The organism is Kitasatospora sp. NPDC029367, assembly GCF_055569135.1.
In genome coordinates this window covers 76519-134189 of the sequence record NZ_JBVHYH010000010.1, presented here as the reverse complement: position 1 = coordinate 134189, position 57671 = coordinate 76519, and the positions used below count along the sequence as shown (strand labels likewise).

At 75.5% G+C, this 57671-nt stretch carries 43 protein-coding genes and 1 pseudogene (1 of these 44 running past the window's edge); 19 read left to right on the top strand and 25 right to left on the bottom strand.

The genetic code is table 11. From position 1 onward, the window contains the following. Window positions 1-222 carry the beginning of an SIS domain-containing protein gene (locus ACZ4W5_RS08695; RefSeq protein WP_465653639.1) on the bottom strand. Its footprint begins 651 nt before the window's first position, so only the first 222 of its 873 coding nucleotides appear in the window; it begins with the start codon at window positions 220-222; the stop codon falls past the left edge of the window. A gap of 221 nt (window positions 223-443) precedes the next feature. On the opposite strand from ACZ4W5_RS08695, the gene ACZ4W5_RS08690 reads away from it, so the two are divergent. After that, window positions 444-1652, top strand: a complete 1209-nt coding sequence (locus ACZ4W5_RS08690; protein WP_465653638.1) for a 4-hydroxybenzoate 3-monooxygenase — start codon at window positions 444-446, stop codon at window positions 1650-1652. Between the two features lie 51 nt (window positions 1653-1703). Further along, entirely contained in the window at window positions 1704-3434 is a 1731-nt protein-coding gene (locus ACZ4W5_RS08685) for a methyltransferase (protein WP_465653637.1), read from the top strand. Between the two features lie 67 nt (window positions 3435-3501). Here ACZ4W5_RS08685 and ACZ4W5_RS08680 read toward each other — a convergent pair whose 3' ends face one another. The 5 genes from ACZ4W5_RS08680 to ACZ4W5_RS08660 all read right to left on the bottom strand — a co-directional run bounded on the left by ACZ4W5_RS08680 (window position 3502) and on the right by ACZ4W5_RS08660 (window position 9036). Beyond that, complete coding sequence (locus ACZ4W5_RS08680) at window positions 3502-5136, bottom strand: multicopper oxidase family protein (protein WP_465653636.1); 1635 nt, start codon at window positions 5134-5136, stop codon at window positions 3502-3504. A gap of 121 nt (window positions 5137-5257) precedes the next feature. Continuing rightward, complete coding sequence (locus ACZ4W5_RS08675) at window positions 5258-5974, bottom strand: hypothetical protein (protein ID WP_465653635.1); 717 nt, start codon at window positions 5972-5974, stop codon at window positions 5258-5260. 163 nt (window positions 5975-6137) lie between these two features. Beyond that, window positions 6138-7373: an RCC1-like domain-containing protein gene (locus tag ACZ4W5_RS08670; RefSeq protein WP_465653634.1), complete on the bottom strand. Its 1236-nt coding sequence runs from the start codon at window positions 7371-7373 to the stop codon at window positions 6138-6140. Window positions 7374-7403: 30 nt separating this feature from the next. Beyond that, the gene (locus ACZ4W5_RS08665) at window positions 7404-8675 is read right to left on the bottom strand and encodes an RCC1 domain-containing protein (protein ID WP_465653633.1); all 1272 of its coding nucleotides are present in this window, start codon (window positions 8673-8675) and stop codon (window positions 7404-7406) included. 106 nt (window positions 8676-8781) lie between these two features. Further along, a complete protein-coding gene (locus ACZ4W5_RS08660; RefSeq protein ID WP_465653632.1) occupies window positions 8782-9036 on the bottom strand; it encodes a hypothetical protein in 255 nt (84 codons plus the stop codon). Window positions 9037-9321: 285 nt separating this feature from the next. Here ACZ4W5_RS08660 and ACZ4W5_RS08655 point away from each other — a divergent pair, with 285 nt between their 5' ends. Continuing rightward, the gene (locus tag ACZ4W5_RS08655) at window positions 9322-10221 is read left to right on the top strand and encodes a hypothetical protein (RefSeq protein ID WP_465653631.1); all 900 of its coding nucleotides are present in this window, start codon (window positions 9322-9324) and stop codon (window positions 10219-10221) included. Then, window positions 10221-11573 (top strand): hypothetical protein, encoded by a 1353-nt coding sequence (locus tag ACZ4W5_RS08650; RefSeq protein ID WP_465653630.1) that lies wholly within the window; start codon window positions 10221-10223, stop codon window positions 11571-11573. Before ACZ4W5_RS08655 ends, ACZ4W5_RS08650 begins: the two co-directional genes overlap by 1 nt. 89 nt (window positions 11574-11662) lie before the next feature. Here the strand turns inward: ACZ4W5_RS08650 and ACZ4W5_RS08645 are convergent, their stop codons facing one another. From ACZ4W5_RS08645 to ACZ4W5_RS08625, 5 genes are all read right to left on the bottom strand, one after another. Further along, window positions 11663-12676: a hypothetical protein gene (locus ACZ4W5_RS08645; RefSeq protein WP_465653629.1), complete on the bottom strand. Its 1014-nt coding sequence runs from the start codon at window positions 12674-12676 to the stop codon at window positions 11663-11665. After that, on the bottom strand, window positions 12673-13674 hold the full coding sequence (locus tag ACZ4W5_RS08640) for a hypothetical protein (RefSeq protein WP_465653628.1): 1002 nt from the start codon (window positions 13672-13674) through the stop codon (window positions 12673-12675). The genes ACZ4W5_RS08645 and ACZ4W5_RS08640 overlap by 4 nt, the downstream gene beginning before the upstream one ends. Before the next feature lie 245 nt (window positions 13675-13919). Beyond that, window positions 13920-14393, bottom strand: a complete 474-nt coding sequence (locus ACZ4W5_RS08635; protein WP_360234143.1) for an ATP-binding protein — start codon at window positions 14391-14393, stop codon at window positions 13920-13922. Window positions 14394-14578: 185 nt separating this feature from the next. Beyond that, window positions 14579-15022, bottom strand: coding sequence for an STAS domain-containing protein (locus ACZ4W5_RS08630; protein ID WP_360234146.1), 444 nt, complete (start codon window positions 15020-15022; stop codon window positions 14579-14581). Between the two features lie 142 nt (window positions 15023-15164). Then, window positions 15165-16088: an RNA polymerase sigma factor SigF gene (locus tag ACZ4W5_RS08625; RefSeq protein WP_465653627.1), complete on the bottom strand. Its 924-nt coding sequence runs from the start codon at window positions 16086-16088 to the stop codon at window positions 15165-15167. A 206-nt stretch (window positions 16089-16294) separates the two neighbouring features. On the opposite strand from ACZ4W5_RS08625, the gene ACZ4W5_RS08620 reads away from it, so the two are divergent. From ACZ4W5_RS08620 to ACZ4W5_RS08595, 6 genes are all read left to right on the top strand, one after another. Then, window positions 16295-16738: an SRPBCC family protein gene (locus ACZ4W5_RS08620; RefSeq protein ID WP_360234153.1), complete on the top strand. Its 444-nt coding sequence runs from the start codon at window positions 16295-16297 to the stop codon at window positions 16736-16738. A 74-nt stretch (window positions 16739-16812) separates the two neighbouring features. Continuing rightward, window positions 16813-17181 (top strand): PRC-barrel domain-containing protein, encoded by a 369-nt coding sequence (locus ACZ4W5_RS08615; RefSeq protein WP_360234155.1) that lies wholly within the window; start codon window positions 16813-16815, stop codon window positions 17179-17181. 98 nt (window positions 17182-17279) lie between these two features. After that, window positions 17280-17675: an SsgA family sporulation/cell division regulator gene (locus ACZ4W5_RS08610; RefSeq protein WP_360234158.1), complete on the top strand. Its 396-nt coding sequence runs from the start codon at window positions 17280-17282 to the stop codon at window positions 17673-17675. Between the two features lie 114 nt (window positions 17676-17789). Further along, the gene (locus tag ACZ4W5_RS08605; RefSeq protein ID WP_360234161.1) at window positions 17790-17993 is read left to right on the top strand and encodes a hypothetical protein; all 204 of its coding nucleotides are present in this window, start codon (window positions 17790-17792) and stop codon (window positions 17991-17993) included. A gap of 127 nt (window positions 17994-18120) precedes the next feature. Further along, on the top strand, window positions 18121-19446 hold the full coding sequence (locus ACZ4W5_RS08600) for a mechanosensitive ion channel family protein (protein ID WP_465653626.1): 1326 nt from the start codon (window positions 18121-18123) through the stop codon (window positions 19444-19446). A gap of 27 nt (window positions 19447-19473) precedes the next feature. Then, window positions 19474-20307, top strand: coding sequence for an ATP-grasp domain-containing protein (locus ACZ4W5_RS08595; protein ID WP_465653625.1), 834 nt, complete (start codon window positions 19474-19476; stop codon window positions 20305-20307). A gap of 6 nt (window positions 20308-20313) precedes the next feature. Here ACZ4W5_RS08595 and ACZ4W5_RS08590 read toward each other — a convergent pair whose 3' ends face one another. Beyond that, entirely contained in the window at window positions 20314-21180 is an 867-nt protein-coding gene (locus tag ACZ4W5_RS08590; RefSeq protein WP_360234170.1) for an NAD-dependent protein deacetylase, read from the bottom strand. Window positions 21181-21447: 267 nt separating this feature from the next. Here ACZ4W5_RS08590 and ACZ4W5_RS08585 point away from each other — a divergent pair, with 267 nt between their 5' ends. Beyond that, entirely contained in the window at window positions 21448-22614 is a 1167-nt protein-coding gene (locus ACZ4W5_RS08585; RefSeq protein WP_465653624.1) for an alanine--tRNA ligase-related protein, read from the top strand. A 195-nt stretch (window positions 22615-22809) separates the two neighbouring features. Next, entirely contained in the window at window positions 22810-25794 is a 2985-nt protein-coding gene (locus tag ACZ4W5_RS08580; protein WP_465653623.1) for an AfsR/SARP family transcriptional regulator, read from the top strand. Between the two features lie 97 nt (window positions 25795-25891). On the opposite strand, the gene ACZ4W5_RS08575 is transcribed toward ACZ4W5_RS08580, so the two are convergent. The 11 genes from ACZ4W5_RS08575 to ACZ4W5_RS08525 all read right to left on the bottom strand — a co-directional run bounded on the left by ACZ4W5_RS08575 (window position 25892) and on the right by ACZ4W5_RS08525 (window position 39579). Continuing rightward, a complete protein-coding gene (locus ACZ4W5_RS08575) occupies window positions 25892-26155 on the bottom strand; it encodes a hypothetical protein (RefSeq protein WP_465653622.1) in 264 nt (87 codons plus the stop codon). Between the two features lie 123 nt (window positions 26156-26278). Beyond that, a complete protein-coding gene (locus tag ACZ4W5_RS08570) occupies window positions 26279-27859 on the bottom strand; it encodes a SagB/ThcOx family dehydrogenase (RefSeq protein ID WP_465653621.1) in 1581 nt (526 codons plus the stop codon). 55 nt (window positions 27860-27914) lie between these two features. After that, a complete protein-coding gene (locus ACZ4W5_RS08565; RefSeq protein ID WP_465653620.1) occupies window positions 27915-29939 on the bottom strand; it encodes a TOMM precursor leader peptide-binding protein in 2025 nt (674 codons plus the stop codon). Next, window positions 29932-31884, bottom strand: coding sequence for a hypothetical protein (locus ACZ4W5_RS08560; RefSeq protein WP_465653619.1), 1953 nt, complete (start codon window positions 31882-31884; stop codon window positions 29932-29934). The genes ACZ4W5_RS08565 and ACZ4W5_RS08560 overlap by 8 nt, the downstream gene beginning before the upstream one ends. Before the next feature lie 5 nt (window positions 31885-31889). Further along, complete coding sequence (locus ACZ4W5_RS08555; RefSeq protein WP_465653618.1) at window positions 31890-33080, bottom strand: thiopeptide maturation pyridine synthase; 1191 nt, start codon at window positions 33078-33080, stop codon at window positions 31890-31892. After that, the gene (locus ACZ4W5_RS08550) at window positions 33073-34074 is read right to left on the bottom strand and encodes a lantibiotic dehydratase C-terminal domain-containing protein (RefSeq protein WP_465653617.1); all 1002 of its coding nucleotides are present in this window, start codon (window positions 34072-34074) and stop codon (window positions 33073-33075) included. The genes ACZ4W5_RS08555 and ACZ4W5_RS08550 overlap by 8 nt, the downstream gene beginning before the upstream one ends. Continuing rightward, complete coding sequence (locus ACZ4W5_RS08545; protein WP_465653616.1) at window positions 34067-36799, bottom strand: hypothetical protein; 2733 nt, start codon at window positions 36797-36799, stop codon at window positions 34067-34069. Before ACZ4W5_RS08545 ends, ACZ4W5_RS08550 begins: the two co-directional genes overlap by 8 nt. Window positions 36800-36984: 185 nt before the next feature. Beyond that, the gene (locus tag ACZ4W5_RS08540) at window positions 36985-37149 is read right to left on the bottom strand and encodes a hypothetical protein (RefSeq protein WP_360234200.1); all 165 of its coding nucleotides are present in this window, start codon (window positions 37147-37149) and stop codon (window positions 36985-36987) included. Window positions 37150-37352: 203 nt separating this feature from the next. Continuing rightward, a complete protein-coding gene (locus ACZ4W5_RS08535) occupies window positions 37353-37754 on the bottom strand; it encodes a pyridoxamine 5'-phosphate oxidase family protein (protein WP_360234203.1) in 402 nt (133 codons plus the stop codon). A gap of 113 nt (window positions 37755-37867) precedes the next feature. After that, window positions 37868-38497 (bottom strand): MBL fold metallo-hydrolase, encoded by a 630-nt coding sequence (locus ACZ4W5_RS08530; protein WP_360234206.1) that lies wholly within the window; start codon window positions 38495-38497, stop codon window positions 37868-37870. Continuing rightward, window positions 38494-39579, bottom strand: a complete 1086-nt coding sequence (locus ACZ4W5_RS08525; protein WP_402480552.1) for an S-(hydroxymethyl)mycothiol dehydrogenase — start codon at window positions 39577-39579, stop codon at window positions 38494-38496. Before ACZ4W5_RS08525 ends, ACZ4W5_RS08530 begins: the two co-directional genes overlap by 4 nt. 645 nt (window positions 39580-40224) lie before the next feature. Between ACZ4W5_RS08525 and ACZ4W5_RS08520 the strand changes: the two genes are divergently transcribed. Both ACZ4W5_RS08520 and ACZ4W5_RS08515 read left to right on the top strand, forming a co-directional pair. Next, window positions 40225-41445, top strand: a complete 1221-nt coding sequence (locus ACZ4W5_RS08520; protein WP_465653615.1) for a cytochrome P450 — start codon at window positions 40225-40227, stop codon at window positions 41443-41445. After that, on the top strand, window positions 41442-41717 hold the full coding sequence (locus tag ACZ4W5_RS08515; protein WP_465653614.1) for a ferredoxin: 276 nt from the start codon (window positions 41442-41444) through the stop codon (window positions 41715-41717). Before ACZ4W5_RS08520 ends, ACZ4W5_RS08515 begins: the two co-directional genes overlap by 4 nt. A 109-nt stretch (window positions 41718-41826) precedes the next feature. Here the strand turns inward: ACZ4W5_RS08515 and ACZ4W5_RS08510 are convergent, their stop codons facing one another. Both ACZ4W5_RS08510 and ACZ4W5_RS08505 read right to left on the bottom strand, forming a co-directional pair. Beyond that, the gene (locus tag ACZ4W5_RS08510) at window positions 41827-43074 is read right to left on the bottom strand and encodes a phosphotransferase family protein (RefSeq protein ID WP_465653613.1); all 1248 of its coding nucleotides are present in this window, start codon (window positions 43072-43074) and stop codon (window positions 41827-41829) included. A gap of 200 nt (window positions 43075-43274) precedes the next feature. Further along, window positions 43275-44261 (bottom strand): helix-turn-helix transcriptional regulator, encoded by a 987-nt coding sequence (locus ACZ4W5_RS08505; protein ID WP_402480562.1) that lies wholly within the window; start codon window positions 44259-44261, stop codon window positions 43275-43277. A 465-nt stretch (window positions 44262-44726) separates the two neighbouring features. Here ACZ4W5_RS08505 and ACZ4W5_RS08500 point away from each other — a divergent pair, with 465 nt between their 5' ends. The 5 genes and pseudogenes from ACZ4W5_RS08500 to ACZ4W5_RS08480 all read left to right on the top strand — a co-directional run. After that, window positions 44727-45983: an IS256 family transposase gene (locus ACZ4W5_RS08500; protein WP_465653647.1), complete on the top strand. Its 1257-nt coding sequence runs from the start codon at window positions 44727-44729 to the stop codon at window positions 45981-45983. A 348-nt stretch (window positions 45984-46331) separates the two neighbouring features. Continuing rightward, window positions 46332-46490, top strand: coding sequence for a hypothetical protein (locus ACZ4W5_RS08495; RefSeq protein WP_360234227.1), 159 nt, complete (start codon window positions 46332-46334; stop codon window positions 46488-46490). Window positions 46491-46608: 118 nt separating this feature from the next. Then, on the top strand, window positions 46609-46821 hold the full coding sequence (locus ACZ4W5_RS08490) for an MbtH family protein (RefSeq protein ID WP_360234230.1): 213 nt from the start codon (window positions 46609-46611) through the stop codon (window positions 46819-46821). 116 nt (window positions 46822-46937) lie between these two features. Further along, window positions 46938-56705 carry an amino acid adenylation domain-containing protein gene (locus tag ACZ4W5_RS08485; protein WP_465653612.1) on the top strand — a complete coding sequence of 3256 codons (9768 nt, stop codon included), beginning with the start codon at window positions 46938-46940 and terminating at the stop codon, window positions 56703-56705. A 190-nt stretch (window positions 56706-56895) separates the two neighbouring features. Beyond that, window positions 56896-57671, top strand: a pseudogene (locus ACZ4W5_RS08480) (condensation domain-containing protein); the annotation flags it as partial.

The following is a 57671-nucleotide window of genomic DNA, read 5'->3' as shown; positions in this document are numbered from 1 at the left end:
GTACCGGCGGCCGAGCGGAAACTCGGAGGCGGCGAAGGCGTCGGTCTCGCCGAGTCCGAGGGATTCGCGCAGCGCCGCGTAGGCCTGGGCGATGTAGAGCGAGGTGCCGCAGCCGATGACGGCGACCCGCTCACCGGGTTCGGGCAGGTGTTGCGGGGCCAGTTCCAGGGCGCGCTGCCAGCAGTCGGGCTGGCTGGCGATCTCTTCGTCGACGTGGGCCATCAGGTCCTCCTGCGCGAGACTGCACGATTGTGCGTAAAGATGATCGATTTATAGTCGAGACCTCCATCATTGCGCAACAGTGCGCAGTCCCGATCAGCTTCGAGCAGCACGCCTCGCAGCCGGCGATGGTGTGAAGAACCAGCGAAGATCATCACCCTATTCACCGGTCCGAGCGATTTCGGCGCCTCGTTGTATCCGGCGGTGGCTATGCTCCCCGTACTGTGACTGAACGTCAGACGAGCCGAACAGCCCAGGAATCCGCCGATGTCGTCATCCTCGGCGCCGGACCGGCCGGACTCACCCTCGGGAACCTCCTCCACGCCGCCGGGATCGACTGCGTCGTCCTCGAACGGGCCGACCCCGACCACGTCCGGACCAGGGCCCGGGCCGGGTTCCTCGCCGCCAACACCGTCCGGGTGCTGGACCGCCACGGCCTCGCCGACGGCCTGCACCGCCACGGGAAACCGCACGGCACCTGCGAGTTCCGCACCGAGGACGGCAGCTTCCGGCTCGACTACGGCGCCCTCGGCCGCCGCGAACTCCACACCGTGTACCCCCAACAGGACCTGGTCGCCGACCTCCTGACGCACTACCTGGCAGCGGGCGGCCGGATCGCCTTCGAGACCGAGGCCCAGGCCGTCGAAGGCGCCGACGGCCCCGACCCCACCGTCACCGTGCGCGACCCCGAGGGCCGCCCCGCCCGCTGGCGGGCCCGCTACGTGGCCGGCTGCGACGGCCGCCACGGCGCGGCCCGGCGCTCGCTGCCTGCCGGCACCCGCCGGTACCAGCGCGACCACGGCGTCTCCTGGCTCGCCCTGCTGGCCGAGGCGCCCCCGAGCATGGACGCCGTCGGCTACGCGATGCACCCCGACGGCTTCGCCGGCCACATGACCCGCACCGCCGACATCACCCGCTACTACCTCCAGTGCCGGCCCGGCACCCCCGCCGACGCCTGGTCGGAGGACCGGATCTGGACCGCGCTCGACCGGCGGCTGCGCGCCGACGAGCACGGACCGCTGCAGCACGGCCGGATCCTCCACCGCTCCGTCGTCCACCTGGAGTCGGACGTGCTCGACCGACTCCGGTACGGCTCACTGCTGCTGGCCGGGGACGCCGCCAGCCTCCCCGCCCCGGCCGCCGCCAAGGGCGCCAACCTGGCCGTCCTGGAGGCGGAACTGCTCGCCGAGGCGCTGATCGACGAACTCCGCCGGGGCGACGCCCGGGCACTCGACCGGTACTCCGCGCGCTGCCTCACCCACATATGGCGGGCCCAGGAGTTCGCGCACTGGATGATCCAGCTCCTGCACTCCCCCGTCGGCCAGGCAGCGGAATCGTTCTTCCACGAAGCCATGCGGCGCTCCCGCGTCGAATCCCTGCGCACCTCGCGCACCCACCAGGACTGGTTCGCCGAGAACTACGTCGGCATCTGACCCGCCCTGCCCACCGGGCGCCCCCGCCCCCGCACCGAGGACACCCTCCCCATGACCGCGACACCCCCGGACGACACCGCCCGCCTGCGTGCGACGGCCGAGTTCGTCAGGGAGCACGACACCGCGAGCCTGCTCCCGCTGCTGCTGCCCGACCTCGACGGACCGGAACTGCGGGCCGTGGCCGAACGCTGCCGCTTCTCGCACGCCGCCCTGCTCGTCCTGCCCCCGGACGGCGCCGCGCTCCGCTGCCAACTCGCCTCCTGCGGACTGGAACCCGACGCACCCGCGCAGCCCAGCGTGGTGGTCCGCAGCCGGCTCGCCCGGCGGCACGGCCGCGCCGAGGCCGAGCTCGACGTCAGCATCCTGCGCCCGCCGGTGTCCGGCCCCGGCGGGGAACGCAGCGTCGAGGTGTTCGTGCTCACCGTGCCGCCCGGCTCCGACCTCGCCGAACTCGCCGCCCACGAGCGCGCCCACGAGCACGAGGCCCACCTCGCCTTCGACGTCGCCCACCCCGACCCGCTGGCACTGCGCGGCCTGTCCGCCCTGCTCACCGGGCACGGCGCCGCCCCGGACGGCGGCGGCTACAACCCCCACGAGGACTCCACCGTCCTCTACTTCACCACCCCGGGCGGCTCCCGCACCGGCTACCGGCGGGTCGAGCTGCACGCCCACGGCGACCACCGCACGGTGCTCGCCGACCACCTGGGCGAGGACCCCACCCAGCGCTCGGCCGAGACCCTGCTGCACCAGCTCACCGGCGCCTGGACCACCCAGGCCCTGGCGGTCAGCGCCCGGATCGGCCTGCCCGACGCCCTGGACACCCGCACCGCCACCGCGCCGCGGCAACTCGCCGACGCACTCGGCGCGGACCCGCAGAGCCTCGCCACCCTGCTGCGCTACCTCGCCATGCTGGGCGTCGTCGCCGAACACCCCGACGGCTACCGGCTCACCGGCACCGGCGCCCTGCTGCGCGCCGACGCCCCGGCCTCGATGCGGCCGCTGGCGCTGATGTACGGCGGCCCGTTCTACCGGTCCTTCGCGGAGCTGGAGCACACCGTGCGCACCGGGGAGGCCGCCTTCGACCACCTCTTCGGCGAGAACCACTTCGACCACTTCGCCCGCGACCCCGAACTCGCCGAACTCTTCGACCTGTCGATGGTCGCCGGCTCCCGGATGTTCGACCCGCTCCCGGAGCACCCCGTCATCACCGCCGCGGGCTCCCGCACTCCCGCCGGCACCGTCGTCGACATCGCCGGCGGCAACGGCGAACTGCTCGGCCGGCTGCTCGCCGCCCACCCCCGGCTGCACGGCGTCCTGCTGGAACGCCCGCACGCCGTCGAGGCCGCGCGCCGCCGGCTCGACGCCGCCGGGCTCGGCGGGCGCTGCGGGTACCTGACCGGCGACTTCGCCGACGTCCCCGGCGACGGCGACATCTACGTGCTGTCCCGGGTGCTGCACGACTGGGACGACGGGCGCTGCGCCGAGATCCTGCGGCACTGCGCCCGGGCGATGCCCGCCCACGCCGACCTGCTGATCGTCGAACGGCTGCTGCCCGCCGACGGCTCGCCCTCGCTGGCCACCGCGTGGGACCTGCACATGATGGTCAACACCGGCGGCCGCGAGCGCCGCGCCGACCACTACGGCCGGCTGCTCGCCGACGCCGGGCTGCACCTGCTGGACCACCGTCCGCTCCCGCTGGGCGCCGCCGTCCTGCACGCCCGGCGGGCCGCCGTCCCGGCCCCGACCGGCCCGTCCCCGGCCCTGGCCCGCACCGGCGCGTAGTCCTCGGGTGCCCCGCCGCCGTCGCCCCGCCGCCATCACCCCGGCGGCGGGGCACTCCGACCGCGGGTCAGGACCGGCGCGGCGCCACGTACTCGACGGTCTGCATCATCCCGAGGTCCTCGTGCTGGAGCTGGTGGCAGTGGGCGACGGCCCGGCCGGTGAAGTCCTCGTACCGGACCAGGAAGGTGACGGTGTCGCCCGGTCTGCCGCCGGCCAGGTCGACGGTGTCCTGCCAGACCGGCGGGTCGAGCCGCTCGCCGTTGCGGTGGGTGACCAGGACGTGGTTGGTGTGCAGGTGGAAGGGGTGGTGGAAGGCGGGGTTGGTCTCGGCGGTGCGCAGCGTCCAGCGCTCGACGGTGTCGAGCTCCAGGGTGTGGTTGACGTGGCCGGGGTCGAACAGGCCGTAGGCCGGGTCCCGGCTGGGGTCGCCGCTGGGGTCGGCGGCGGGGGTCGGGTTGCTCCCCAGCATCCGGAAGGCGTTGGGGAACGCACCCGGGAAGACGCCCGGATCGACGTGGAAGAGCACCTCGCGGTCCGCGTCCGGGTTCGCGATGTCGCCCTCGTCGAGGAACGGCTTGCCGGCCGGCAGCGTGGTCGGCAGCTCCATCGGCGGGTCGACCGCCTCGCCCGTCACCTCGACCGTCATCAGCGGCGCGGTCAGCCCCTCGACCCGCAGTTCGTAGCTGCCCGGGTCGTCGACCCGGACCAGGACGTCGGCCCGGCCGCCCATGGTCAGGCGCACCGCGTCGGTGGCGACCACGGCCGGGAAGGTCACGCCGTCCTGGGCGATCTGGTGGAGGGTCAGGTCACCGCCGTCGCCGGTGAGCCGCAGCACCGGCGCGGTGAACGCCGTCGCACAGACCAGCCGCCAGCGCTGCACCTCGCCCGGGCGCAGCGTCACGGTGGGGCCGACCGCGCCGTTGACGGTCAGCACGGCCGGGACGGCGGCCAGCGCGTTGCCGGAGTCGAAGTCGGGGACCGTGCCGTCCTTGAGGCGCAGCTCGTTGAGGCAGACCACCAGGTCGGCGGCGGCCGCGATCTCGGGGACCTCGTCGACGTCGCCCTCGATGATCAGGACCCCGGCCATCCCGCCGACGATCTGCACGGAGGTGGCCCCGTGCAGGTGCGGGTGGTACCAGTAGGTGCCGGCCGGGTGGTCGGCCGGGACGTCGATGGTCGTCACGTACTGCGGTTCCGGGGCGCCGGCCTCGACCTCGTCGGCGGTGCGCGGCTCGAACACCCGGAGCACGTTGTCGGCCTCCCCGGTCGGGTCGACGTGCAGGCCGTGGGTGTGCAGGTTGAAGCTGTTGAAGCCGTGCGGCCGGTTGTGGTCGCCGTCGTGGGGTTCGTTGGGCGGCAGGCCGTTGACCTGGGTCAGCCGCAGGGTGTCCCCGGCGCGCAGCCGCAGGGTCGGGCCGGGGATCGCCCCGTTGTAGGTGCGGGTGGTGACCGTCCCGTAGCCGGGCACGACGGTGTCCGTGAACCGCACGTCGAGGGTCTGCTCCAGCACCGCCCCCGCCCGGTCGGGCAGCCGCCGCGCGGTCCGCACGGCGGGCTGCGGGAACGGCTGCGGGAACGGCTGCGGCGCGGGGGCGGCCGCCGCGTGCCGCCGGGAGAGGATCCCCTCGGACGCGGCCACCAGCACGGCGGTGGGCAGCGCCTTGAGCAGCGACCGACGACTGATTCCGACATTTTCGCTCATGTTCGGGCAATCTAGGTCAACCCGTCCAGGCGGTCCGGAAAGCACACCGGGCACCCGCCGGACATTGCCCGATCATGACCTCAGCCCGGCCACCTGACAGCCACCTGACGGCCACCTGACCTCAGCCGGACCAGACGGTCACCGTCGCCTCCAGCTGGTAGTCCGCCGGGGCGATGGAGTCGACCTTGATCAGCGCGGTGCGGCCCCCCGGGGTCCTGAGGCAGATCATCGTCCCGACACTGACGTGGGCCGAGTCACCCGGATGGCTGGCGGCCCAGTCCGCGCAGGCGGCACCGGAGGGCGGCGCCTGGCCGGTCCAGATGCCGAAGCTGTCGTGCTCCGAGTTGATCTCCTCGCGCACCACCGCCGTCGTGGCGGTGAAGCCCGTCGCGTAGACGCCCTGGGGGAAGCCGGGGTGACGCCCCGGCGGGGTGAGGTCAAAGTCCGCCCCGCCCTCCATCGTGATGGCGACCTGGCCGCTCCAGACCACGGCGGGCCCGGCCGAGGAGGGCTGGGCGGCCGAGGAGGGCGGCGCGGCCGAGGAGGGCGGCGCGGCCGTGACCCCACCGGCGGTGGTCGCCACGGCGGTGGCCGGCCCCGGAGCCACACCGCCCGGCCCCGACCCCGCGCTCACCGGCGGCGCCGTCGGCGTGCCGTCGTTCGGCAGGATCGCCGTCCCCAGGATCAGCGCCAGCACCCCGACCGCGACCACCCCGACCCGGGCGCCCCAGCTCTGCGGCCCCGGCAGGTTGATCCCGGCGCCGCTCGCCGCCTCCTTCGCGAAGGCCACGACGAAGCAGAGCAACCCGAACACCCACAACGTGATGGTTCCTGCCACGGACCCGTCCCCTGCCTGTGCCACCGAACGCGAACGCGCAGATGCTACAAGGAAGCTGACATCAGGGCAGGTCATTTCCCCGGAGCCGGTCCGCCGCCGACCACGACGGCCCGGCTCCGGCGGGAGGCAACGCCGGGGCCGGGCGGTCGTCCGCTGCGGAGCGTCAGTTGGCCAGGCTGAAATCGCCGCCGACCGGGGCGGCGATCTTGTCGACGCCGGTCAGCGCGGTGAGCGAGGTCACCGGGCTGCTGCTGTCCGTCGTGGTGCCGTTGGCCAGCTGGCCGGAGCCGTTGGCACCCCAGGACTGCACGGTGTTGTTGCCCAGCAGGGCGACGGTGTGCTCGCGGCCGCCGGCCACCAGCTGCACGCCCATGACCCCGGGGACGGGGACGGGGGTGATCCGGTAGTCGGTGGTGCCGTCGCCGAGCTGGCCGGAGGTGTTCTGACCCCAGGCCTTGAGCTTGTTGTCGCTGTCGGTGACGGCCAGGCTGTGGTTGCAGCCCGCCGCGAGCTGCGAGACCCCGCCCAGCCAGATGCCCTGGGTGTCGACCGGGGTGTAGCGGCTGATGGTGCTGTTGTCACCGAGCTGGCCGGTGGCGTTGTAGCCCCAGGCCTTCACCGCGTTGCCGCTGGTGGGCTTGGACGGGCCGCTCGGCGGGCCGACCAGGGCCAGGTTGTGGTTGCAGCCGGCGGCGATCCTGGTCACCCCGGTCAGGTTGCTGACCGGGGAGGGGACGTTGCGGCTGGCCGAAGTGCCGTCGCCCAGCTGGCCGTTGATGTTGTAGCCCCAGGCCCAGACCGTGCCGTCCTCGCGCAGCGCGAGGCTGTGGTTGAGGCCGCCCGCGATCGCGACCACCTTGTTGAGGCCCTCGACCCGCACCGGCACGCTGCTGTCCGTGTTGGTGCCGTTGCCCAGCTGGCCGTAGTTGTTCTTCCCCCAGGCCACCACGGTCTGGTCGGCCAGCAGCGCGAGGCTGTGCGCGCCGCCCGCGGCGATGTCGGTGGCGTTGGCGAGGTTGACCACCTGACCGGGCGCGTTGTGGCTGAACACCGAGCCGTCGCCCAGCTGGCCGGAGCCGTTGGCGCCCCAGGACTGGACCGTACGATCGGTCAGCAGCGCCAGGCCGTGGCCGTTGGTGGGCCCGGCACCGCCGGCGGCGATCTTCACCACCTCGGCGCTGGTCAGCCCCAGCACGGTGGTGGCGGTGGTGCGGAAGTCCGTCCAGGTGCCGTCGCCGAGCTGGCCGGAGCGGTTGTTGCCCCAGGACTTGAGGCGCTTCTCCTGGGCGTGCGCGGTGCCGGCCGGCACCGCCGCCAGACCGAGCGCGGTCAGCGCGGCCACCGCGGCGGCGAGCGCCGGACGCAGCCGACTCCGCTGCGCGGTAGGGGAGTTCGTCATGTGCTGCCTTCCTGATGAAGGGGTGGGAGGTCAGCGCGCCAGGCTGAAACTGCCGCTGGAGGGGGCGGCGACCATGGCGACGCTGCCGGACTTGGCCAGCACCTGCACCGGGGTGAGGCGCTGGGTGGTGGTGCCGTCGCCCAGCTGGCCCTTGTCGTTGAGGCCCCAGGACTGGACGGTGCCGTCGCCGAGCACCGCCAGGTTGTGGCCGGCGCCGGAGGCGATGCCGACCACACCGGTCGCCCCGAGGACGGGCACGCTGGTGTTGCGCTGGGTGGTGGTGCCGTCGCCGACCTGGCCGTTGGCGTTGTTGCCCCAGGCGCGCAGGGTGCGGTCCTGGAGCAGGGCGACACTGTGGGTGGCGCCGGCGGCGAGCGCGGTGACGTTCGTGAGCTCCAGCACCTGCACCGGGTAGGGCTTGTTGTTGTTGACGGCCGGAGTGGTGGTGGTCGCGGTGTCGTCGCCCAACTGGCCCTTGTCGTTGAGGCCCCAGGACATCACGGTGCCGTCGGCGAGCAGCGCCAGGGCGTGCGAGGCCCCGGCGGTGATGCCCTTGACGGTGGTCAGCTCGGGCACCTGGACGGCGGTGGTGCGGGTGGCCGGGGTCGGGTTGGGCACGGTGGCGGTGGAGCTGGCCGGCCTGGGGGTGACGCCGAGCTGGCCCTTGTCGTTGTTGCCCCAGGTCTTGACCGTGCCGTCCTTGAGCAGCGCCATGCTGAACGTGTCGCCGGCCGCGATCGCCTTCACGTCCGCGAGCCCGGCGACGGTCACCGGGAGCGAGGCGTTGGTGGTGGTCCCGTCGCCCAACTGGCCCTTGTCGTTGAGGCCCCAGGACATCACCGTGCCGTCCTTCAACAGGGCGAGGGCGTGCGAGCCGCCCGCGGCGATCGCGTCGACCCCGCCCAGCCCGGCGACCAGGCCGGGCACCGCCCACTCGTCGGTGGTGCTGGTGGCGCCGTTGCCCAGCTGGCCCTTGTCGTTCTTGCCCCAGGCCTCGACGGTGCCGTTGGCGAGCAGGGCGAGGCCGAAGCCGCTGCCGGCCGAGCCGCCGGTGCCCCCGGCGGCGACGGAGTTGAGCTCGGCCCCGGACAGTCCGACCACCGAGGTCGGGGTGAGCCGCTGGGTCTTGGTGCCGTCACCCAGCTGTCCGCTGGTGTTCAGCCCCCAGGCGCGCAGCCGCAGGTCGTACGCGGAGGCGGCGGAGGTGGGCAGCGCGACGGAGCCCAGCAGGGCCAGGCTCGCCACCAGGGCGGGGGCGGCGGTCGCGGGCAGGGCGCGGAGCTTGCGGTGCAGCGGGTGCATCTCTTCCTCACGTTCGGGCGGGTACGGGGGCATGGGGATGCCCGGGCGACGGCGGGAGGGTGCCGCCGCTCGGGGCCGGGCCGGCGGTGCGTCAGAGGCCGGTGCGTCAGAGGCAGGGGCGCGCCGGGCCGCGGCGGACGGGCCCGCCGATGACCAGGGCGGGCGGCGGCAGCGGCCGGTGGTGGGCCTGGGTGGCGGACTCGCCGCAGGGCGACACCGGGCGCACCCCGGCCGGGGCGGCCGCGGCGGCGGGGGTCGCGCCCAGCAGGGGCAGGGCGGCGGGGGCCGCGCCCAGCAGGGGCAGGGCGAGGAGCAGGACGCAGATCTTCGGGGCTCGGGCCGTTCCGGAATGGGGTGACATGTCGTCCCTCGCGGTGCGGGCCGCGCGACGGCACGGCCGCACGGCCTGGATGGGAATTGAAGATCGGATTCCCGGAATACCTGCCCCATGATCGGAACGGCCGTGCGGTATCGAACGGGTTTCCACCTTGTTGGCTCAGCCCGATCGTTCGCCGTCGCCCTATCGGCCCGTCAGCTGTTGCGGACGGTGACCGGGGCCCGAAGCATGGACCGCCGGGGCCCGGTGATCATCAGTCACCTCGATCGCAACTGCCCTCCACATCCGCCGAATTCAGTGGGAGAGACCGTGCCGCGAGCGAAACGAGCCAGACTTCTTGCCGTCACCCTCGGTGGCGCCATCGCCCTGGCGACCCCGACCCCGGCGGGGGCGGAGGACACCCAGCCGGCCGTGGTCCCGAACGGCACGTTCTCCTCGCCCACCGTCCCCGCCGGTACCACCTGGGTCCCGGGCGTCGACGGCTGGACCGGCGGAGGGGTCGGCTCGGCCGCCCGCGCCGCCCACCCGCAGGGCTTCCAGGCCGCCTCGCTGCACTGGGGCAGCAAGGCGGTCCCGCTCAGCACCCGGCTGCGCGGCGTACGGGCGGGTGCCACGGTGACGCTGACCTGGGACGACAACCCCGACAGCTGCCCGCCCCAGGGCGCCGCCAAACGGACGTACACCGTGTCGGTGGCGGGCCCAACCAACACCCCGGGCGCTTTCGGCACCAACACCCCCAACGGCGGCGCGAACTGGTACCTGGGGCGGGCCTACTCCTTCACCGCCGCCGAGGACGCACCGCAGATCACCTTCGCCTCGACGACCACCGACTACCTCAACTGCCCCCTGTTCGTCACCAACGTCGCCGCCAAGCAGACCGCCCCGCTGCAGACCCCGCCCCGGCAGGACCCGTGCTCAGGAGACGCGGCGACCAGCCCGCAGTGCAAGGACGTCGCCGACAACAAGGACCAGATCTCCAAGTGCCCGCCCAGCAACAAGGACTGCCTGGCGAGCGTCGCCGGGAACGGCAAGGAGCAGCACGACGGTATCGACAAGCAGACCCAGGCGATGGACGCCTTCAACAAGGTCCCCCGCAACCAGGACCCGAACACGGCCGTCTCCGAGCTGTGCCCGCTGCCCAACGCGCTCACCGACGGGGTCAAGCCCGGTGACGCCGTCATCCCGCCGAGCGACTGGTGGGTCTGCTGATGGGGCGCCGCCTGCTGCTCCGCGCCGGGTCCTCCCTGGCGGCGGCCGGCCTCGCCCTCGCCGCCGGGCCGCCCGCGCGGGCCGCCGACACGGTGGACGTCCCGGTGGCCAACGGCACCTTCGCCCAGCCCGTCGCGCCCGACAACGGGACCGCCGCCGGGCACGCCGACTGGTCACCCGAGAACAACGGCGTGGTCTTCGGCAAGGCCCTCGCCCAGCACCCCGCCGGCTACCAGGCGGCCTCGCTGAACTGGAACGGCGCCGCGCTCGCCCTGCGCACCCGGCTGTGGGGCGTGAAGGCGGGCTCGCACATCACACTGAGCTGGGACGACAGCCCGGGCGTGGACCGGCGCTGCACCTCCGCGCAGCTCAAGGACGGCCAGACGTACAACGTCTCGCTGATCGCCCCCGGGAACCCGCCGGACCCGCAGATCACCACCAAGGGCACCGACACCGTCGGCGCCGCCAACTGGACCACCGGGCGGACCTTCGGCTTCGACGCCCCCGAGGACAACCCGATGGTCTCCTTCGACTCCGCCGAGCAGCGCGACCCGCGCTCCTGCGGCCCGCTGATCACCAACGTCACCGCCCGGCAGACCCCGGCCCCGGTCGACCAGAAGGTCCGCAAGGAGCAACTGCCCGCCCCCAAGGCCTACAAGGGCAACGAGCCGCTGGAGCCGGGCGTCGCGGTGGACGACTGCGAGGGCGCGGCGGCCAACTGCGTGTTCACCGTGGACAAGGGGTCCTCCTACCAGTACTACGGCCAGACCAGGATCATCGGCGAGGTCTACCTCAACTGCAGCCGCAACGCCGTCGTCGACGACCGGCGGATCGAGGTCACCGAGCCGCCGTACGACAGCCTCACCCAGTACTACGCGCTCAAGGGCACCCCGCTGACCCCCAGCCGCTCCGACATCTCGCAGAGCCGCCCCAACCTGGCCGCCCAGGCCGCCGCCGGGTTCAGCGCGGCGGGCGGCAACCCGGCGGCCGTCTCCACCGGCAACCCGCTCACCTGGAGCCGGACCAGCACCAAGGGGATCAACCCCACCATCCAGCCGGGCGAGGTGAGTTGGATCGAGGTGCAGCCGGCCCGGGAGCGGGTGGCGGGCAGTTTCAGCAACGCCCGCAACAGGTACCGGCTGGACGCGACCTTCGACGTCCCGGCCACCTCCCTGCCGGACCGGTACTTCCAGCGCACCGGACCGCTCACCGACGTCGAGCTCCAGCGCTGCGGCTCCGCCCGGCCGACCGCCGGCACCCCGGACAACGGCGCCGGGCCGGACAAGCGCCTGCTGGCCGTCGACGCGCCGCCCGCCGGGGTGGCGACCAGGTCCGTCCCGCTCAACCCCTGAACCCGCTCAACCCCTGAACCCGCTTGCCCCCTTGAACGGCCGCCCGCCCGTGCGTACGGGCGGGCGGCCGGACCGCTGGACGGCAGGGGTCAGACCAGCGGTGCCCAACCCCCCTCGGGCGTCCGCCGGTACCGGGCGGTGGGCCGGGCTCCGCCCCGGTGCGGCGGCACCTCGACCAGGCCGCCCTCCGGGGCAGCGGCCGCCGCGCGGCCCCCCGGGCCCGGCGAGGGGTCGGGCGCCGGGGTGAAGCCGGGACGCACCGTGAGGCAGTAGTTCAGCGCGCTGAACGTCTGCGCCACCACGGTGCTGACGTTCACGCTCGACGGGCTGTCCACCACGATGTTCTTCACCAGCTTGCCGGTGCCGTTCACGCTCAACTCACCGACCGTGCGGGTCATCGCGTTCAGCACCCCGAACTGCAGCTCGTCGCCCGACTTCACGGTGAACTTCACCTGGGTGGTCTCGGTGCTGGTCCGCTTCCAGGTGTGCGAGTACGCGGCCTGGAAGGCGAGCGCGTAGCTGGCCTGCGCGCTGAGCATGAGCTCGGCGGAGCCGGAGACCGTGCCGCCGACGCCGATCGAGGCGCCGTTGACGACGTCCGTGGTGGGGCCCTTGTCCGCCGACGGGCCGTGGTCCGTGTGGCTGATCCCGGTGGTGTTGTCGACGCCGGCGCTGGCCTCCACCGTGGTGGTGTTGTCGACGGTGCCCACCAGGGTCGCGCTGCCGGAGATCTCGCCCGCGATGTTGTCGGTGGTGCTCGACTCCAGCGACACCGTCCGCTCCACCGTCATCGGCTTGTTGGTGCAGTTGATCACCGCGTTCCCGGCCGAGACCACCGCCGTGGTGCGCTCCCGGGAGAGCCCCGGGATGATCCGGAACGAGCACCCGTGCTCCTGCCCGCAGCCGTGCGCCACGGCGCGGGCGTCGGGCAGCGGGGCGCCCCCGTCGAAGGCCTGAGCCACCAGGGGCGCGTCCGGATCGGCCGCCGGGGCGTCGGCGCCGCCCTCGGCGAGGGCGGGCGCGACCGAGGCCAGCAGGGTGGCCAGCGCGGCCGTCAGGACCAGCGAGCGGTACGGCACGGCGTGCCCGGCCCGGCGCTTCACCGCTGCTCCCAGGTGCCCTGCGCGGTCCGGACGTACACGGCGTCCGGCACCCGCCCCGGCGGCTCCGGCGCGGTCTCGATCAGCCCGCCGCCGGCCGACCGGCGACCGCCCGGCCCCGGGTTGCCGCCGGAGCCCGAACTCGGGCGCAGCGAGAGGCACTTGTCCGGCCGGGCGAAGGTCTGGGCGACCACCGAGCTGACGTTGACGCTGGAGGGGCTGTCCACCGTCACGTTCTTGATCAGCTTGTCGGTGCCGTTCACCGCCAGCTCCCCGACCGTGCGCGCCGTCGCGTTCAGCACCCCGAACTGGATCTCGTCACCGGGGCTGACGGTGAAGACCACCCTGGTGGACTCGGTGCTCTGGACCTGCCACTCGCGCGAGAAGGAGGCCTTGAAGGCCTGGGCGTAGGTGGCCTTGGCGCCCAGGTGCAGCGCGTTGGAGGCGCCGACCGTCACCGGGAAGGCGACGGTGTTCTCCACCTTGTCCTCCGTGTACGGGCCCGTGTCCTTGCTCGGCCCGATCTGGTTGACGCTGTTGGTCATGCCCGGCTTCACGGTGCCCGTGGCCGCGGCGGTCACCGTGGTGTCCACCCCGCCCTCCAGGGTGGCGGTGCCGGAGATCGCACCGCTGATGTTGTCGGTGCTGCTGGTCACGAAGGTGACGGTGCGGTCGATCTCCATGTCCGAGTCGGTGCAGTTGATCGCCGCGTTGCCCACCGAGAGCACGGCGCCCATGAACTCGCGCGGCGCCCGGTCGTACATCCGGAAGCTGCACGCCGAGGGCTTGTCGCACAGCCTGGTCACCTCCGCCGCGGAGGCCAGCGGCTTCTCCCCGGCCAAGGCCTGCGCCACCGGGAGCGCCGGGCGCGTGGCCCCGCCGCCGTCGGCGGCGCCGCTCGGCACCGCGAGCGGGACCAGGACGGCTATGGCGGCCCCGGGGACCAGCAGGGCGAACCGGGCGGCGTACCGCCACGTCGGCGGGCGTGCGGAGACGACCACGGATGCTCTCCTCTTCCTCGGAGGGTGGGTGCCGACCGGGTCGGACCGGGCCCGGGCCGGTGGTTCCGGTGCCCGGGTGCTCCCGTGCCAGAGTGCCCGGGCGCTCCGGTGTGAGGGTGCTCCGGTGTCAGGGTGCTCCGGTGCCCGGGGTGCGTCGGCTTCCCCATCCTCCGCGAGAGTCGCATCGCAAGCGAACGGTCGGCGCGTGATCGTGCGCCATTCGATGATCCGTCAGTGCGCGCCCGTCAGTTGCCGGGCCGCTCCGGGGGCCGGGCGTCGATCTCGGCCCAGACCGTCTTGCCGTCGTCGTGCGGCACCGCGCCCCAGCGGGTGGCGGCCTTCTGCACGATGAACAGCCCGTGCCCGCCCGGCAGGCCCGGGCGGTGCGGCCGGCGCGGCTCGGGCAGGTCGGTCGAGCGGTCGCTGACCTCGATCCGCAGCCGGGCCGCGGAGGCGTCCAGGACGAGGTCGACGGGGCCGCCCGCGTGCAGCATGGCGTTGGCGACCAGTTCGGCGACCAGCAGCACGATGTCGTCCTCGGCCCCGCCCGGGCCGGTCGGCCAGGACCAGTCGGCGACGGCCTGCGCGGTGTACGCCCGGGCCCGGGCGACGGGCTTGGGCTGCCCGGCCAGGTGCAGGCGCCGGCGCTGGCCGCCGGGCGGCAGGGTGGGTCCGGTGCCCGGCCGGTCGCCGTCCAGGGTGGCCCGGCTGGTCGTCATGTGCGGGTTCCCCTTCGGTTCCGGTTCGGTTCCCGTTCGGTTCCGGCGCCGTGCTCCCGGCGCCGGGTGCCGCTGTGTACGGCTGTGTACCACTGCGTACCGCTGTGTTCCACGTCGTTCCGCTGTCGTCTGCTCGGTTTCCCGACCACAAACGAATTATGCGTGCCGACGGGCGGCCGCGGCGCTCACCGGGGTGCGGTGGCCGCGGCCTCCACGGTCGGGTGGAGCGAGAACACGGCGTCCGTGCAGGTCAGTTCCAGCAGCCGCTGCACCGTGACGGACGGCGCCGCGAGCCGGAAGTCCACGTCCGCCGCCGCGGCCGAGAGCCGGGTCTGCAGCAGCAGGTTGAGGCCGGAGGAGTCGCAGAAGCCGACCTGGGCGAGGTCGACGACGAGCAGCGGCGGGCGCTGCTCCACCAGTTGGTCGAGGGTGCTCCGGGCGGGGGCCAGGGTCTCGATGTCGAGATCGCCGGCCAGGGCGCAGACGGCCGCCCCCGCGTCGGTGCACCAGGTGTGCACGGCCAGGTCGGGCCCGAGCGGGGCGCCCGCCCCGGAGGCGTCGGAGGGTGCGGTGGTCGGCGGCACGGTCACGGACTCGTTCTCTGCGGGCATCGTCTTCTCGGCTGGCATCGTCGTCGTGTTCCCCTCAACGGGTGTGCTCCACGAGCGTACGCACGCCACCCGGCCCGGGACCAGGCCGGGGGGCAAACCGGCCGGGTGGCGGTGGGTGGCGTGCGTCGTGTGGCGGTGCGCCCGGTGACCGTGCGGCGGTTCAGTCGGCGGTGAGGTCCGCGCGCAGGTGTTTCAGGGTCCGGCTGAGGAGCCGGGAGACGTGCATCTGGGACAGCCCCAGGCGGGCACCGATCTGCGACTGGGTGAGCTCCTCGCCGAAGCGCATCGACAGGATCTGCCGGTCGCGTTCCGGCAGGGCGGCGACCAGGGGCTTGAGCACGATCAGGTTCTCCACCGTGTCGAACCGCGGGTCCTCCTCGCCGAGCCGCTGGGCGAGCGGGCCCAGCTCCTCCTCACTCTCGGTCACCGGGGCGTCCAGGGATCCCGCGGTGTGGCCGTTGGCGGCGGCGAGGCCCTCGACCACCTCCTCCGGCGACAGGTCGAGGTGCTCCGCCAGCTCGGCCACCGTGGGCGCCCGGCCCAGCCGTTGGAACAGCACGTCGCGGGCCTTGGCGAGGGTGATCCGCAGTTCCTGGAGGCGGCGCGGCACGTGCACGGCCCAGGTGGAGTCCCGGAAGTGGCGGCGGATCTCGCCGAGGATGGTCGGCAGCGCGAAGGTCACGAACTCGGCGCCGTGGTCCGGGTCGTAGCGGTCGATCGCCTTGATCAGGCCGAGCGAGCCGACCTGGAGCAGGTCCTCCTCGGGCTCCTGGCGGTTGCCGACCCGGCGGATCGCGAAGCGCACCAGCGACAGGTTGAGCTCGATCAGCGTGGCCCGGACGTACGAGTACTCGGGAGTGCCCTCCTCCAGCGTGGCGAGCCGGGCCAGCAGCACCCTGGTCAGCTCCCGCGCGTCTGCGGGGGCGACCTGCTGCGGGTCCTCGATGCCGGCGAGCTCGGGCAGTTCCGGGTGCCCCGGGTGCCCGGGGAGCCCGGGGAGCCCGTGGACGACGGCCCGGCGGGCGGCCTGGTCCGGGGCCGGGGCGGTCACGCGGTGGAGGAGTTCGTCACTGGTCGTGGCCATGTCGGTCCTTTCCCCTCGGCGTACGGTCCGTCCCCGGGTACCCGCCGTGGACCGTTCCATGCCGGTTCCCCTTGTGAGGATTGCGTGAACGAACGACCCGGGCCGCGCTGCGGTGACACTCGCCACACTCCGCGCATGCCGCCCGGGGAACGGGGCACCCGGACGGGACAGGACCGGAGCGCGAGGAGGAGAGGGAGGACCGGACGATGGGACGGATCGAGGAATCGGTCGAGATCGCGGCGCCGCTCGGCGAGGTCTACCGGCACTGGGTGCACTGCGAGGACTTCCCGCAGTTCATGCGCGGCGTGGTCAGCGTGGACGTCACGGGCGGCGGCGCCAGCAGCTGGGTGGTCGAAACGGCCGGCGGCCGCCGGGAGTTCGAGGCCGTGACCACCGAGGTGGTGGAGGGCGAGCGGGTGGCCTGGGACGGCGGAACGGGCCCGGTGCGGCACAGCGGCGTGGTGACCTTCCACCACGTGGACGACCGCACCACCCGGATCATGCTCCAGCTGGAGGTCGAACCGCACGGGCTCTGGGCCCACCTCGCCGAGGCGCTCGGCTTCGTGGACCGCCGGATCATCGACGACCTGAACGACTTCAAGCACCACGTCGAGCGGGACACCGCGCCCGGCACCGCCCCGGGGGCATGAACGCCCGGATCGGGGGCAGCCGAGCCGTACCGGCCCGAACGGGACCGGACGGGACGGAACGAACGGAGGCAGTCATGACCGCACGCCGCACCATCTGGGAATTCCGCACCTCCGCCGGCCACACCGCCGGCACCGACCTCATCGGCTTCCACGTCGAGGCCACCGACGGCGCGATCGGCAAGGTCGACAAGCTGTCCGAGGAGGTCGACGAGCAGTACCTGGTCGTCGACACCGGGCCGTGGATCCTCGGCCGACGCGTGCTGCTCCCGGCCGGGACCGTGACCCGGATCGAGATCGGCGAGCGGAAGGTCTACGTCGACCGCTCCAGGGACGAGATCCGCAACAGCCCCGACCTCGACGCCGGCGGGCCCGACCAGGAGATCGACACCCGCGGGCGCTTCGGGCCCTACTGGGACCCGTACTACGGCGGCCGGATCCTCTGACCGGGCCGCCCGAAGCACAGACCGACAGTCAGCGACGACGGACGGGGGGCGGCCCCCAGGCTCCCCCCGTCCGGACCACCCGGGAAGGGGAACCCTCCATGGAACGTCTCACCACCCGGATCACCATGCGACTGATGACCGGCGACGACCGCAGCCGGGACCTGGACGTCGACTGGTCCTACCGGGACGACGAACCCCACGCGGCGGAGCTGGACTTCACCTCCTACCAGGCGAACGCGGTCTGGTCGCTCTCCCGCGACCTGCTGCTCGCCGGGCTGCACGCGCCCGCCGGCGAGGGCGACGTCCACGTCACGCCGTTCGACGACACCCACGTCCTGATCGCGCTGGCCGGCGCCGAGGGCGTCGCCCTGCTCGCGGCCCCCGCGGCGGCGGTCGCCGGGTTCCTGGCCCGGACCGTACGGCTGGTCCCGCCGGGGCAGGAGCACGAGCGGATCGACTGGGACCGCGGCCTGCACGACTTACTGGCCGCCTGAACCACCGGCCGGCCACCTGCACCGACTGCACCGAACCCGACGAGTGCACCGAACCCGCCGAGCCCGGCGGACCCGCCGGGCCGTACGGCACCGCACCGAGAGGAGCACCCGCCCATGACCACCGCCCCCGCCCGCCCCGGTCAGCCGCCGCCCGCGCCGGAGCCCCCGGCGCCGCCGTCCAGGCCGCTGCTGCCCGACCCGCCGCCCCCGCCCGGCTCGCCCGTCCCCCCGCCGGGCCCGCGCCCGGTGCACCGGCCGGCCCCCGAACCGGCCGCCCCGCAGCCGGGCCGGCCCCACCCGGTCGAGCCGCCCGACTGAACCGGCCAACCGAACCGGCCGACTGAACCGCCCGACCGAGCCGGCCGACCGAACCGGCCCACCCCCGGGCCCCGGCCCGGGCCCCCTCCCCCAACTCGCTTGCCAGCAGCGGAAAGGAGAGCCGCAGATGTGGTGGAGCCTGCTCCGCCTGGCCGTCGTCGGCGTCGTGGCCGCCCTCCTCACCTACGGCCTGGACCGGGCCGTCCGGTCGGCGGCCCGGCGGCTCTCGGCCCCCCGGGGTGTCGGTGACGTGCCGGAGGTGCTGCGCCGGTGCCGCCACCCGGTGCTGGCGCTGACGGCCTGCCTGCTGCTCTCCGCCGCGCTGCCGTGGATCGCCGCCCCGCCCGCCGCCCGCGAGGGGCTGCGGCACCTGGCGGTGATCCTGGCGATCACCTCCGGCGGCTGGCTGTGCGGCCGGCTGGTGGCGATCCTGGCGGAGGGCGCCGCCCGGCTCGCCGTGCACCGCCGCGAGCCGGCCTGGGCGGGCCGCGCCCGGACCCAGGCCGTCCTGCTCGGCCGGATCTGCCAGGCGGTGGTCGCCGTGGTGACCCTGGGCGCGGTGCTGATGACCTTCCCGGCGGTGCGCGGCGTGGGCACCAGCCTGCTGGCCTCCGCCGGACTGGTCGGCGTGGTGGCGGGCGTGGCCGCCCAGAGCACCCTGGCCAATGTCTTCGCCGGGGTGCAGCTGGCCTTCGGCGACCTGGCCCGGATCGGCGACGTCGTGGTGGTGGCCGGTGAGTGGGGGACGGTCGAGGAGATCACCCTGACCGCCGTGGTGATCGAGACCTGGGACCAGCGGCGGCTGATGATGCCGATGTCGTACTTCGTCGGGCGGCCGTTCGAGAACTGGTCCCGCCGCTCCAGCCGGATCACCGGCACCGCGCTGCTCCACCTCGACCACCACGCCCCGATCGGGCTGCTGCGCGAGGAGTTCGAGGACTACCTGGCCAAGTGCGAGCTCTGGGACGGCCGGGGCAGCGCCCTCCAGGTGGTCGACACCACGCCGACCACCATCGTGGTCCGGGTGCTGGCCACGGCGGCGGACGGCAGCGACGCCTTCGAACTGCGCTGCCGGCTCCGCGAGCACCTGATCGGCTACCTGCGCGACCGGCACCCGTACGCGCTGCCGCGCATCCCGGTGGCGGAGGCGCCCGCGCGGGACCCGGACGGCCGGGGGGAGCCCCGCACCCCCCGGGCGGGGGGGGGGGGGGGGGGGGGGGGGGGGGGGGGGACGCCCCCCCCCCCCCCCCCCCCCCCCCCCCCCCCGCCGCCCCGCTCCCGGGCCCGGACCCGCGCACGCCGCCGCCGCGCACACCACCGCCGCGCACGCCGCCGCCGTGACGGCCCGGCCGATCAGCTGGAGGCTCTGCGGCAGCCCGTCGGCGGATCCGTCCGACCCACCGGCGTCCGTCCGACCCACCGGCGTCCGTCCGACCCACCGGCGTTAGGGTGAACGGATCGAATGATCACCAGGAGAGTCATGACCGCCGCCAAGCCCAGCGTCCTGCTCGTCACCGACCTCGCCTACCAGGCCCGGGGGCGCCGCTACTGCGACGAGGACATCCAGCTCTCCGCCCGGCTGCGCGAGGACTTCGACCTCGCCCTCTGCCACCCGCTCGACGCGGCCGCGCTGCTGGACCGCTTCGACCTGGTACTGGTCCGCAACAGCGGTCCGGTGCTCAACTACCGCGCCGCGTACGAGCGCTTCCGGGAGCAGGCACTCGACCGCGGCACCCGCGTCTACAACCAGCTCACCGGGAGCGCCGACCAGGCCGGCAAGCAGTACCTGCTCGACCTCACCGCCACCGGGCACCCCGTCATCCCCACCGTCGACCGCGTCGCGGACCTCGACCGGCTGCCCGTGGTGCCCGAGTACGTGGTCAAGCCGAAGCTCGGCGCCGACTCCATCGGCCTGCGGGTCGTCCCCCGCGAGCGGCTCGACACCGTCGCGCAGGCCCGGGACGTCCTGATCCAGCCGCTGGTGCCGTTCCGCTACGAGGTCTCGTTCTACTTCGTCGACGACGCCTTCCAGTACGCCCTGCACGCCCCCGACCCGGAGCGGCGCTGGCACCTCGAACCGTACGAACCCACCGCCGCCGACCTGGAGTTCGCCCGGCGCTTCATCGCCTGGAACAGCATCGAGCACGGCATCCAGCGGGTCGACGCCTGCCGCACCCCGGAGGGGGAGCTGCTCCTGGTCGAGCTGGAGGACCTCAACCCCTACCTGTCGCTCGACCTGGTCGACCCGGCCGTCCGGGACCGCTTCGTCGACGCCCTCAAGGCCGCGCTGCACGCCTTCGTCAGGTCGTCCTGACGCCCGTCACCCGGCCCTGACCTGCCGGGCGGCCTCGGTCAGCACCGCGCCCAGCGGCAGGTCGACCCGGGCCACCGCCAGCTCGTCCCCGCGGGTCGCGCCCTGGTTGACGATCACCACCGGCGTGCCCGCGCGGGCGGCCCGGCGCACGAAGCGCAGCCCCGACATGACCGTGAGCGAGGAGCCCAGCACCAGCAACCCCTGGGCCGCGTCCACGAGTTCGAAGCAGCGCTCGACCCTCGGCCGGGGCACGCTCTCGCCGAAGAAGACCACGTCCGGCTTGAGCACGCCCCCGCACGCCGCGCACGGGGCGACCCGGAAGGCGGCCACCGGCTCCGGCGCCAACTCGGCGTCGCCGTCCGGGTTGACCCGGGCCGGGCCGTCCCGGAAACCGCCGTTCAGCTCCTCCAGCCGGCGGTCCAGCTCGCTGCGCGGGCTGGTCCGGCGGCAGTCCAGGCAGACCACCCGGTGCAGCCCGCCGTGCAGTTCCACCGCCGTACGGGTGCCGGCCGCGCGGTGCAGGCCGTCCACGTTCTGGGTGATCACCGCCGAGACGTGCCCGGACCGCCGCAGCTGCTCCACCGCCCGGTGCCCGGCGTTCGGCTCGGCCCCCGCGATCGCCCGCCAGCCGACGTGGCTGCGCGCCCAGTACCGCTGCCGGGCCGCCGCGCTCCCGGTGAACTCCTGGAAGGTCATCGGCGCCGCGCGCCGCCGGCTGCCCGTCTCGCCCCGGTAGTCCGGGATCCCGGACTCGGTGGACAGGCCGGCCCCGCTGAGCACCACCGCCCCGCGCCCGGCCAGCAGCCGCACCAGCGCCGCCAGGCCGGCCGCATCGGCCGCCGTGGCGCCGGGAGTCGTCGCGAACGCGTCCATGCCGTCCAGGGTAGGACGGCGGCCCGGAAAACCGGTGGTCGCCGGTGGGGCCGGGCGTTACCCTCGGGGGCATGGACGTCATGGACCGAAGCACCAGCGCAGCCGCGCGAGCCGCCAGCTCGCCGGTTGCCGCCGCCTGACGTACCCCCTCCCCCGGCGACCGGAAACGGTCCGCCGGTGGTGTTCCCGGGGCGTTCGCTCCCCCGGTCCCGATGATCGCGCGGCTCGTTCTCCGGCGCCTCCCTCCCCCGAGAAGGAGCCACCGCCATGAACACCGACCAGCTCGTCCGCGTCTTCACCGAGTACTTCGAGGAGCGCGGCCACCGCCGGATCATCGGCTCCACCCTGCTGCCCCCGCCCGGCGACCCGGTGCTGTTCACCACCTCCGGCATGCACCCGCTCACCCCGTACCTGGAGGGCCGTCCGCATCCGCTCGGGAGGCGGCTGGTCAACCGGCAGCGGTGCCTGCGCACCACCGACCTGGACGAGGTCGGCGACCGCACCCACCTCACCGTCTTCGAGATGCTCGGCAGTTGGTCGCTGGGCGACTACGAGGGCCCGCAGAGCCTCGACTGGGGCTACGGACTGCTCACCGACGGCCTCGGCATCGACCCGGGCCGGCTCCACGTCACCGTCTTCGGCGGGGACGACCGGGTCGGGCCGGACACCGGCTCGCTGGAGCTCTGGCAGGACCGCGGGGTCCCGGTCGAGCTGACCGTCGAGGACAACTGGTGGTCCAACGGGCCGACCGGCCCCTGCGGCCCCGACTCGGAGATCTTCCTCTGGACCGGCGACACCCCGCCGGAGTCGACCCCGACCCGGGACGACCGCTGGGTGGAGGTGTGGAACCACGTGATGATGCGTCACCGCCGGCTCGACGACGGCTCGCTGGTGCCGCTCCCCCAGCGCAACGTGGACACCGGGCTCGGCCTGGAACGGCTCTCCTCGCTGCTCCAGGGCCGCTCCTCGGTCTTCGAGTGCGACGTCTTCGACCCCTGGCGCCGCCTGCTGCCGCCGCTGTGGGAGCTGGACGAGCCGTCGCTGCGCCTGGTCGGCGACCACCTGCGCTCGTCCGTCGTGGTGATCGGCGACGGCGTGCTCCCCGGCAACACCGGCCGCGGCTACGTGCTGCGCCGTCTGGTCCGCCGGGTGCTCACCGTGCTGCGCCGCGACGACCCGCGGCGCGGGCTCGGGGACCTGCCGCAGGAGCTGGTGCGGCACACCCTGGACCGCTTCGGCCAGGACGTGGACCCGGAGTCGGTGCGCCGGGTGCTGCTCGACGAGGAGCAGCGCTTCGACCGCCTGCTGGAGCGCGGCCGCCGGCTGCTCTCCAGCCCCCGCTTCCGCGGCCCGCTCGGCGAGGACGACCTCCGCTACCTCCACGACACCCACGGCCTGCCGCGCGAGCTGGTCCTCGAACTGCGTTCGCAGTGACGGACGGTGGCGGGGGCGGTACGGCCGGCCGTGCCGTTCCGCCCCCGGACCCCGCCCCAGACCCCGACCCCGGCCCGACCCCGGCCCCGGTCGCCGCCGCCGAGGGGCGCTGACCCGACCGGCGCGGCGGCCCTGGTGGATCGGGCTGGTGCGTGTAAGGTAAGTCGACTTTTCGGGGGGCGGGGGAAACGGAACGTGGTTCAGGACGAGTGCGCGCCGGCACGGCTGCGGTTCAGCCTGCTGGGGCCGATCGGCATCGAGGCCGACGGACGGGCCGTGCCCCCGGGCCCGCCCCAGCAGCGGGCGATGCTGGCGGCGCTGCTGCTGCGGGCCGGTCGCCCCGTCACCCTGCGCGAGCTGCTCGACGCGCTGTGGGGTGCCGAACCGCCCTCGTCCGCGGTGATGGTCCTGCGCACCTACGCCTGGCGGATCCGCCAGCGGCTGGCCGGCCCGGACGCCGACGGGCCCAACGGCACCCGCCCCAACGGCACCGGCGCTGACGGCGGCGCGCCCGTGGCGCAGCTGCTCAGCTCGGTGGGCGACGGCTACCGGCTGTCCGTACCGCCGGAGTCCGTGGACGCCCACCGGGCGGAGCGGCTGGCCGCCACCGCCGCCCGCGCCTGGCGCAAGGGGCGGCAGAAGGAGTGCGCCACCCTGCTCACCGAGGCGCTGTCCCTGTGGCAGGGCGAGCCGCTGGCCGGCGTGCCCGGGCCGCTCGCCGAGGCCGAGCGCTCCCGCCTGGCCGAGCTGCGGCTGACCCTGACGGAGCAGCGCTTCGCCGCCGAGCTCGCCCGCGGCCGGCACCACGCCCTGGTGTCCGACCTCACCGCGTTCGTCCAGCAGCACCCGCTGCGCGAGCAGAGCTACGGCTTCCTGATGCAGTCCCTGTACGCGGCCGGCCGACAGGCGGACGCACTCGCCGTCTTCGCCCGGGCCCGGCGGACGCTGGGCGAGGAACTGGGGATCGACCCCGGCCCGGAGCTGTGCGGGCTGCACGGCCGGATCCTCGCCGGCGACCCGGGCCTGCTGGCGCCCGCCCCGGCCGCAGTCCTCACCCCGGCGCCGGAGGGCGTCGTCCGCCCGGCCCAACTTCCGCCGGACATCTCGGACTTCAGCGGCCGTGCCGAGGCCGTCCGGCAACTGGCCGCGGCCCTGACCGGCGCCGACCGGACCGTCCTCGGCGTGGTCTCGATCAGCGGCATGGGCGGCATCGGCAAGAGCACGCTGGCCGTCCGGGTCGCCCACCAGGTCCGCGACCACTACCCCGACGGCCAGTTCTACGCGGACCTGCGCGGCACCAGCGGCGAACCGGCCGACGCCGGCGCCGTCCTGGGCAGCTTCCTCGGCGCGCTCGGCGTCGCCGCCACCGAGCTGCCGCGCGCCGTCGAGGACCGCTCCCGACTGCTGCGCAGCCTGCTCGACGGCCGCCGGGTCCTGCTGCTGCTCGACGACGCCCGCGACCTCACCCAGCTGCGCCCCCTGCTGCCGGGCTCCGGCGACTGCGCGGTGATCGTCACCGGCCGCACCCGGGTCCCGGGGCTGTCCTCCCGGGCCCACCTGGACCTCGACGTGTTCGCCGTCGACGAGGCCCTGGACCTGCTGCGGCAGGTCATCGGCGGGCCGCGGGTGGCGGCCGAGCCCGCCGCCGCCGACGACGTGGTCGGCCTCTGCGGCCGGCTGCCGCTCGCCGTGCGGATCGTCGCCGCCCGGCTGGCGGCCCGGCCCCGCTGGGCACTGGCCCGGCTGGTCACCGCGCTCACCGACGAACGCCACCGGCTCGACCAGCTGCGCGTCGGCGGCCTGGCCGTGACCACCGTGTTCGAGCTCGGCTACCGGCAGCTGAACGGCGTCCAGGCGTACGCCTTCCGCACCCTCGCCCCCTTCACCCGGCCGACGATCGCCCTGGATGCGGCGGCGGCCGCGCTCGGCCTGGGCCCGGAGGACGCCGAGGAGGTGCTGGAGTCCCTGGTGGACGCGGCCCTGCTGGAGTCGCCGCAGCCCGGCCGGTACCGCTACCACGAACTGCTGCGCAACTACGCCGAGCAGCGGCTGCTCCCGCCCGAACGGCCACCGGTGGCCGCCCGGCTGCTGCGCTTCCTGCTGGCGGGCGCCGTCGCGGCGTTCCAGCGGGCCGTGCCGGGGGATCCGGTCGGCACCACCTTCACCGTCGCGGGCGCCGCCCGCTTCGCCGACCTGGCCGGGGCCAGGGCCTGGGTGGTGCGGGAGTTCGACGGCATCGCCCACGCCGTCGGCGCGGCCGTGCGCTCCGCCCCCGATCCCGCGCTGCTCGACGTCGCCGCCGATCTGCTGGTCGCGTGCAGCGCCTTCGGCCGGGACATCTCCTCCGGCCGGCTGGGTTCGGTCGCCCGCGAGGTCGCCGAGGCCGCCGAGTCGGCCGGCCACCACCGGGCGGCCGGCCGGGCCCGCTTCGTCTGCGGCAACGTGGCCGTCCAGGCCACCCGGCTGGACGAGGCCCGTGAGCACACCACCCGGGCGGCGGACTCCTGCCGGCGCGCGGAGGACACCGTGATCCTCCGGCAGACCTGCAACGACCTCGGCGTCATCGCGCTGTTCCAGCAGCGGTACGCCGACGCGGTGCGCAACTTCGACCAGGCGCTCGCGCTGGCCCGCCTCCTCGGCCACCGGTCCGGGGCGCTCGCCACCGCGCTGAACGCCGCCGTCGCCCGGCTGCGCAGCGGCGCCGCCGAGGAGGCGGTGGCGATCTGCGACGAGGAACTGCTGGCCCTGCGGGACGTCCCGGACAGCCACGGGGCCGCCCACGCCCTGGGGATCCGCGGCCGCGCACTGCACGAACTCGGCCGCCACGACGAGGCGTTGGCCACCTACCAGGAGTGCCTGGAGCTGTGCCGCACGGCCGGGCTGCCCCGCCAGGAGGCGATGGCCCGCTACCGGCGCGCCGACACCCTGCGGGTGACCGGCCGACCGGCGGAGGCCCTGACGGAGGCCCGGGCGGCGGTGACCCACCTGGAGGGTGCGCGCGACGGGGAACGGGACCTGGCGTACGCGTTGCAGGTCCTGGCCCGGACCGAGGCCCAGCTCGGCGACCGCGCGGCGGCCGAGGAGCACGCGGCCCGGGCGTACGGGTCGCTGAGCGCGCTGGGGCTGCCGGAGGCGGCGGAGGCCCGGGAGCTCCTCGACCGGCTGCGGTCCGGGGCCTGAGCGGCGGATCTCCCGGATCGCCCGGATCGCCCGGATCGCCCGGATCTCTCGGGGATCCGCCGCGCTCGGGGATCCGCCGCGCTCGGGACCCGAGGGCTCAGAGCTGCTGGCCGGGCGGCAGCGGCCTGGAGGCGATGGTGTTACACTCGTCGGTCACGTCGATCCGCAACCGGGGGTTGCCGGTCTCGCCGCCCGGGGCCGTCGTCCCGGACTGGAGCGTGGCCGCCGACGGCGACGGCTGGGCGGAACGCTCCGCTGCGGCCGGGGCCGCCTGGGCGGCCGTGGCCGCGAGCAGGACGGCACCGGCGGCGAGGCCCAGCAGGGTGGCGGCGCGCTCGGCGGCCTTGGGAACGCGGTTCATGGGAGGACTCCAGTTCGTTGCGGAGGCGGTTGCTGAGGCGCACCGGAAGGTGTGCCGACTCGGTGAGCTTCGCAGCCGCCGATAGACAAATGATCAACGCGCCTCCCGGGCGGCCCGCAGGCCCTACACCGGGAAGCCGAGCGTCGGGCCGGGCCTGGGGGTGCCGATGTGCAGGGCGCTCAGGCTGGTCAGCCCGTCGGCGGGGAGGCCGAGGGCCTCGTCGGTGGCGGCGCAGGAGGCGTCGGACCGGATCCGGGCGGACAGTCCCAGTGCGGCCGCCGCCAGGGCGGCCCGTTGCAGGGCCAGCCCGGCCTCGATGTGCGCCAGGCGGTACCAGCGGTCGCCGTACGCGTCGATCCCCGCCTCCAGGGCGGCGACCGGCAGGACCGTCAGCGGCGCCTCCAGGTAGTCCAGCCGGGTCGGCGGCGCGGCCAGCCCGGCGGCGATCCGTTCCGGCGCACCCGGTGGGACGGGCAGCGGGACCAACTCCCCGCCGCGGTACGCGTAGCAGCCCGCAGTGAGGCCGGTGACGTCGCGGAGCACGCAGCACAGCGCGACCGCCGCGGGTGCCGTCGCGACCCCGGCGAGGTCGCCGGGGTACCCGGCGGCCGCGGCACCGAGCACCGCCGCCACCGCCCGCCGGTCCATCGGCACCGGGAGGAACCCGTTGCTCGCCGAGGCGCGCCGCGTGACCCCCGCGCGGAGTCCGGCCGGATCCAGGGGGGCGGCGTCGGGCAGCGGGACCGCCGGCCCGGCCCCGGGCGCGGGCGCGGGCACCGGCCGGGCGGGTTGGACCGCGTCCGGCCGTTCGGCCAGCGAGGCCCCGTGCACGGCGGCGGTGTAGGGCAGCAGCCCCAGGATCGAGGTCGGCGGTGTCACCGGCACGGCCGCTGCCGACGGCGCCGACGGTTCGCCCGGGCCGGGGGCGGGGCCGGGGCCTGGGTCGGGGCCCGAGCCTGGACCTGGGCCGGGCGCCGGGGCGGCCGGGTGGCGGAGCGTCAGGACGGCCGTGACGCTCTGCCGGTACGGGTCGAGGCCGAGCAGCGCGTCGACCGGCCGGTCGTCCTGGCGCAGCCGCACCCCGACGGTGGCGCCCAGCGACTCGGCGACCGTCTGGGCCTGGGCGAGCAGCACCCCGGTCTCCTGCTGTTGCAGCCGGTAGCCGAACTCCCGGTACTTCACGGCACTTCGCCAGAACACCGCCGTGAGCACGAGGACCAGGTCGGGCGCCTCGCCGGTGCCCGGGGCCAGGGCCCTGCGGTGGTCCCCCGGGCGGACGGCGACCAGCCGGTGCCCGACGCCGTCGTAGTGGTACACCGCCGCCGGCAGTCCGGGGGCCGCGCCGAGCGCGAGGTAGGCCTCGATCGGGTAACGGGCGCCCCCGCTCGGCGCCGGGCGGCAGTCGCCCTGGCCGGGCGGTGCGGCGAGCGCGGTGCCCGTCGCCGGGTCCACCGGGTACATCCAGTTCGCCCTGGTCCGGCCGAGCAGTTCGCGCATCAGCGTGCCCAGGACGGCCGGCCAGTCGGGCGGGCCGTCCGCCGGTTCCCACGGCAGCGGCACGGTGGGGCGGTCGGCGTGGACGAGGGTCGCGGGCGGGAGCGGGCCCGGGGACTGCGGGAGCGGTCCGGGGTGGCGGCCGTACGGCAGGTAGGCACGGGCCGCCGCGCCCGGTGCCGGGTCGGTGGGAGGAGTGCTGGGTGACACGGATGACCTCTATGGAGTGTCGGGGGGTCGGTCGCGGCGGTTCGGTCGTGGCGGTTCAGGGGAACGGGTGCGGGTCCGGGTTGAGGTCCGCCGGGGTGAGGTCCCGGTCCCGGTGGCCCAGCAGCCGGGGCACCGTCAGCAGCCGCGGCAGCCCGTGGGTGCGCCGGAACCGATGCCCGAAGGTCATCGGCAGCGTGCCGGGGACCAGCACCTTGACGCAGGACAGCCCGCCGGCCCGGTGTTCGGCCGAGGTCTGGTCGACCACCACCACGTCCAGACCGGTGCCGGTGAACCGGCCGACCAGTTCGGTGAGGTCCCCGATCAGGTCCCGGTGCTCCGGCCAGGGGGTACCGGCGGCCACGGCGGCCAGCGGCACGGGCGGCGCACCGGCGCCGAGGAAGCCCAACCGCTCCCGGGCGGCCGGGTGGCCGTACAGGGTGGCGTGGTCGTCCATCGTCCGCACCTCGGCCGGGTCCGCCAGCATCCGGGCCGCCCGGTCCGGGTCGTGCCGGCGGTCGGCGCCGGACAGGAAGCCGGTGAGCTCGGAGAGGCTGCGCAGCAGGGCCCGTTCGGCCGTCAGCGCGGTGCCCGCGCCGCAGAGCAGGTTCAGCCCGCGCGGTGGGGCGGATCCGGCGGCGGGGTCGGCCTCGGCCAGCACCCAGAAGGCGGGGACCCGGTGCTCGGTGGCGGTGGCGAACGCGCGCAGCCGGTAGCCGAGCCGGTGCCGGGCGAGCTCGGCGAGCAGCGGGATCCGGCGGTCGGCGGCCGAGGCCAGGTCGACCTCCGGCGCGGGCAGCCGGGCGTACCAGGTGAGCAGGAAGGCGTCGCGCTCGGCGACCTCCAGCAGGCCGTGCAGCACCGCCTCGGCCGGGCAGTTGCCGAGGGCGCAGCCGTTGGAGGTCTCGAACACGAAGGAGTCGTCGAGCCGACCGCGGTTGTAGTAGGCGTAGCTCTCCGGCACCAGGACGGGCAGGCCCCGGGCGAAGGAGTACCCCCACACCCAGCGCAGTTCCCGGTCGGGGGTGTACGGCGCGAACGGGAAGCCGGGGAGGTCGTGCTGCTCGGGGTGGTGCAGGCCGAGCCGCCGGGGGTCCACGGCGTGGTCCGCGATGTCGCGGAACCGGGCCGTGACGGTGGTGCGCCGACCGCGCGGCGCCTCGCCGCCCAGGCGCTCCAGGGCCTCCAGGACGGCGGCGAGCCGGGTCGAGCCGAGGTCGGTGGCGTGGCCGTAGCCGTTGGCGCTGGCGTGCACGGCCCGGGAGGGGGCCGTGCGGGCGGTGGCGCACAGGGCGGCGGGGGTGGACCAGGTGTCCACCGATGCGATCACGCCGGTGACCGGGTCGACGTAGCGGTCCGCGAGGACCTCCGGGTCCGGCTGCGCGGTGCGGGGCACGTCCGGGTGGAGCTTCGGCGCGGGCGGCAGCACGAGTACGGCCGCCGCCGCGCTGTCGGCGGGCAGGGCGCCGCAGTCCGGGCAGTACGGGTGCGGCAGCAGGGCGCTGCGGGAGGTCTCGCCGCTGTCCGCCGCCACCCGCAGCACCGCGTCGGCGGTGCGGGGCGTGACGGGGGCGGGGGCGTGGGTGGAGGCCGGGTCGGCGAACGCGGCGAGCCGGGCCGTCTCCTCGGTGACGAGCTCCCGGACGGCGTCGAGCAGCAGCGGGTTGGTCCGCAGCGCCGGCAGGTCGGGCGGGAGCAGCTCACGGCGGGCCGGCTCCGCGCTGTTGTCGCGCTCACGCAGCTCGGCGCAGCCCGGGCAGCCGGGACGGCCGGGGAGACCGGCGGGCCCGAGCACCACCTGTCCGGCGAGCAGTCGGACCGGCAGCCAGGGGCGGCCGTGCGCTGCCGCCCAAGCCCGTCCCCGGCGCAGCGGCTCGCGGTCGCCCGGGCCGACGGTGGTGACCACCAGGACGTCCGGGACGTTCGGGATGTTCGGGACGTCCGGGCCGGGCTGCCCCAGGGCCTCGGCGGTGACGGTCCGCCAGTCGGGGTCGGCGGCGAGCCAGGGCGAGCCGAGCAGCGCGACGGTGACCGCGCCACGAGTGCCACGAGCGACGCGAGCGGGTGTGCGGAGGTCAGTCACGGAGCAGCACCACCCGGGTGAGGTCGGGCAGGACCGCGGTCGCCTGCGGGTCGAGGTCCAGCGGTACGGCGACGGCCCGCAGGCCGGTGGTGGTCCGCAGCGCCGCGGCCAGCGCCGCCAGGTCCGGGGCGACGGCCGCGGGGCGGGCCGAGCGCCGTGGCGCGAGCTCGGGCTCGCGCCCGGGCACGCCGATCGGCGGAACCGGCTCGGGCCGGTAGCCGGGCTGGTCCTCCGTCCTGGACTGCCAGGCCAGCAGCGCGCGTTCGGCCGAGCGGGCCACCGCCTCGGCCAGGTCGCGCCCGGCGGCGGCGACGGTGTCGGTGCCCAGCCGGGTGGCGCAGGCCGGCACGCCGGTCGCCGCGGTGAGGTCGTAGAGGGCGGGCTCGCCGACCGTGCCGAGCAGCCGCAGCAGGTGGCCGGTGCGGGGGTCGGCGGCGAAGTCCGCCGGATCGAGCGCGGTGGTCCCGGCCCGGGCGCCGCCGGGCGCCCCGGCCAGCAGTGCCTCCACCTGGTCGGCGAGGCCGAGCCAGCGCGCCTCCTCGGGCGAGCGGCCGCCCGCCGTGCCGCGCGGCCGCTGCCCGGCGGTGCGGTCCGGGAACGCGGTCGACAGCGGGACCGGGACGGTCCGGCCGTCGGCCAGGTCCACCCCCTGGAGGGTGGTGCGGCCCTCGTCCGCGGCCCGGCCGGCGGTCGCGTCCGCGGCGTAGGCCGCCAGACCGGCCAGCACGGCGCCGACCCGCGCCTCGTCCCGTTCGAGGCCCGAGCCGACGGCCGGTACGTCCAGCGGCTCGCCCCGGTAGCCGTGCGGGACGGCCCGGCAGACCCAGAGCGGGGACTGGGTGAAGTCGGCCTCGTCCACCGCGCCGAGCAGGCCGGTCCGGGCGTCGACGACGCGCGCCGCGCGGGCCAGCAGGTCCGCGTCGGCGTCCGCGTAGGCGTCCGCGTAGGCGTCCGCGGGCTGCGCCGCCGCGCCGCCGGCCACGGCCGCCGGGTGGGGCAGGACCGGGTGGCGGGAGCCGGCCAGGGTGTACAGGTCGGTGCGGGCCAGGGCGGGGGCGGCGGAGGTCCCCGGGGCGGGCGGCAGGTCGTCCAGGCCGGTCAGGGCGCGGAACAGGCCGAGGACCAGCCGGTGGGCGAGCAGCCCCGGGACGGCGCCGCCCAGCGGCGCCTCGCGGTCGCCGTCGCGCGGCGGCAGCAGCCGGTGCCAGCCGGATGCGGCGGCCCCGGCGTCGGCCGGGCCGAACCAGGCCTCGCCGCCGCCGAGCAGCAGCTGGGCCGGGGTCAGGCCGGCGGCGGCGCAGTGCTCCGCGGTCGCGATCAGCGCCCGGCGGGCGGCCCCGAAGCCCCCGTGCGCCGTCCGGACCTCCAGCACGGCCCCGACGCGCGGCTGCTCCGGCAGGTCCGACCCGTCCGTCAGGTGCACCCGCTGGGCCTGGTCCCGTCGCTGCGCCGACGCGGCCCGGCTCAGCTCACCGAACGCGGCCGCCTCGGCGACCACCTCGACGTCCCGGCACCCGGTCCGCAGCAGCGCGCGCAGCGCCGCCGCCCGGAGCGGCCCGTCGGCGACCAGTCGCACCCGGGTCTCCCGGTAGCGCTGGAAGCGGTGCTCGGCGGAGTCCAGCGCGTAGCGCAGGAACGCGATCTCCGGTGCGTACTCGCGCAGTTCGTGCTCGGTGAGGCCGTGCGGCAGGTCCTCCCGGGCGTCCTTGACGAAGCCCAGCCGGTGCAGCAGCAGCACGAGGTCCCGTACGGCGCCCTGCTTGTCCGCCGGGAGCGGGGCGGTCAGCTCGTCCAGGGTGCGGCGGCCGGTCAGGTGCGGGGTCAGCCGTCGCAGCCACTCGTACGCCTGTGGTCCGGGCAGGACCCAGGAGCGGTGGCCGGCGTGCAGGTAGGCGCCCTCGGGGACCGGCACGCAGCGGACGTCGTCGTTGAGTTGGGGTCGCATCCGGCTCAGCTCCGCTGCGGGTCGGTGGTTGCGGGGACGGGTTCGGGGACGGGTTCGAGGGCGGGCTCGCCGGGGTGGCGCTCGGCGGGGTGGCGCTCGGCGGGGTGGCGCTCGCCGGGATGGCGCTCGGCGTAGGCGCGGGCCCGCTCCAGCGCGCTGACCCCGAAGGTGGACTCGACGGTGCGGGCGGTCAGGTAGCAGAGCAGGAAGCGCTGGGTCATCGAGAGGCCCAGCCGGTCGAGGTGGGTGTACAGCTGGTTGATCGCCAGCCGGTGGCCGCGGAACCACGTCGTGGACATCACCTCGCTGCGGTACGACTCGTTGCCGAGCAGCAGGCCGAGCAGTTCGCCGAGTCGGGGCTCGGCGAGCAGGGGGGTGCGGGCCGCGTGGTCCAGGTCGATCAGCCCGCCCTCCAGCAGCGGCAGGGCGGCGGCCTTGCGGTCCCGCACGTACCCGGCCCACTCGGCGACGAAGGGCAGCTGCCCGGTGCCGTCCAGGGTGTCGAGCACCGCGGCCAGGTCGCGGCCGAGTTCGCCGCGCAACTGCTGGAACCGTGCCTCGAAGGCGGCCCGGACGGCGGCCGGGTCCGCGCACTGGGCGAAGAAGCCCTCGGCGTGCGAGGCGAAGGACATGAAGCCCCTGGACACCGGCGGCAGACTGGTGTGCGCGAAGGCGAACATCAGCCACAGCGCGGGCCGCAGCCGGCTGTGGCCGGTGCGGCGGACGTGCTCCAGCACGGGGAAGGCGAGCCGGCTGCTCGCGGCGTGGCCCGCGTCCAGCAGTTCGGCCAGCAGCGGGCTCCCCAGGACGTGCCGGCGGTCCTCGTACAGCTCGGTCTGGAGGGTGTTGTCGGGGTACCACGGCGACAGCGGGCCGCGCTCGTCCAGCAGCGCCGCCCTACGGGCGTGGCCCGCGGTCTCCCGGGCCTCGTCCAGGACGGCGGTGGACGGGCTGCGCCGCAGGAAGGCGGCCAGCCGGAGTTCGGCGGCCGGCTGCACGATCTCGCGCCAAGCACTGTCCGTGGTACGGAAGTTGAGCCGAACGTGCGGACCGCGCCGCCAGTGGCGCTGGAAGTACGGCTGCTCGATCACGTCGGCGAGTTCGGCGAACAGGGGGCGGACGGCGTCCAGCAGCAGCGCGTCCTTGTCGTCCTGGTAGTAGCGGATCTGGAGGCTGCGCCAGTCGGTGTCAGTCACGGTGGTACCCGGTCCTCGCGGGGTCGGTGGATGGGTCGGCGCGGCCGGCGCCGGAGGGGGCCGCGGTCAGCCCGGACTCGACGAGGCGCCGGATGCGCTGCTCGACGCCGTGGTCGAGGCCGAGCCGGTTGTGCAGCAGGTGGACGCAGCGCAGCAGCACGGCCAGCACCGCGCGCTGCCCGGGCGCGGCGGAGCCGGGCGGCGGGACGGCGGTGGGGTGGGGGGCGGTGATCCGCAGCCGGCCGCGGGCGTCCAGGCCGAGCAGTTCGGCCCGCAGCTCGCGCACCGAGCGCAGCCAGCGGTCCTTGGGGCCGCTGCCGGTGGCCGGGCCGTCGGCCTGCCGCCAGCCGCGGGCCACCCGGTCCGCCATGGCGGGGTCGGGCGCGCCGCCGGGGCGGGCCCGCAGCGCGGCGGCCAGCCGGCCCCGGTCGGGCTCCCAGGCCGCGAGCGTCAGGATCAACGCGTCCGCGCCGAACCCCGCACGCTGCGGCCCGGTCGCCCCGTCGGCGAGCAGTCCGAGCGCGAGGTCGCTGGAGAGGGTGAAGTGCTGCTCCACCGCGCGGACCGCCTCCGGCCCGCCGAACACCGCTTCCTCGGGCCGGTACCGGATCTCCTCGACGGCGTCGTGCTCGCGCACCGACCGGTCGTGCTCGGCGAGCCCCTCGGCGGCGGCCAGCCGCTCGGCCCAGGCCGCGTAGTCGGCGGGCGGCATCCGCCCGGCGGACGGGTGGGCGTCGAGGTGCCGGCCCAGCGCGGTCCGGGCCCGCTCCCGCACCGCGGCCGCCCGGGCGGCCGTGCGCGGCAGCAGCCGCAGCCGCAGGTGCGGGCCGCCCTCCCAGTAGCGCAGGTAGAAGTACTCGTCGATCAGCCCGTCCCGGCGCAGTTCGGCGACCAGCGGCCGGACCGTGCGCACCAGCAGCGCGGTGGCGTCGGCCGTGCTGAACGCGTGCAGGCTCAGCCACTCCCGGCCGCTCCCGCGCCCCGGCTCAGCCACGACCGGCCCCCGCCGTCCGAGCGGCGGCACCGGGGTCGGCGCCCGGGTCGGCGCACGGGTCGACCTCGACCACGTACTCCACGACCCGTCGTCCGAGGCCGCCGAGGACGGGCGCGGCCGCCGGGTCGGGCAGCGCCTCCTGGAACAGCAGGACGCGGTCGGGGCGGGTGAGCAGGCGGTGGAACAGCAGGACCAGGTCGGGGTTCGCGAGGTCGAGGAACATCGGCTTGCGGTCGCGCAGTTCGCCGAGGTCCCCGGGGCGGCGCGGCTCCCGGCCGCCGGCCGACCGCTGCGGCGCGGGGCGGTCGGGGACGGCCCGTACGAAGGTGCGTTCCGGTACGCCGTGCCGGCGGGCCCAGTCGGTCAGCCGCAGCAGGTAGTGGGCCTCGTGCTCGCCGCGGCTCTGCCGTGGGACGGCGTCGGCCCGCACGCACCACGAGGCCCGGGCCACGACGACCCGGCCGACGGCGGTGCGCGGCCGGTGCAGGACCTCGCGGGAGTGCTCGGCGGGCGTGGTCGTCAGCAGCTCCCACAGCCCGGCCGAGGGCCCGGGGGTCTCGCCGAACAGCCTGACCAGGAGCAGCATCAGCGGCGGCAGCAGCCGGTCGGCCATGGTGCCCAGGTGCAGCGGCCGGACCTCCGGCCCGTCGGGTCCGTGGCGTAGCACGAGCCGCCGCCGGAGCGGGTCGTGGTCGACGAAGAGCTCGGCGGCGGGCAGGCGTTCGGCGGTGGGCCGGTGGCTGTCGACGCCCGGGGTGTCGATCTCGAAGCGGACACCGTCGGCCCGCAGGTTGAGGTTGCTGCCGAAGGCGCCGCCGCTCTCGGCGAACAGCACGCCGCCCGGGACGTCTGCACCCAGGTCGGTGTCCGCCGTCCCGTCGGCGAGTTCCGGCAGGGCTCGGCGCAGCCTGGCGGTGCCGTGCCCGTGGCCGGCGCCGACGCCGTTGAGGACGAGGTCGAGGTCGCCGTCGTCGTCCCGGCCGGCCTCCTGCACGTAGCAGGACAGCCGCCCCGGGGCCGACCGGTCGGGTGCCAGGTCGGCGAGCAACCGGTCGACGGCACGGGCCGGGAGGCGGACGACGCCGTCCCCGTCGGCGGGGTGGTCGCGCAGGAAGGCGATCGCCTCGGCCCGCAGCCCGGCGAGCTCCCGGACGGCGGGCACCGGGCTGGCGCCCGGCGGGTGCCCGGCGGCCGTGGCCGGGTTGAGCAGTGCGCCCAGTTCGGCCGCGGCGCTGCCGGGCCGGGCGTCCCGGAGCCGGGTGACCAGGGCGCGGTGGAACAGCGGGAACGGGACGGGCCCGGCGTGGTCGGCGAAGACCTCCGCCGCGACCAGCCGCAGTGCGGCGTCGGGCCGGAACAGCGCGAGCAGCCGCCCGACGGCGGCGAGGTCCGCGAGCGCGCCCGCCCAGCGCCCGGGGTCGCCGTGCAGGACGACCTCGGTGAAGACGGCGTTCTCGTGGAAGAGGTTCTTGCGGGGCGGCGCCTGGGTCCGGTCGCCGGGCGTGCCGTGGGTCTCCAGCAGACCGGTGATCTCCCGGTCCACCCGCCGGTGCAGCGCCGTCCGGACCGCCGCCGACTCCCCGGGGTAGGCCGTCAGGGCGCGCCGGACGGCCTGCAACTCCCGCTGCCCGTCCGGGAGTTCCCAGCGTTCGAGGTGGCGCAGCAGTTCGCCGAGGTGGTCCGGGGACTGGTCGGCGAACGGCAGCGCCGCCTCCAGCAGGCCGACCTCGACCAGCTTGGCAAGATAGGCCGTCGCCGCCGCCGTGTCGGGCCGGGCGGCCGGGCGCCCGGCGCGGGCCGCGAGGTGGTCGCGCAGTTCGGCGCCGGTGCGCGGGCCGCCCGCCCGCAGGAAGTCGACGCAGGCCCGGGTCGCCCCGTCCGCGGCGACCGACAGCACCCGCTCCGACCAGCCCGGTGCGACGAACCAGAAGCGGCCGTCCTCCTCGCACAGCGTCGGGTTGACCCGCAGCACCCGGCCGCGCGGCGGCGTGCGCGGTCCGGCCAGCGCGTGCGCCAGCCGCTGCATCACCCAGACGTTCGGCTCGACGACACTGCGCCAGGCCGTCGCCCCGGTCGGCGCGACGGCGGAGCCGCAGCGGCGCCACTCGCCGAGGCCGGTCACGGTGAAGGTGGCGTACGGGCTGGTCTTGGCGGCCGCCCGGGCCAGGTACTTGACCAGGCGCAGCCTGGTGCGGCGGGCCGGCTCGGTGCCGGCCGGGGCGTCGAGCCACGCGGTGAGCGCGTCCGAGAGCATCGGGTTGCCCTGGACCAGCCCGTGACGGAAGGCCGGGGTCGCGGCGTGGCGGCGCACGGCTGACAGAGCGTCCGGGAGGTCGCGGTCGTAGCGGTCCGGGAGCGCCGCGAAGTCCTTCCGGTGGGCGCGCAGCGCCGCCAGCCAGGCGTCGATCCGCTCGGTGAGGACGGCCGGCAGGGCCTGCCGGACCGCGTCCGACCAGACCGCCGGACCGGGCGCGCTCGCGCCGTGGAGGCTGCGGCGCAGCGCCACCACCCGCGGTTTCAGCTCGGAGCCGGCCAGCGCGCCGATCACCGGGTGGAGGGCGTCGGCCAGCAGTGCGCCCTCGCGGGCCAGCCGGTCGCGTTCGGCGAGCAGGTGGTCCACTGCGGCTCGGACGGCCGGTCGGCGCAGCTCGTACAGGGCGTCGGCCGGCAGGCCCGCGACGCGGACGGCGAACCGGCTGACGGCAGGGGTGGTGGGGGCAATCACGGTGGGAACGCCGTTTCGTCTCCAGAGGGTCCGACGGCTCTTCCCAGCGCGCCGGAGGGGTACCGCCGGTCAGTCACCGGTGGTCGTGGTGGCGGGGAGCGTCCCGCGGGCCCTCGCCGGGTCCGACGGGACCCGCGGGACGCTCCTCAGTGGCTACCCGTGAGCCGGGTGCCCTGCCCGGTCGATCAGGTCAGGCTGAAGTAGCAGTGGCAGCCGTAGGGGGCGCAGGAGGCGCCGACCTCGGTGTGCGCACTGTCGGTGGCCAGCGAACCGATGGCGTCGCCCTCGGCGAGCTCGATGCCGGTGACGTCCAGGGCGTCCAGGTCGAGCGAGTTCAGCTGCATGTCCATGGTGACGGTCCTTCCTCTCGTTCCGTCGGCCCGTTCGGGCTGACAGGAGAACCTTCACAAGCGCCGATCTACAGCCGATATACGGAAGTGCCGTCAGGTCATGGGCGCCCTGCACCAGGGCCTCGCCCGGCCGGCGGACGCGGGACCGTCCGGCGCGGCGCGCGGAGAGGGGCAGGGTGGGGTGCGGCCCGGTGGCGGTCGGGTCAGGGGCGGCCGAGGACGGCGGTGACGGTGATCTCGATGACCACCCGGTCGGGGTTCTCGCGCGGCGGGCGGTAGCGCTCGGCGTAGCGGCGCTCGGCGTCGGCGACCTGCTCGGCCGAGTCGCGCAGCACCGCGACACCCTCCAGGGTGGACCAGCGGGCCCGGTCCACCTGGCAGACCGCGACGCGCAGTCCCTCGGGGCCGGCCGCCGCCACGTTGCGGGCCTTGCGGCTGGTGCGACTGGTGATCACCCGGGCGGTGCCGGTCGCCGGGTCGAAGGTCACGCCGACCGGCACTACGTGCGGCGTGCCGTCGGGCCGGGTGGTGGTCAGGGTGGAGATGTGCCGCTCGCGCCAGAAGGCGAGGAAGGCGTCGTCGAGGTCACGCGGGTCATGGGCCATGATCGCGATCGTACGACCCCCGGGGCGGCGCTCCGCCCGGGGGCCGTACGGCGTGCGGCAGGCGGCCGGGGCCTCGGTGGCCGCAGGCGGTCCACTCCGGCAGGGCCGGGGCCTCAGTGGCCGCGGGCGATCCACTCCGGCAGGGCCGGGGCCTCGGCGCCGATGGTGGTCGGGTCGCCGTGGCCGGTGCGCACCACCGTGTCGGCCGGGAGCGACAGCAGCCGCTCGCGGATGGACTCGATGATGGTCGGGAAGTCCGAGAAGGAGCGTCCGGTCGCGCCCGGGCCGCCGTGGAACAGCGTGTCGCCGGTGAACACGGTGCCGAGGCCGGGGGCGTGGAGGCAGACCGCGCCGGGCGCGTGGCCCGGGGTGTGCAGCACGGTCAGCTCGGTGCCGGCCACCTCGATCCGCTGCCCGTCGGCGAGTTCGCCGTCCGGGAGCCGGTCGGGGTGGGTGAGCTTCCACAGCGGGAGGTCGTCCGGGTGCAGCAGGATCGGCGCGCCGGTGCGCGCGGCCAGGGCCGGGGCGGCGTCGATGTGGTCGTTGTGGGCGTGGGTGGAGACGATCGCCAGCAGCCGGCGGCCGCCGAGCGCGGCCTCGATGGCGTCGGCGTCGTGCGCGGCGTCGATCACCACCGCCTCCTCGTCGTCACCGACGATCCAGACGTTGTTCTCCACCTCCCAGCTGCCGCCGTCGAGTTCGAAGGTCCCGGCGGTGACCAGGCGGTCCACCCGGGCGGTCACAGGATCACCACCGAGCGGAGGACGTCGCCGTCGTGCATGCGCTCGAAGGCCTGCTCCACCTCGTCGAGCCCGATCCGCTCGGTGACGAAGGCCTCCAGGTCCAGGCGGCCCTGGAGGTGGAGGTCGATCAGCATCGGGAAGTCCCGGGAGGGCAGGCAGTCGCCGTACCAGGAGGACTTGAGCGCGCCGCCGCGGCCGAAGACGTCCAGCAGCGGCAGTTCCAGGGTCATCTCCGGGGTCGGCACGCCGACCAGGACGACGGTGCCCGCGAGGTCGCGGGCGTAGAAGGCCTGCTTGTACGTCTCGGGCCGGCCGACGGCCTCCACCACGACGTCGGCGCCGTTGCCGCCGGTCAGCTCCCGGATCGCCTCGACCGGGTCGGTGGTACGGGAGTTGACGGTGTGGGTGGCGCCCAGGGAGCGGGCCTTCGCCAGCTTGCGGTCGTCGATGTCCACCGCGATGATCTTCGCCGCGCCGGCCAGCCGGGAGCCCATCACGGCCGCCCCGCCGACGCCGCCGCAGCCGATCACGGCGACGGTGTCGCCGCGGCCGACGTTGCCGGTGTTGATCGCGGCGCCGAGGCCCGCCATCACGCCGCAGCCCAGCAGGCCCGCGACGGCCGGGTCGGCGGCCGGGTCGACCTTGGTGCACTGGCCGGCCGCGACCAGGGTCTTCTCGGCGAAGGCGCCGATGCCCAGCGCCGGGGACAACTCGGTGCCGTCCAGCAGCGTCATCCTCTGCTTCGCGTTGTGGGTGGCGAAGCAGTACTGCGGGCGCCCGCGCTCGCAGGCCCGGCACTGGCCGCACACCGCGCGCCAGTTGAGGACGACGAAGTCGCCCGGCCCGACCTCGGTGACGCCCTCGCCCACCGACTCCACGACGCCCGCGGCCTCGTGGCCGAGCAGGAACGGGAACTCGTCGTTGATGCCGCCCTCGCGGTAGTGGAGGTCGGTGTGACAGACGCCGCACGCCTGGATCCGCACCACCGCCTCGCCGGGCCCCGGGTCCGGCACCACGATCGTGGTCACCTCCACGGGTGCGCCCTTGGCGCGCGCGATGACTGCCTTGACCTGCTGGGCCATCCGATTCCACCTCCGTCGGCCGGTACGGCTACGCACCGGCGTGACCTGCGACAAACGACTGCGGGAGAACTCTAGAAGCACTTCCGAAGGAGTGCCTACGAAGGGTAGCGCCCGCCCGGCCGGGGGCACGTGCCACGGGCATGCCCGGCAGTCCTGCCCGGACCACCCGGCGCTCGCCCCCGCGCGGGCCCCGCGCGGCCCCGGCGCGGCCTCGGACCAGGGGCGCGCGGGCGGCGCTGAGCGCCCGTCAGCGTGCCACGAACTGCCCGGAAAGCGCCGCCGTTGGCTGGAAGTGCCGCAGACGGGCACCCCGCCGTCCACGTACGGTCGTAGCAGAGACGGTCCACGCGACCACGCTCAGCACACCCGCCCCACCTGACGGCACGCCACCGCGCGCCGCTCGTGCCGGGCGCGTACCGACCGTACGCCCCCGCACGTTTCGCGCCATCCCGCGCCGTCCCGGGCACGGGCCCGCGCCCCCGCGCGGGCAACGTTCCCGGTCCCACCGCGTCCCACCGCGTCCCACCCGCACCGCCGGCCCCGAGTCGAGCCGCCCCGGCCGAACCGCCCGTCCCCGCACGAACCCCGGATCCACCCCCCGTCGGGCCGCCCCGCGCGGTCCCTGCCCTGGAGTCTGGAGTACGGATGTCCACCGAGAACAGCGCGACCGGTGCCGGCACCGGCACCGCCCCGCTCCCTCCGCTGCACTGCCTGCGCCACCTGGAGCCCGGTCCGCCCCGGCTCGCGGCGCTGCCCACCGGCACGCCGGTCTGGCTGGTCAGCCGGCACGCCGACGTCCGGCAGGTGCTCACCGACCCGCGGCTCGGCCGCGCCCCGCTCTACGCGCCGGACGCGCCGCCGCTCATGGTCACGCCCAACATCCTGGACGACCCGCAGAGCATGCTGAACATCGACGGCACCGAGCACCAGCGGCTGCGCCGCACCGTGCAACGGGCCTTCACCCCGCGCGCGATCGCGCGCTGGAAGCCCTGGGTCGCCTCGGTGATCGAGTCGCTGATCGACGAACTGATCGACCACGGCTCCCCCGCCGACATCGTCGCCACCTACACCCGGCCGCTGCCGGTCCTGGTGATCAGCCGGCTGATGGGCCTGGACAACCTCGACAGCAAGCGGCTCGCCCACTGGAGCGACCACGCGCTCTCCACCACCGCCTACAGCGCCGAGGCGATCGCCACCGCGATGACCGAGTTCGCGGCCTTCGGTGCCGAGGTGATCGCCGAGCGCCGTGCGGCGCCCGGCGAGGACCTGGTCAGCAGCCTGCTGGCGGCCGCCGCCGAGGACGGCTCGATCACCGAGGGGCAACTGATCGCCCTGGTCATCGGACTCGTGGTGGCCGGTCACGAGACCACCATGACCAGCCTCGGCAACGCCCTGGTCTACCTGCTGGAGGACGGCCGGGACGCCTGGCAGCGGCTCGCCTCCGACGAGGCCAGCGCCGCCGTCGCGACCGAGCAGATCCTGCGCGCCGTACCGCTCGGCGACGCCGCCGAGCACATGCCCGGGCTGCTGCGCCGCACGGTGGAGGACGTCGAGATCGGCGGGGTGGTCATCCCGGCCGGCAGCGTCGTCGCCGCCGACACCGGCGCCGCCAACCAGGACCCGGAGGTCTTCACCGGGGACCTGCGCACCGAGCTGTTCTCCCCGCTGGCCGCGCCGATGCTCACCTTCGGCGCCGGACCGCACCACTGCCTGGGCGCCTGGCTGGCCCGGATGGAGCTGGAGCTCGCCCTGCACCGGCTGGCCCGGCGGCTGCCGGCGCTGCGGATGGCCGACGCGGCCCAGGACATCGACTGGCGGCGCGGGCTGCTCACCCGCAGCCCAAACACGCTGAGGGTCACCTGGTGACGGGGCCGACCGGGCCCGCCGACACCTCGGCGGCCGAACCCGTGCTGGTCCGGGTCGACCGGGACCGCTGCATCGGCTCCGGGATGTGCGCCCTGAGCGCCCCCGAGTCGCTGGCCCTCGACACCGACGGGCAGGCCCGGCCGGTGGCCGGGTACGCGGACGGCGGCGCGGAGTTGACGGACGGGCTGACCGAGGCGGTGGAGTACTGTCCGGTCGAGGCGCTCACCCTGCTCTCGGCCCGTGGCGGCCACCGGATCGAACCGCCCGAGTGACCCGCCGGACCGGGTGACCGCACAGCCCCGTGACTCCGTGATCCCGTGACCCCGTGATCCCGGTGGCGCCTGCTGAGACTGCGGCAGCAGGCGCCACCGGGCCGGTCGGTCAGAACGGGGAGGACGGTCGGGACGCGGCGGCCAGGGCGGCGCGGAGTTCGGCGGCCGGGTCGCCCTCGTGGTACGGGCGTTCGCTGGGCTCGATGTGGTCCAGGAACTCCTGGTAGCGCAGCGCGTAGGCCACGTGGTGGAGCGGAGCGGCGAGTTCGAGGGCGCGCTGCGGGTCCGAGCCCGGGGCGTGCTCCCGCCAGGCCGCCGTCCAGACCTCGGCGTGGTGGCGCCAGGCCGCCGGGGTGAGGTAGGCCCGGGGGCGCAGCCCGTCCAGGGCCGGGTGGCCGAGGCAGGCGTCGGCGTAGTCGACCACGACCGGGCGGGCGTCGCCGGTGCGCCAGTTGCCGGGGTGGAAGTCGCCGTGCAGCAGCGTCTCCGGGAGGCCGCAGGCGGCCAGTTCGTCCAGCAGCGCGGGCAGTTCGGCGGCGAACCCGTGCAGCCGGTCGCGTTCGGGCGCCGTCAGGTCGGTCTCGGCGGGGAGCCGGTCCAGCAGCGCCGTCAGCTGGGCGTGCAGGGTGGCGGGCGTGCGGTCGCGCAGCCCGGCCAGGGCCGTGGGCCGTCCGGCCAGGGCGGCCTGGGCGGCGACGAAGCGCGGGACGACGTCGGCGACGGTGGCCTCGTCCGGGCTCCAGCAGTCCTCGCCGGGGACGTGGTCGAGCAGCAGCCGGCCGGCGGCCGGGTCGGCGGCGAGCACCGGCGGGACGAGGCTGGGGTCCACCCCGCCGAGCAGCGCGATCACCTCCCCCTCGGCGGCGTTGAACTCCGGGCCGGTGGTCTTCAACCAGGCGTCGGCACCGGTGGGGGAAGGGAAGCGGAAGAGGCCGGACAGGTTCCAGGTCCGGATCTGCCGCGCCGCCCCGGTCGGCCGGCCGAGGTCGGCGAGCCGCTCCTGCGCCCAGCCCAGCGCCGAGCGCAGCCCGTCCGGGGTGGCCCAGGCGGCCCGCCGGGCGGCGGGGGCCAGCAGGGCGGCCGTCCCGGCGTCCGGCGGGCGGGGTGTCAGGGCGGCGGGCGCCCGGAGCGCCTCGGCGTGGTAGCGGACCCGGCCGCCGTGGCCCGGGTCCGCGCTGTGCCCGTCGAGCAGTCTGGTCACCAGGACCGGCACACCGGCCAGTTCGGTGGCCCGGGCGACCACGCCGTCCACTGCGGACCACCAGCCGAGGTCCGTCTCGAAGGGGCCCAACTGCCCGTAGTAGGCGCTTCCGTGGGTGAGGTCGACGGTCACGGTCCGGCTGTTCGCTCGCTGCATCCGAGCAGCTTCGCCCACGGCGCGAGGCGGCGGCGACCGGTTTTCCCCGGGGCCGGACCTGCTCGTCGCCGGGGCCGCCGTGAGGCTGCGCTGCCCGAAGCCTCCTGCTGGGGTTCCGCCCGGTCCGTCTCACCGGGGAACGCCACCCCGGTCCGTGTCGCCCGGGCGCTGTCACCCGGGCGCTGTCGCCGGGGCCGACGTCAGAGGTCGTCGAGCGGCTCGTCCAGGACGCCCTCGCGCGCGATGATGTAGCCGAGGTGGCCCCGGCTGCGGCTGCCGAGGAGCTCGCTGGCCTTCTGGATGTGACTGGAGACCGTACGGGTGCTCATCCCGAGGCGGGTGGCGATCGCCTCGTCGGTGAAGCCGTTGACCATCAGCCGCAGGACGTTGCGGCGGGTGCGGTCGGTGAGCAGCTGGGGGCGGTGGTGGCCCTCCAGGTAGGTGACGGGCTCGGCACGTTCCCACATCAACTCGTAGATCTTGAGCAGGTACTCGACCAGGGGCGGGAACTGGATGAGCACCGCGGCAGCCTCGCGCTGGGCGCCGGCCGGGATGAAGGCGGTGGAGCGGTCGCAGATGATGACCCGGTCGAAGACCTCGTTGAGGGTGCGCACCTGGGCGCCGCGGGCGGAGACCTGCTCGATGTAGGCCAGGGTCGGGCCGTGCGAGCGGACGGTGTGCTGGTACAGGGTGCGCTGGCGGACGCCGCGTTCGGCGAGGGCGAGGTCGCGCGGGAGGGCGGCGGCCAGGTGGTCGGCGCCGCGGCCGCCGCCGGGCTGGGCGGTACGCAGTTCCTCGGTGCAGTCGGCGACGGCCTTCTCCAGCGCCGGGTTGATCTCCTCGCCGGCCAGCTGGCGGATCGGGAGCTGGGCCTGTCTCATCACGTCGCGGTAGGCGTGCTCGGCGGCGGTGAAGGCGGTGCGCAGTTCGGCGAGCTGCTCCTGGTGGGCCAGCACGGCGAGTTCGAGCGGCCGGGTCAGGCCGGTGACCGCGAGGTCGGGCGGGACGGGGGCGAGCCGGTGCCCGGCGCCGGGCAGGGTGCGCAGCAGGCCCATACTGAGCAGGCACTCCGGGGCCTGTCCGGCGACGGCGCCGCCCTCGGCGAGTGCGACCCGGTAGAACTCGACCCCCCGGTCACACAGTTGGGGTGTCCCCTTTTCCGTGCTGGTGTCCTGGCATAGGCACATCTGGGCATCCTTCCGGCTTCGGCATTGCGCTTTCACGAATGCCCGCACCGGCAACAGCCAGACGTCCGGAAGGGCAGGATGGTGCTCACCTGCCGTTCGGACGCATCCCCCCCGGGCCACGACAGCCGCGAGTGTACGCGCTAAGGACGCGGAAATCAGTGGTTGTCGGCGAAACCGGGCATGCCCGGCAACGGCGTCCGACGGTGGTGACGGCGAGGACGACCGTACCCGGTTGCGGTAACGGGCGGGTGGCCGCCGCATTGCGCGCGTCGCCCCGTCAGGGCGGCCGGAGCGAAGGGCCGGTGAACCGGCCCGGCCGACGGACGGACGGAGGGCACCCCCTTGTTGCGAGCTGATCCCGACCCGCCCCCGCCGGTGGAGACCCCCGGCCCGGTGAACCCGGCCCGACTGGTGGACCCGGCCCGGCTCGGGGATCCGGCCCGGCTGGTGGAACCGACCGGGCTGGTGGATCCGGCCGGGCTGGTGGACCAGCGGCTGGTGCGGCAGCTCGCCGAGGCGGCCGCGGCCCAGGTCGGCGCGGGCTCGGTGCAGTTGCTCGGCGACGGCGGCCTGCTCCAGGCGCTGGCCAAGCAGTTGATCGAGCGTGCGTTGGAGCTGGAGTTCCAGGAGCACCTGCGCGGCCCGGGCACCAACAACCCCGCGGGGGCGGCCGGCGGCCCGGGCGGCTCCGGCGGACCGTCCGGCCACCGTGGCCGCAACGGCCCGAACGGCGCCAGGGCCAGGCGCTTGCTGACCGAGATCGGGCCGGTCGAGGTGCGGGTGCCCCGGGACCGGGAGGGCAGCTTCGCCCCCCGTACGGTCCGCCCCCGGGCCCGCCGGCTGCCGGGGCTGGACCGGCTGGTGGTCTCGCTCACCGCGCGCGGCCTCAGTTCGAGCGAGCTGGTGGCGCACCTGGCCGAGGTGTACGGGGTGGAGATCAGCCGGGAGACCGTCTCGGTGATCACCGACCAGGTGCTCGACGAGCTCGACGACCGGCGCGGGCGCCCGCTGGACCCGGTGTACCCGGTGGTCTTCGTCGACTCGGTGCGCAGCGGGCGTTCGGGCGGCCCGCTGGTGCACCTGGCGCTGGGGATCTCCACGGACGGGCTGCGCGAGGTGCTGGGCCTGTGGCCGGCCGCGGACGGCGAGCAGTGGCCGCAGGTGCTGGCCGGGCTGGCCGAGCGCGGGGTGCGGGAGGTCTGGGTGCTGGTCGGCGCCGCCGGTGCGGGGCTGACCGAGGCGGCGGCCGCGCGGTGGCCGCGTACCGTGGTGCACACCTCGGTGGCGCATCTGCTGCACGCCGCGCTGCGGCACGCGCCGGGCGAGGACTGGGGCGGGCTGGCCCAGGTCCTGCACGAGATCTGTACCGCGCCCACCGAGGCGGCGGCGCTGGAGCGGTTGGGCCGGGCCGAGCGGGAGTGGGGGCCGGGCAACCGCGAGGTGTTCCGGGTCTGGCGGGCGGCGTGGCCGCTGCTCGCCCCGGGGTTCCGGTTCGGCCCGGAGGCGCGGCGGCTACTGGCGGGCGGCGGGGCGCTGGAGCGGCTGCACGCCCGGCTGCGCCGGATCGAGCAGGCCGCGGGGCGGGTGCGGGACGAGCGGGCCGCGCTCAAACGCGTCTATCTGGCGACCCTCGCCCTGGAGTCGCCGGCCGGGGCCCGCCGGCCGTGGACCGGGGACTGGCCGGCCGTCCGTGCCGAGTTGCGCCGTGGGTCTCGACAGTGAGGCCCAACTTCCTTGGTATGAGCTGTAGTTGAGATTGCCTCAGCAAGCCCGGCGGTGACCTGTCGCGGGCGCCACCGACCTCCGCCGACCCCCGGCTCCCGACCTCCGGGGTGGGGTTCCGGCCATGGGCCGGACCTCCGTGCGCCCGCCCTCCCACCACTGATCTGACAGACCCAGGTGCTCTTTGCATCAGTTCTGCCCGATTTTGGCACAGTCTGTTCACGCTTCCGGTTCCCGCATTGCGTGATCCCGATAACGGCCAGAGCTTCCACGCCAGTTTGGGCCTCGGCAGGATTCATTCACAGCGAGGAGCGCACACACCGCCCGCCTCAGGAAGAGGAATTCGCCATGACGAATCTTGCCGATCGCATTCACAAGATGCTCGGAATTCTCGCCGTTCTGCTGGTCGCCGGGATCGGCCTCCAGATCCACGCCGCACCGTACCAGTCCACCGTTGCCGCAGGTCCCTCGGCCGTGCACGGGGACGACTCCGGCTGGGGCCCGTGAACACACTGGCGCAAACTCGGGGCGAACTCGGTGAACCGCCGGCCGACATGAGCCGTTCACCGCGCGCCGAGGAAATTCCCCCCTCCTCGTAATTCTCCGAACTGAGAGGAAACCGACGATGGCGAACCCGTTCGACGACCCCGAGGCCGACTACCTCGTCCTGGCCAACGACGAGGGCCAGCACTCGCTGTGGCCGGTGTTCAGCCCGGTGCCCGACGGCTGGCACCAGGTCTTCGGCGCGGCCCGCCGGCCGGAGTGCGTCGAGTACGTGGAGCAGCACTGGCAGGACCTGCGGCCGAAGAGCCTGATCGCCCACCTGTCCGGCCACTGACCGGCCGTCACTGAGGAGCCTCAGTAGGGCCACCGGTTCACGGGACCACCGCCACCGACCACGCCGACCGGGCCGACCGCCCGCGGGTCACGCAGCAACGAGGGAGAGAGAACCAGATGTCCGGGGACCAGCAGACGCACAGAACCGACCCGCGGCCGGGACCGGCCGAGGTGCTGTGTCGACTGTTCGCGGAGGTGCTCGGCCGGGAGTCGGTCGACCCCGCGGCGGGCTTCTTCGAGCTGGGCGGCGACCGGCCCGCCGCCGTACGGCTGCTGGCCCGGGTGCGCGCCGAGCTCGGGTTCCGGGTGCCCCTGCCGCTGCTGCTGGACGCGCCGACCCCGGCCGACCTGGCCACCCGGCTGGCCGACCCGGCCCCGGCCGCTCCCGACCCGCGCCCGACCCTCACCTCCCTGGTCGACGCCCAGGTCGCCCGCACCCCGGACGCCCCCGCGCTGTACGCCGGGTCCACCACCCTCACGTACGCCGAACTGGACGCCCGGGCCAACCGGTTGGCCCGGGTGCTCGCCGCCCGCGGCCTGGGCACCGAGGACGTGGTCGCGCTCGCCCTGCCCAAGTCCCCCGAGGCGGTCGCCGCGGTCCTGGCCGTGGCCAAGACCGGCGCGGCCTGGCTGCCCGCCGACCCGGCCTACCCCGCCGAGCGGCTGCGCCACATGCTCACCGACTCCCGCGCCGCGCTGGTGCTCACCACCGCCGGCACCGCCGAGCGGCTGCCCGACACCGGCGCCCCCCGGCTGCTGCTCGACTCCCCCGAGCACCTCGCCGAGCTGGCCGACCGGCCCGGCACCCCGTTCACTGCGGCCGAGCGGGTCCGGCCGCTGAGCGCCGACCACACCGCGTACGTCATCTACACCTCCGGCTCCACCGGCCTGCCCAAGGGCGTGGCCGTCACCCACACCGGGCTGCCCAGCATGATCGGCACCCAGGTCGCCGTCACCGGCGTCGGCCCCGGCAGCCGGGTGCTCCAGGCCGCCTCGCTCAGCTTCGACGTCTCCGTCTCCGACCTGGCCGTGGCGCTCACCACCGGCGCCGCGCTGGTCCTCCCGCGCGAGCAGAGCCAGCTGGTCGGCGAGGCGCTGGCCGAGCTGATCGACCGGTACGGCGTCACCCACGCCGACCTCGCCACCGCGATGGCCGCCACCCTGCCGGACGCCCCGCTGCCGACCCTGCGCACCCTGATCGGCGGCGGCGAGGCCATCCCGCGCGAACTGGCCGCCCGGCTCGGCCGGGACCGGCTGATGCTCAACAGCTACGGGCCGACCGAGACCACCGTCATCGTCACCATGAGCGAGCCGCTCACCGGCGCCGAGCAGCCCCCGATCGGGCACCCCTGCCGGCACGTGCGGATCCACCTGCTGGACGAGCGGCTGCGCCCGGTGGCGCCGGGCGCCGTCGGCGAGCTGTACGTCTCCGGCCCGCACCTGGCCCGCGGCTACCTGGGCCGCCCCGGCCTGACCGCCGACCGCTTCGTCGCCTGCCCGTTCGGCGCCCCCGGGAGCCGGATGTACCGCACCGGCGACCTCGGCGCCCTCCGCCCGGACGGCCAGCTGGACTTCCTCGGCCGGGCCGACGACCAGGTGAAGATCCGCGGCTTCCGGGTCGAGCTCGGCGAGATCGAGCAGACCCTCTCCGCCCACCCCGGGGTCCGCCAGGCCGTGGTGCTGGTCCGCGAGGACCGCCCGGGCGAGCGCCGGCTGGTCGGCTACACCGTCGGCGCCGCCGACCCGGCCGAGCTGCGCGCCCACTGCGCCGGGCAGCTACCCGACCACATGGTGCCCGTCGTCGTGGTGCTGGACCGGATGCCGCTGACGCCCAACGGCAAGGTGGACAAGCGCGCCCTGCCCGCGCCGGCGCTCGGCACCGCCGAGGAGGGCGGCCGGGCCCCGACCGGCGAGGTGGAGCACACCCTCGCCCGGCTGTTCGCCGAGGTGCTGGGGCTGCCCCGGGTCGGGGTCACCGACTCCTTCTTCGAGCTCGGCGGCGACTCCATCGTCGCCATCCAACTGGTCTCCCGGGCCCGGCAGGCCGGACTCCGGCTCACCCCCCGCGCCGTCTTCGAGGCGCCCCGCGTCGAGTCGCTGGCCCTGCTCGCCCGCCCGCTGGAGGGCCCGGTCGCCGTCGAGCCGGCCGGGGCCGGCCTCGGCGAGGTGCCGCCCACCCCGATCGTGCACTGGCTGTCCCGGCAGCAGGGCTCCGTCGGCAGCTTCTACCAGTCCACCCTGCTCACCCTCCCCGCCGGGACGGGGCACGCGGAGCTGGTCACCGCTCTCCAGGCGCTGCTCGACCACCACGACCTGCTGCGCGCCCGCACCTCCCCGCTCGCCGAACGCCCCTGGACGCTGCACGTCCCCGCCCCCGGCGCCGTCCCCGCCGAGGGCCTGCTGCGCACCGCCGGCGGCCCGGCCGAGCCGGACGCCCTGCGCGCCGCCACCGAGGCCGCCCGCGACCGGCTCTCCCCCGAGGACGGCCGGATGGTCCAGGCCGTCCGCTTCGACGCCGGCCCGGACCGGCCCGCCCGGCTGCTGCTGGTGATCCACCACCTGGTGGTGGACGGCGTCACCTGGCGGATCGTCGAGGAGGACCTGCTCGCCGCGCTCGCCGCCGCCCGCGCGGGCCGCACGCCCGAGCTCCCGCCGGTGCCCACCTCCTTCCGGCGCTGGGCCCAGCGGCTCACCGCCGAGGCCCGCAGCGACCGCCGGGCCGCCGAACTCCCGTACTGGCAGGCCGCGCTGGCCACCCCGGACCCGCTGCTCGGCGCGCGCCCGCTGGACCAGGCGAAGGACACCTACGCCACCGGCGGCGCCCTGCGCGTGGTGCTGCCCGCCGACACCACCCGGGCCCTGCTGACCGAGGTCACCGCCGCCTACCACGCCCAGGTCAACGACGTCCTGCTGACGGCGCTGGCTTTGGCCCTCACCCACTGGCGCGGCGACTCGGCGGACCCCGACGGCGCCGTGCTGGTGAACGTCGAGGGGCACGGCCGCGAGGAGGTGGTCGAGGGCGTCGACCTGCACCGCACCGCCGGCTGGTTCACCTCCGTCTACCCCGTCCGGCTCGCCCCCGGCCCGCTCAGCTGGGCCGAGGTCACCGCCGCCGGACCGGCCCTCGGCCGGGCCCTCGGGCTGGTGAAGGAGCAGCTGCGCGCCGTTCCCGACAACGGCATCGGCTACGGCCTGCTGCGCCACCTCAACCCGGCCACCGCCGAGGTGCTCGCCCAACACGCCTATCCCCAGGTCGAGTTCAACTACCTGGGCCGCTTCCAGCCCGAGGGCGTCAGCGCCGAGGACGTGCTCGCCGGGGCCGAGGCGATGACCGAGGGCGCCGCCCCCGACCTCGCGCTCGGCCGGGTGCTCGGCCTGGACGCCACCACCGTCGACACCCCGCAGGGCCCGCTGCTGGTCGCCCAGTGGTCCTGGGCCGGCGAACTGCTCGACGAGGAGCGGGTGCGGGCGCTCGCCGAGGCCTGGTTCACCGCCCTGCGCGCACTCGCCGAGCACGCCGAACGGCCGGACGCCGGCGGGCACACCCCCGCCGACTTCCCGCTCGTCTCCCTCGACCAGGACGAGGTCGACCGGCTCGCCGAACTCCACGCCCCCGCAGAACTCGTGGACGTCTGGCCGACCTCCCCGCTGCAGCAGGGCATGGCCTTCCACGCCGCGTACGACACCGAAGGCGCCGACGTCTACACCTCCGTCTGCACCTTCGACCTCACCGGCCCGGTCGACGCCGACCGGCTGCGCGCCGCCGCCGAGGCCCTGCTGCTGCGCCAGCCCAACCTCCGGGCCGGCTTCCACCAGCGCCCCGACGGCCCGCCCGTCCAGGCCGTCCCGGACCGGGTCGAACTGCCCTTCACCGTCCTCGACCTGACGGGCCACGCCGATCCGGAGGCCGAGGCCGACCGGATCGCCGCCGCCGAATACGGCCGCCGCTTCGACCTCGCCCGGCCGCCGCTGCTGCGCTACACCCTGCTCACCCTCGCCCCCGGCCGGCACCGGCTGATCGCCGCCGCCCACCACATCCTGCTGGACGGCTGGTCCACCCCGCTGTTCGCCGAGGAGCTCTGGGCCCTCTACTTCCGGCAGCCGCTGCCCCCGGCCGCCCCCTACCGGGAGTACCTGCGCTGGATCACCGGGCGCGACGGCGCCGCCGCCCGCGACGCCTGGGCCCGGGCCCTCGCGGGCGTGGACGAGCCCACCCTGCTCGCCCCCGGCCGCACCGCCGCCGCCACCCCGCACCTGCCGCTGCGCCTGCACACCGGCCTCACCCCGGAGGTCACCGAGGCGCTCGGCCGCACCGCCCGCCGCTACGGCGTCACCCTCAACACCCTCGTCCAGGCCGCCTGGGGCGTCCTGCTGGCCCGGCTCACCGGCCGCACCGACGTGGTCTTCGGCACCACCGTCTCCGGTCGGCCGCACGACCTGCCGGGCGTCGAGCGGATGATGGGCCTGCTCATCAACACCGTGCCGGTGCGGGTCACCCTCGACCCGGCCGAGTCCTGGGGGCAGCTGCTGCTGCGCCTCCAGCACGAGCAGTCCGCGCTGCTGGACCACCAGCACCTCAGCCTCACCGAGATCCAGCAACTCGCCGGACTGGGCAGGCTGTTCGACACCGTCACGGTGTACGGCAACTACCCCGACCCGTCCGCCCTGGACACTGCCGACCCGAGCGGCGCCACCCAGGTCACCCTGGTCGAGGACGTCGACAGCGCCCACTACCCGCTGCTGCTCGCCCTCACCCCGGGCGACGGCCTCCAGCTGCGGCTGGACCACCAGCCGGACGCCTTCGGCCCCTCCGAGGCCCGTACGCTGCTGGACCGCTTCCTCGCCCTGCTCGACCGGATCGTCGCCGATCCGGCCGAATTCCTCGGCACCGTGGATGTGTTGACCGAGGCGGAGCGCGCGCAGCTGCTGTCCGGCAGGCACGGGCCGGTGGCGGAGGTGCCCTCGGGTACCCTCCCCGAGCTGTTCGAGGCGCAGGCCGCCGCGACGCCCGAGGCGATCGCCCTGGTCGCGGGTTCCACCGAGCTGACGTACGCCGAACTCAACGCCCGGGCCAACGGTTTGGCGCTGCGCCTGGTCGCGGCCGGGGTACGGGCGGAGACGCCGGTCGCCCTGCTGCTGGAGCGCTCGCCCGCGCTGGTGGTGGCCGTGCTGGCGGTGCTCAAGGCCGGCGGCAGCTACGTCCCGCTGGACGACGCCCAGCCGCAGGAACGCCTCACGGCCGTGCTCGCCGACGCGGGCGCCCGGATCGCCGTCACCGACCGCGACCACCCGGCGCTGGCCGGACTGACCACCCTCGCGGTCGGCGAGGAGACCGCCGCCAACCTCGATCTCCCGTGGCGGGCGGCCCAGTTGGCCTATGTGATGCACACCTCCGGCTCCACCGGCACCCCCAAGGGCATCGGCATCACCCACCGTTCGATCGTCGACCTCGTCCTCGGCGGCACCTTCGCGGGCGGCGCCCACGACCGCGTGCTGGTCCACTCGCCCACCGCCTTCGACGCCTCCAGCTACGAACTCTGGGCCCCGCTGCTCTCCGGCGCCCGCCTCGTCCTCGCCCCCGCCGGACGCCTCGGCGTCACCGAACTCACCGACACCATCGAACGCGGCGGCGTCACCGCCGCCTGGATGACGGTCGGCCTGTTCAACGTGCTGGCCGCCGAGGCACCGCAGGCCTTCGCCGGGCTGCGCGAGGCATGGACGGGCGGGGACGTCGTCTCGCCGGCCGCGCTGCACCGGGTGCTGGAGCACTGCCCCGGGCTGCGGGTGGTGAACGGCTACGGCCCCACCGAGACCACCACCTTCGCCACCCACCACCGGATGACCACCGCGGCCGAGGTGCCGGACAGCGTCCCGATCGGCCGCCCGCTCCCCAACACCCGGGCCTACGTCCTCGACTCCGGCCTGCGCCCCGTCCCGGTCGGCGTCCCCGGCGAGCTCTACCTCGCCGGGCCCGGACTGGCACGCGGCTACGTCGGCCGCCCGGGCCTGACCGCCGAACGCTTCGTCGCCGACCCGTACGGCGCCCCCGGCACCCGGATGTACCGCACCGGCGACCTCGCCCGCTGGACCATCACAGGCGAACTGGAGTTCGTTGGTCGAGCGGACAACCAGATCAAGCTGCGCGGCTTCCGGATCGAACTCGGCGAGGTGGAGGCGGCGTTCACCGCCCACCCGGCGGTCGGCCAGGTCGTCGCCGTGGTCCGCGAGGACCGGCCCGGCGACAAGCGGCTGGTCGTCTACGTCACCGGCGGGGCCACGCCCGAGGACCTGCGCGCCTTCGTCGCCGACCGGCTGCCCGGCTACATGCTCCCGGCCGCGACCGTCCCGCTGGACGCACTGCCGGTCACCCCCAACGGCAAGGTCGACCGCCGCGCCCTGCCCGCCCCCGACTACCGGGGTGCCGAGGGCCGGGCCCCGCGCACCGATTCCGAGCGGGCACTGTGCGAACTCTTCGCCGGGGTCCTCGGATTGGCGTCGGTGAGCATCGACGACGACTTCTTCGACCTGGGCGGCCACTCCCTGCTCGCCACCAAGCTGGTCAGCCGGATCCGCACCGCCCTGGGCGCGGAGCTGCCGATCCGTGCCCTCTTCGACAGCCCGACCGTGGCCGCGCTGGCCACCGCGCTGGCCACCGCCCTGGCCGCCACCCTGCCCGCCGTCGACGCCCCGGCCCGCCCGGCGCTGCGCCCGCAGGCCCGGCCGGCCCTGGTGCCGCTCTCCCCCGCCCAGCAGCGCCTGTGGTTCATCGAGCAGTTCGAGGGCCCGAGCGCCCTGTACAACACGCCCGTCGCGGTCCGGCTCACCGGCGCGGTCGACCGCCCCGCGCTGGAACTGGCGCTGCGCGACGTGGTGGCCCGGCACGAGGTGCTCCGCACCCTCGTCCCGACCACCGACGGCCAGCCGCACCAGCTGGTCACCGACGCCCCCGAACTCGCCCTGCGCGCGGAGCCGGTGGCCTCCGAGGACGCGCTGCGCACCGCCCTGGCCGCAGCCGGCCGGGAGGTCTTCGACCTCGCCCGCGACCTGCCCGTCCGCGCCACGCTGTTCTCCCTGCCGCACGACGAGCACGTCCTGCTGGTCCTGATGCACCACATCGCCGGCGACGGCTGGTCCGTCGCCCCGCTCTTCCGCGACCTCGCCACCGCCTACCGGGCCCGCCACGCGCACACGGCACCCGACTGGCAGCCCCTGCCGGTCCAGTACGCCGACTACGCCCTCTGGCAGCGCGAGCTGCTCGGCGACCAGGAGCAGCCCAGCGCCCTGCTCACCGCCCAACTCACCCACTGGCAGCAAGCCTTGGCGGACGCCCCGGAGGAGCTGGCGCTGCCCTACGACCGCCCGCGACCGGCCGTACCGACCCACCGCGGCGGCCTCGCCATGGCCGTCGTCGACGCCGACCTCCACGCCGCGCTCGCCGAGTTGGCCGCCGGACGGCAGGCCAGCCTGTTCATGGTCCTGCAGGCCGCCGTCGCCACCCTCTACACCCGCCTCGGCGCCGGCACCGACCTCCCACTCGGCACCCCCGTCGCCGGACGCACCGACGAAGCCCTCGACGACCTGGTCGGCTTCTTCGTCAACACCCTGCTGCTGCGCACCGACACCTCCGGCAACCCCGGCTTCCGCGAGCTGCTCGACCGCGTCCGCCGCACCGACCTGGACGCCTTCGACCACCAGGACATCCCCTTCGAGCGCCTGGTCGAGCAGCTCAACCCCACCCGCACCCCGGCCCGCCACCCGCTCTTCCAGACGCTCGTCGCCCTGGAGAGCCGCGCGGCCGTCCCGACCGCCTTCGGCGACCTGGCCTGCGCCGAGCACCCCTTCGAGCTGGACGTCGCCAAGTTCGACCTGTCCTTCCGCTTCACCGAACAGGGCCCGCAGGCGGGCCTGACGGTGGCGATCGAGTACGCGACCGACCTCTTCGACCCGGCCACCGCCACCACCCTCGCCGAGCGCCTGCTGCGGGTGCTGCGCGCCGTCACCGCCGACCCCGACGCGCCGATCGGCACCATCGACGTCCTCGGCCCGGACGAGCGCGAACAGCTGCTCACCGGCTGGAACGACACCGCCGCACCCGTCCCGGACGCGACCCTGCCCGAGCTGTTCGAGGCCCGGGCCGCCGCCACCCCCGACGCCCCCGCCGTGGTCACCGACGGCGGACGGCTGAGCTACGCCGAACTCGACGCCCGGGCCGAACACCTGGCCGCCGAGCTCGCCGAAGCGGGCGTCGGCGCCGACACCCCGGTGGTCCTGCTGATGGACCGCTCCGCCGAGCTGCTGACCGCCCTGCTGGCCGTCCTCAAGGCCGGCGGCTGCTACGTCCCGCTGGACGACCGGCACCCGGCCGAGCGGCTGCGGCAGATCACCGCCGAGACCGGGGCGGCGCTCGTCCTGGTCGACGCGGCCCACCGCGACCACCCGCTCGCCGCCGACGCCCCCTGCCCCGTCCGGACGCTCACCCCGGAGTGCTTCGACGGCCCGCTGCGGCGCCGCTCCCACCGCCCCGCCGTCCACCCGGAACAGCTCGCCTACGTGATGTTCACCTCCGGCTCCACCGGAGTGCCCAAGGGCATCGCCATCACCCACCGGGACGTCGTCCAGCTCGCCACCGACCCGTGCTGGCAGCACCCCGACGGGCTGCGGGTGCTGTTCCACGCCCCGCACGCCTTCGACGCCTCGACCTACGAGATCTGGGCGCCGCTGCTCTCCGGCGGCCAGGTGGTCGTCGCCCCGGCGGGCGACCTGGACGCGGCCGCGATCGGCGCACTGATCCGGGCGCACGGGCTCACCCATGTGCACGTCACCGCCGGCCTGTTCCGGGTCATCGCCGAGGAGGACCCGGGCGTCTTCGCCGGGGTGCGCGAGGTGCTGACCGGCGGGGACGTGGTCTCCGCACCCGCCGTGCGCAGGGTGCTGGCGGCCGTCCCCGGGATCGGCGTACGGGTGCTCTACGGCCCGACCGAGATCACCCTCTGCGCGACCCAACTACCGCTGCCCGCGGCCGATTCGGTGCCGGACACGGTGCCGATCGGCCGGCCGATGGCGAACACCCGGGCGTACGTCCTGGACGACGGCCTCCAGCCCGTCCCGGTCGGCGTCCCCGGCGAGCTGTACCTCGCCGGAGCCGGCCTGGCCCGCGGCTACCTCGGCCGCCCGGCGCTCACCGCCGAGCGCTTCGTCGCCTGCCCGTACGGCGGCAAGGGCGAGCGCGTGTACCGCACCGGCGACATCGTCCGGCGCCGTGCGGACGGCGTGCTGGAGTTCCTCGGCCGCGCCGACGACCAGGTGAAGATCCGCGGCTTCCGGATCGAACTCGGCGAGGTCGAGGCCGCCCTCACCGCCCACCCCGCCGTCCGCCAAGCCCTCGCCCTGGTCCGCGAGGACCAGCCCGGCGACAAACGCCTGGTCGCCTACGTCACCGGCGACGCCACCCCCGGCGAACTGCGCGCCTTCGTCACCGACCGCCTCCCCGGCTACATGCTCCCGGCCGCCGTCCTCGTCCTCGACGCCCTCCCCGTCACCCCCAACGGCAAGGTCGACCGCCGCGCCCTGCCCGCCCCCGACTACACCGGCACCCCCGAAGGACGCGCCCCCCGCACCACCCAGGAGCGGAGCCTGTGCGAGCAATTCGCCCAGGTCCTCGGGCTGGCCACGGTCAGCATCGACGACGACTTCTTCGACCTCGGAGGCCACTCGCTCCTCGCCACCAAGCTGGTCAGCCGGATCCGCACCGCCCTGGGCGTCGAGATGACGATCCGCACCCTCTTCGACCACCCCACGGTCGGCGAGCTCGCCGACGCGCTGCCCGCGGCCCGCAAGGCCCGGCCCGCCCTCCGGCCGATGCGCCGGCCCGGCGGGCCGGCGTAGGCCCTCCCCGGTCCTTGCGGATCCTCACCGGTCCGCGCAGGTCCTCCCCGGTCCTCGCGGATCCTCACCGGTCCGCGCAGGTCCACGCAGCTCACCGCTCGTCGCAGCTCGGGCGGGGCCACCGGCCGTCCCCCGGTGGCCCGACCGCCCAGTCCCCACTCAGCACGTCATCCGTCGGAGGCAGACCGTGATCCCGTTGTCGTTCGCGCAGCAGCGGCTGTGGTTCATCGAACAGCTGGAGGGCCCGAGCGCGCTCTACAACACCCCGTTCGCCGTCCGGCTGACCGGTGGGCTCGACGCCGCCGTCCTCACCCTCGCGCTGCGCGACGTGCTCGCCCGGCACGAGGTGCTGCGCACCACCTTCCCCGCCGTCGACGGCCGCCCGCAGCAGTCGATCGCCGAGCCGGGGAGCCCCGCCGTCGCCGCCGTCGAGGTGGCCGCCGTCCCGGTCGCCGACGAGGCCGAGCTGACCGCCCGGCTGGCCGCGGCGGCCCGGCACGTCTTCGACCTCGCGACCGAACTGCCCATCCGCTGCACGCTGTTCTCGCTCTCCGCCGAGGACCACGTGCTGCTGGTGCTGATGCACCACATCGCCAGTGACGGCTGGTCCGTCCCCCCGCTCTTCCGCGACCTGGACACCGCCTACCGGGCCCGCCGGGCCGGCAGCGCGCCGCAGTGGGAGCCGCTGCCCGTCCAGTACGCCGACTACACCCTCTGGCAGCGCGAACTCCTCGGCGAGGAGGAGGACCCGGAGAGCGTGCTCGCCACCCAACTCACCTACTGGCAGCGCGCCCTGGCCGAGGCCCCGGAGGAACTGGCCCTCCCCTACGACCGCCCGCGCCCGAGCTCGCCCACCCGGCTCGGGGGGGGGGGGGGGGGGGGGGGGGGGGAGGGAGGGGGGGGGGGGGGGGGGGGGGTGGGGGGTGGGGGGGGGGGGGGGATGTTCGTGGTCCTGCCGGCCGCCTC

What these genes read in the sequence shown, in the direction of transcription:
- ACZ4W5_RS08685 (WP_465653637.1), top strand. Translation starts at nt 1,704, where the DNA reads ATGACCGCGACACCCCCGGACGACACCGCCCGCCTGCGTGCGACGGCC.
- ACZ4W5_RS08680 (WP_465653636.1), bottom strand. Translation starts at nt 5,136, where the DNA reads ATGAGCGAAAATGTCGGAATCAGTCGTCGGTCGCTGCTCAAGGCGCTG.
- ACZ4W5_RS08670 (WP_465653634.1), bottom strand. Translation starts at nt 7,373, where the DNA reads ATGACGAACTCCCCTACCGCGCAGCGGAGTCGGCTGCGTCCGGCGCTC.
- ACZ4W5_RS08665 (WP_465653633.1), bottom strand. Translation starts at nt 8,675, where the DNA reads ATGCACCCGCTGCACCGCAAGCTCCGCGCCCTGCCCGCGACCGCCGCC.
- ACZ4W5_RS08660 (WP_465653632.1), bottom strand. Translation starts at nt 9,036, where the DNA reads ATGTCACCCCATTCCGGAACGGCCCGAGCCCCGAAGATCTGCGTCCTG.
- ACZ4W5_RS08650 (WP_465653630.1), top strand. Translation starts at nt 10,221, where the DNA reads ATGGGGCGCCGCCTGCTGCTCCGCGCCGGGTCCTCCCTGGCGGCGGCC.
- ACZ4W5_RS08635 (WP_360234143.1), bottom strand. Translation starts at nt 14,393, where the DNA reads ATGACGACCAGCCGGGCCACCCTGGACGGCGACCGGCCGGGCACCGGA.
- ACZ4W5_RS08630 (WP_360234146.1), bottom strand. Translation starts at nt 15,022, where the DNA reads ATGCCAGCCGAGAAGACGATGCCCGCAGAGAACGAGTCCGTGACCGTG.
- ACZ4W5_RS08625 (WP_465653627.1), bottom strand. Translation starts at nt 16,088, where the DNA reads ATGGCCACGACCAGTGACGAACTCCTCCACCGCGTGACCGCCCCGGCC.
- ACZ4W5_RS08620 (WP_360234153.1), top strand. Translation starts at nt 16,295, where the DNA reads ATGGGACGGATCGAGGAATCGGTCGAGATCGCGGCGCCGCTCGGCGAG.
- ACZ4W5_RS08615 (WP_360234155.1), top strand. Translation starts at nt 16,813, where the DNA reads ATGACCGCACGCCGCACCATCTGGGAATTCCGCACCTCCGCCGGCCAC.
- ACZ4W5_RS08610 (WP_360234158.1), top strand. Translation starts at nt 17,280, where the DNA reads ATGGAACGTCTCACCACCCGGATCACCATGCGACTGATGACCGGCGAC.
- ACZ4W5_RS08605 (WP_360234161.1), top strand. Translation starts at nt 17,790, where the DNA reads ATGACCACCGCCCCCGCCCGCCCCGGTCAGCCGCCGCCCGCGCCGGAG.
- ACZ4W5_RS08600 (WP_465653626.1), top strand. Translation starts at nt 18,121, where the DNA reads ATGTGGTGGAGCCTGCTCCGCCTGGCCGTCGTCGGCGTCGTGGCCGCC.
- ACZ4W5_RS08595 (WP_465653625.1), top strand. Translation starts at nt 19,474, where the DNA reads ATGACCGCCGCCAAGCCCAGCGTCCTGCTCGTCACCGACCTCGCCTAC.
- ACZ4W5_RS08590 (WP_360234170.1), bottom strand. Translation starts at nt 21,180, where the DNA reads ATGGACGCGTTCGCGACGACTCCCGGCGCCACGGCGGCCGATGCGGCC.
- ACZ4W5_RS08585 (WP_465653624.1), top strand. Translation starts at nt 21,448, where the DNA reads ATGAACACCGACCAGCTCGTCCGCGTCTTCACCGAGTACTTCGAGGAG.
- ACZ4W5_RS08575 (WP_465653622.1), bottom strand. Translation starts at nt 26,155, where the DNA reads ATGAACCGCGTTCCCAAGGCCGCCGAGCGCGCCGCCACCCTGCTGGGC.
- ACZ4W5_RS08560 (WP_465653619.1), bottom strand. Translation starts at nt 31,884, where the DNA reads ATGCGACCCCAACTCAACGACGACGTCCGCTGCGTGCCGGTCCCCGAG.
- ACZ4W5_RS08540 (WP_360234200.1), bottom strand. Translation starts at nt 37,149, where the DNA reads ATGGACATGCAGCTGAACTCGCTCGACCTGGACGCCCTGGACGTCACC.
- ACZ4W5_RS08535 (WP_360234203.1), bottom strand. Translation starts at nt 37,754, where the DNA reads ATGGCCCATGACCCGCGTGACCTCGACGACGCCTTCCTCGCCTTCTGG.
- ACZ4W5_RS08525 (WP_402480552.1), bottom strand. Translation starts at nt 39,579, where the DNA reads ATGGCCCAGCAGGTCAAGGCAGTCATCGCGCGCGCCAAGGGCGCACCC.
- ACZ4W5_RS08520 (WP_465653615.1), top strand. Translation starts at nt 40,225, where the DNA reads ATGTCCACCGAGAACAGCGCGACCGGTGCCGGCACCGGCACCGCCCCG.
- ACZ4W5_RS08510 (WP_465653613.1), bottom strand. Translation starts at nt 43,074, where the DNA reads ATGCAGCGAGCGAACAGCCGGACCGTGACCGTCGACCTCACCCACGGA.
- ACZ4W5_RS08505 (WP_402480562.1), bottom strand. Translation starts at nt 44,261, where the DNA reads ATGTGCCTATGCCAGGACACCAGCACGGAAAAGGGGACACCCCAACTG.
- ACZ4W5_RS08495 (WP_360234227.1), top strand. Translation starts at nt 46,332, where the DNA reads ATGACGAATCTTGCCGATCGCATTCACAAGATGCTCGGAATTCTCGCC.
- ACZ4W5_RS08490 (WP_360234230.1), top strand. Translation starts at nt 46,609, where the DNA reads ATGGCGAACCCGTTCGACGACCCCGAGGCCGACTACCTCGTCCTGGCC.
- ACZ4W5_RS08485 (WP_465653612.1), top strand. Translation starts at nt 46,938, where the DNA reads ATGTCCGGGGACCAGCAGACGCACAGAACCGACCCGCGGCCGGGACCG.